Annotated in this window: 65 protein-coding genes, 1 tRNA gene and 1 pseudogene (1 of these 67 only partly in view); 39 read left to right on the forward strand and 28 right to left on the reverse strand. The window is 67.3% G+C overall.

All coding sequences use genetic code 11. The features are described from left to right. A pseudogene (locus MFF24_RS23415) lies at positions 1–94 on the forward strand (IS5/IS1182 family transposase); the annotation flags it as partial. A gap of 145 nt (positions 95–239) precedes the next feature. Here MFF24_RS23415 and MFF24_RS23420 read toward each other — a convergent pair. Then, the gene (locus tag MFF24_RS23420) at positions 240–1,466 is read right to left on the reverse strand and encodes a GGDEF domain-containing protein (RefSeq protein ID WP_238228347.1); all 1,227 of its coding nucleotides are present in this window, start codon (positions 1,464–1,466) and stop codon (positions 240–242) included. A 473-nt stretch (positions 1,467–1,939) separates the two neighbouring features. On the opposite strand from MFF24_RS23420, the gene MFF24_RS23425 reads away from it, so the two are divergent. Next, the gene (locus MFF24_RS23425) at positions 1,940–2,191 is read left to right on the forward strand and encodes a hypothetical protein (RefSeq protein ID WP_238228355.1); all 252 of its coding nucleotides are present in this window, start codon (positions 1,940–1,942) and stop codon (positions 2,189–2,191) included. Positions 2,192–2,414: 223 nt separating this feature from the next. On the opposite strand, the gene MFF24_RS23430 is transcribed toward MFF24_RS23425, so the two are convergent. Next, entirely contained in the window at positions 2,415–2,645 is a 231-nt protein-coding gene (locus tag MFF24_RS23430; protein ID WP_238228372.1) for a hypothetical protein, read from the reverse strand. A 147-nt stretch (positions 2,646–2,792) separates the two neighbouring features. Beyond that, positions 2,793–5,810, reverse strand: a complete 3,018-nt coding sequence (locus tag MFF24_RS23435) for a glycosyltransferase family 2 protein (protein WP_238228374.1) — start codon at positions 5,808–5,810, stop codon at positions 2,793–2,795. A 414-nt stretch (positions 5,811–6,224) separates the two neighbouring features. Between MFF24_RS23435 and MFF24_RS23440 the strand changes: the two genes are divergently transcribed. Both MFF24_RS23440 and MFF24_RS23445 read left to right on the forward strand, forming a co-directional pair. Then, the gene (locus tag MFF24_RS23440; RefSeq protein ID WP_238228376.1) at positions 6,225–7,517 is read left to right on the forward strand and encodes a hemolysin family protein; all 1,293 of its coding nucleotides are present in this window, start codon (positions 6,225–6,227) and stop codon (positions 7,515–7,517) included. 22 nt (positions 7,518–7,539) lie between these two features. After that, a complete protein-coding gene (locus tag MFF24_RS23445; RefSeq protein WP_238228378.1) occupies positions 7,540–8,253 on the forward strand; it encodes a Sir2 family NAD-dependent protein deacetylase in 714 nt (237 codons plus the stop codon). A 47-nt stretch (positions 8,254–8,300) separates the two neighbouring features. Here the strand turns inward: MFF24_RS23445 and MFF24_RS23450 are convergent, their stop codons facing one another. The 3 genes from MFF24_RS23450 to MFF24_RS23460 form a co-directional block, all read right to left on the reverse strand. Then, positions 8,301–9,047: a proteasome-type protease gene (locus MFF24_RS23450; protein ID WP_108940130.1), complete on the reverse strand. Its 747-nt coding sequence runs from the start codon at positions 9,045–9,047 to the stop codon at positions 8,301–8,303. A gap of 140 nt (positions 9,048–9,187) precedes the next feature. Then, the gene (locus MFF24_RS23455) at positions 9,188–10,048 is read right to left on the reverse strand and encodes a transglutaminase family protein (protein WP_108940129.1); all 861 of its coding nucleotides are present in this window, start codon (positions 10,046–10,048) and stop codon (positions 9,188–9,190) included. Between the two features lie 609 nt (positions 10,049–10,657). Next, a complete protein-coding gene (locus MFF24_RS23460; protein ID WP_238228380.1) occupies positions 10,658–11,116 on the reverse strand; it encodes a hypothetical protein in 459 nt (152 codons plus the stop codon). On the opposite strand from MFF24_RS23460, the gene MFF24_RS23465 reads away from it, so the two are divergent. From MFF24_RS23465 to MFF24_RS23475, 3 genes are all read left to right on the forward strand, one after another. Beyond that, on the forward strand, positions 11,115–11,492 hold the full coding sequence (locus MFF24_RS23465) for a glycosyl hydrolase (protein ID WP_108940127.1): 378 nt from the start codon (positions 11,115–11,117) through the stop codon (positions 11,490–11,492). The genes MFF24_RS23460 and MFF24_RS23465 overlap by 2 nt on opposite strands. Before the next feature lie 7 nt (positions 11,493–11,499). After that, positions 11,500–11,952: a hypothetical protein gene (locus MFF24_RS23470; protein ID WP_238228389.1), complete on the forward strand. Its 453-nt coding sequence runs from the start codon at positions 11,500–11,502 to the stop codon at positions 11,950–11,952. Positions 11,953–12,088: 136 nt separating this feature from the next. Beyond that, positions 12,089–12,346 (forward strand): hypothetical protein, encoded by a 258-nt coding sequence (locus tag MFF24_RS23475; protein WP_238228392.1) that lies wholly within the window; start codon positions 12,089–12,091, stop codon positions 12,344–12,346. Between the two features lie 162 nt (positions 12,347–12,508). Here MFF24_RS23475 and MFF24_RS23480 read toward each other — a convergent pair whose 3' ends face one another. The 6 genes from MFF24_RS23480 to map all read right to left on the reverse strand — a co-directional run bounded on the left by MFF24_RS23480 (position 12,509) and on the right by map (position 19,970). Next, positions 12,509–13,942 carry an MFS transporter gene (locus tag MFF24_RS23480; protein WP_238228393.1) on the reverse strand — a complete coding sequence of 478 codons (1,434 nt, stop codon included), beginning with the start codon at positions 13,940–13,942 and terminating at the stop codon, positions 12,509–12,511. A gap of 739 nt (positions 13,943–14,681) precedes the next feature. After that, positions 14,682–15,626 (reverse strand): alpha-E domain-containing protein, encoded by a 945-nt coding sequence (locus MFF24_RS23485; protein ID WP_108940123.1) that lies wholly within the window; start codon positions 15,624–15,626, stop codon positions 14,682–14,684. A gap of 106 nt (positions 15,627–15,732) precedes the next feature. After that, the gene (locus MFF24_RS23490; RefSeq protein WP_238228395.1) at positions 15,733–17,172 is read right to left on the reverse strand and encodes a circularly permuted type 2 ATP-grasp protein; all 1,440 of its coding nucleotides are present in this window, start codon (positions 17,170–17,172) and stop codon (positions 15,733–15,735) included. Positions 17,173–17,428: 256 nt separating this feature from the next. Then, complete coding sequence (locus MFF24_RS23495; protein ID WP_238228397.1) at positions 17,429–18,376, reverse strand: hypothetical protein; 948 nt, start codon at positions 18,374–18,376, stop codon at positions 17,429–17,431. Beyond that, a complete protein-coding gene (gene radC, locus MFF24_RS23500) occupies positions 18,376–19,116 on the reverse strand; it encodes a RadC family protein (protein WP_238228406.1) in 741 nt (246 codons plus the stop codon). Before radC ends, MFF24_RS23495 begins: the two co-directional genes overlap by 1 nt. A 14-nt stretch (positions 19,117–19,130) precedes the next feature. After that, the gene (map, locus tag MFF24_RS23505; protein WP_133089358.1) at positions 19,131–19,970 is read right to left on the reverse strand and encodes a type I methionyl aminopeptidase; all 840 of its coding nucleotides are present in this window, start codon (positions 19,968–19,970) and stop codon (positions 19,131–19,133) included. A 344-nt stretch (positions 19,971–20,314) separates the two neighbouring features. Between map and MFF24_RS23510 the strand changes: the two genes are divergently transcribed. The 6 genes from MFF24_RS23510 (at position 20,315) to MFF24_RS23540 (ending at position 25,537) form a co-directional block, all read left to right on the forward strand. Further along, a complete protein-coding gene (locus tag MFF24_RS23510; RefSeq protein ID WP_133089359.1) occupies positions 20,315–20,605 on the forward strand; it encodes a hypothetical protein in 291 nt (96 codons plus the stop codon). Between the two features lie 154 nt (positions 20,606–20,759). Then, entirely contained in the window at positions 20,760–21,026 is a 267-nt protein-coding gene (locus MFF24_RS23515; RefSeq protein WP_108940118.1) for a zinc-finger domain-containing protein, read from the forward strand. 14 nt (positions 21,027–21,040) lie between these two features. Further along, positions 21,041–22,228 (forward strand): FAD-dependent oxidoreductase, encoded by a 1,188-nt coding sequence (locus tag MFF24_RS23520; protein ID WP_238228408.1) that lies wholly within the window; start codon positions 21,041–21,043, stop codon positions 22,226–22,228. A 34-nt stretch (positions 22,229–22,262) separates the two neighbouring features. Continuing rightward, positions 22,263–22,349: transfer RNA gene (locus tag MFF24_RS23525), tRNA-Leu, on the forward strand. A gap of 711 nt (positions 22,350–23,060) precedes the next feature. Next, positions 23,061–23,186 (forward strand): hypothetical protein, encoded by a 126-nt coding sequence (locus MFF24_RS28905; RefSeq protein WP_283214545.1) that lies wholly within the window; start codon positions 23,061–23,063, stop codon positions 23,184–23,186. Between the two features lie 2,018 nt (positions 23,187–25,204). Beyond that, positions 25,205–25,537, forward strand: a complete 333-nt coding sequence (locus tag MFF24_RS23540) for a hypothetical protein (protein ID WP_238228412.1) — start codon at positions 25,205–25,207, stop codon at positions 25,535–25,537. 23 nt (positions 25,538–25,560) lie between these two features. On the opposite strand, the gene MFF24_RS23545 is transcribed toward MFF24_RS23540, so the two are convergent. Continuing rightward, positions 25,561–25,758 carry a hypothetical protein gene (locus tag MFF24_RS23545; RefSeq protein ID WP_238228414.1) on the reverse strand — a complete coding sequence of 66 codons (198 nt, stop codon included), beginning with the start codon at positions 25,756–25,758 and terminating at the stop codon, positions 25,561–25,563. 134 nt (positions 25,759–25,892) lie between these two features. Here MFF24_RS23545 and MFF24_RS23550 point away from each other — a divergent pair, with 134 nt between their 5' ends. The 4 genes from MFF24_RS23550 to MFF24_RS28910 all read left to right on the forward strand — a co-directional run bounded on the left by MFF24_RS23550 (position 25,893) and on the right by MFF24_RS28910 (position 27,662). Beyond that, a complete protein-coding gene (locus MFF24_RS23550) occupies positions 25,893–26,345 on the forward strand; it encodes a GNAT family N-acetyltransferase (RefSeq protein ID WP_238228424.1) in 453 nt (150 codons plus the stop codon). Between the two features lie 59 nt (positions 26,346–26,404). Further along, positions 26,405–27,052, forward strand: coding sequence for an SOS response-associated peptidase (locus MFF24_RS23555; protein ID WP_238228431.1), 648 nt, complete (start codon positions 26,405–26,407; stop codon positions 27,050–27,052). Positions 27,053–27,233: 181 nt separating this feature from the next. Continuing rightward, a complete protein-coding gene (locus MFF24_RS23560; RefSeq protein WP_108940112.1) occupies positions 27,234–27,482 on the forward strand; it encodes a hypothetical protein in 249 nt (82 codons plus the stop codon). A gap of 51 nt (positions 27,483–27,533) precedes the next feature. Next, positions 27,534–27,662, forward strand: a complete 129-nt coding sequence (locus MFF24_RS28910) for a hypothetical protein (RefSeq protein WP_283214546.1) — start codon at positions 27,534–27,536, stop codon at positions 27,660–27,662. A 479-nt stretch (positions 27,663–28,141) separates the two neighbouring features. On the opposite strand, the gene MFF24_RS23565 is transcribed toward MFF24_RS28910, so the two are convergent. Then, complete coding sequence (locus tag MFF24_RS23565; RefSeq protein ID WP_133089366.1) at positions 28,142–28,411, reverse strand: hypothetical protein; 270 nt, start codon at positions 28,409–28,411, stop codon at positions 28,142–28,144. Positions 28,412–28,535: 124 nt separating this feature from the next. After that, positions 28,536–29,048 (reverse strand): DUF3060 domain-containing protein, encoded by a 513-nt coding sequence (locus tag MFF24_RS23570; RefSeq protein WP_238228433.1) that lies wholly within the window; start codon positions 29,046–29,048, stop codon positions 28,536–28,538. Between the two features lie 214 nt (positions 29,049–29,262). On the opposite strand from MFF24_RS23570, the gene MFF24_RS23575 reads away from it, so the two are divergent. Next, a complete protein-coding gene (locus MFF24_RS23575) occupies positions 29,263–29,703 on the forward strand; it encodes a hypothetical protein (protein WP_238228435.1) in 441 nt (146 codons plus the stop codon). A gap of 10 nt (positions 29,704–29,713) precedes the next feature. Here MFF24_RS23575 and MFF24_RS23580 read toward each other — a convergent pair whose 3' ends face one another. The 3 genes from MFF24_RS23580 to MFF24_RS23590 all read right to left on the reverse strand — a co-directional run bounded on the left by MFF24_RS23580 (position 29,714) and on the right by MFF24_RS23590 (position 32,661). Then, on the reverse strand, positions 29,714–30,826 hold the full coding sequence (locus MFF24_RS23580) for a phosphatase PAP2 family protein (protein WP_238228437.1): 1,113 nt from the start codon (positions 30,824–30,826) through the stop codon (positions 29,714–29,716). 88 nt (positions 30,827–30,914) lie between these two features. Further along, positions 30,915–32,168, reverse strand: a complete 1,254-nt coding sequence (locus tag MFF24_RS23585; protein WP_238228448.1) for a GGDEF domain-containing protein — start codon at positions 32,166–32,168, stop codon at positions 30,915–30,917. A gap of 112 nt (positions 32,169–32,280) precedes the next feature. Further along, positions 32,281–32,661, reverse strand: coding sequence for a hypothetical protein (locus MFF24_RS23590; RefSeq protein ID WP_238228457.1), 381 nt, complete (start codon positions 32,659–32,661; stop codon positions 32,281–32,283). 981 nt (positions 32,662–33,642) lie between these two features. Between MFF24_RS23590 and MFF24_RS23595 the strand changes: the two genes are divergently transcribed. From MFF24_RS23595 to MFF24_RS23695, 21 genes are all read left to right on the forward strand, one after another. Further along, positions 33,643–34,182 (forward strand): thermonuclease family protein, encoded by a 540-nt coding sequence (locus tag MFF24_RS23595; RefSeq protein ID WP_238228459.1) that lies wholly within the window; start codon positions 33,643–33,645, stop codon positions 34,180–34,182. A 298-nt stretch (positions 34,183–34,480) separates the two neighbouring features. After that, positions 34,481–34,762 carry a hypothetical protein gene (locus tag MFF24_RS23600; RefSeq protein ID WP_238228461.1) on the forward strand — a complete coding sequence of 94 codons (282 nt, stop codon included), beginning with the start codon at positions 34,481–34,483 and terminating at the stop codon, positions 34,760–34,762. A 397-nt stretch (positions 34,763–35,159) separates the two neighbouring features. Further along, positions 35,160–35,528 (forward strand): 50S ribosomal protein L14, encoded by a 369-nt coding sequence (gene rplN / locus MFF24_RS23605; protein WP_012253654.1) that lies wholly within the window; start codon positions 35,160–35,162, stop codon positions 35,526–35,528. Next, positions 35,528–35,842 carry a 50S ribosomal protein L24 gene (gene rplX / locus MFF24_RS23610; protein WP_017485523.1) on the forward strand — a complete coding sequence of 105 codons (315 nt, stop codon included), beginning with the start codon at positions 35,528–35,530 and terminating at the stop codon, positions 35,840–35,842. Before rplN ends, rplX begins: the two co-directional genes overlap by 1 nt. Further along, positions 35,835–36,401: a 50S ribosomal protein L5 gene (rplE, locus tag MFF24_RS23615; RefSeq protein WP_012454049.1), complete on the forward strand. Its 567-nt coding sequence runs from the start codon at positions 35,835–35,837 to the stop codon at positions 36,399–36,401. The genes rplX and rplE overlap by 8 nt, the downstream gene beginning before the upstream one ends. Positions 36,402–36,442: 41 nt before the next feature. Beyond that, a complete protein-coding gene (gene rpsN, locus MFF24_RS23620; protein ID WP_003597141.1) occupies positions 36,443–36,748 on the forward strand; it encodes a 30S ribosomal protein S14 in 306 nt (101 codons plus the stop codon). A gap of 12 nt (positions 36,749–36,760) precedes the next feature. Next, on the forward strand, positions 36,761–37,156 hold the full coding sequence (gene rpsH / locus MFF24_RS23625; RefSeq protein WP_108940104.1) for a 30S ribosomal protein S8: 396 nt from the start codon (positions 36,761–36,763) through the stop codon (positions 37,154–37,156). 16 nt (positions 37,157–37,172) lie between these two features. Next, positions 37,173–37,706, forward strand: a complete 534-nt coding sequence (gene rplF / locus MFF24_RS23630) for a 50S ribosomal protein L6 (protein WP_012454046.1) — start codon at positions 37,173–37,175, stop codon at positions 37,704–37,706. An 11-nt stretch (positions 37,707–37,717) separates the two neighbouring features. Next, positions 37,718–38,080 carry a 50S ribosomal protein L18 gene (rplR, locus tag MFF24_RS23635; RefSeq protein WP_108940103.1) on the forward strand — a complete coding sequence of 121 codons (363 nt, stop codon included), beginning with the start codon at positions 37,718–37,720 and terminating at the stop codon, positions 38,078–38,080. 89 nt (positions 38,081–38,169) lie between these two features. Continuing rightward, positions 38,170–38,748 carry a 30S ribosomal protein S5 gene (rpsE, locus tag MFF24_RS23640; RefSeq protein ID WP_012253652.1) on the forward strand — a complete coding sequence of 193 codons (579 nt, stop codon included), beginning with the start codon at positions 38,170–38,172 and terminating at the stop codon, positions 38,746–38,748. Positions 38,749–38,759: 11 nt separating this feature from the next. Next, positions 38,760–38,954: a 50S ribosomal protein L30 gene (gene rpmD, locus MFF24_RS23645; RefSeq protein ID WP_108940102.1), complete on the forward strand. Its 195-nt coding sequence runs from the start codon at positions 38,760–38,762 to the stop codon at positions 38,952–38,954. Positions 38,955–38,967: 13 nt separating this feature from the next. After that, positions 38,968–39,477 carry a 50S ribosomal protein L15 gene (gene rplO, locus MFF24_RS23650; protein WP_108940101.1) on the forward strand — a complete coding sequence of 170 codons (510 nt, stop codon included), beginning with the start codon at positions 38,968–38,970 and terminating at the stop codon, positions 39,475–39,477. 112 nt (positions 39,478–39,589) lie between these two features. Continuing rightward, on the forward strand, positions 39,590–40,933 hold the full coding sequence (gene secY / locus MFF24_RS23655; protein ID WP_108940100.1) for a preprotein translocase subunit SecY: 1,344 nt from the start codon (positions 39,590–39,592) through the stop codon (positions 40,931–40,933). A 157-nt stretch (positions 40,934–41,090) separates the two neighbouring features. Beyond that, complete coding sequence (locus tag MFF24_RS23660) at positions 41,091–41,693, forward strand: adenylate kinase (protein ID WP_108940099.1); 603 nt, start codon at positions 41,091–41,093, stop codon at positions 41,691–41,693. 301 nt (positions 41,694–41,994) lie between these two features. Continuing rightward, positions 41,995–42,363, forward strand: coding sequence for a 30S ribosomal protein S13 (rpsM, locus tag MFF24_RS23665; protein WP_108940098.1), 369 nt, complete (start codon positions 41,995–41,997; stop codon positions 42,361–42,363). Positions 42,364–42,531: 168 nt separating this feature from the next. After that, positions 42,532–42,921 (forward strand): 30S ribosomal protein S11, encoded by a 390-nt coding sequence (gene rpsK, locus MFF24_RS23670; RefSeq protein WP_009866710.1) that lies wholly within the window; start codon positions 42,532–42,534, stop codon positions 42,919–42,921. Positions 42,922–42,958: 37 nt separating this feature from the next. Beyond that, positions 42,959–43,840 (forward strand): MBL fold metallo-hydrolase, encoded by an 882-nt coding sequence (locus MFF24_RS23675; protein ID WP_238228469.1) that lies wholly within the window; start codon positions 42,959–42,961, stop codon positions 43,838–43,840. Positions 43,841–43,918: 78 nt separating this feature from the next. After that, positions 43,919–44,956 (forward strand): DNA-directed RNA polymerase subunit alpha, encoded by a 1,038-nt coding sequence (locus MFF24_RS23680; RefSeq protein WP_373322743.1) that lies wholly within the window; start codon positions 43,919–43,921, stop codon positions 44,954–44,956. A 226-nt stretch (positions 44,957–45,182) separates the two neighbouring features. After that, positions 45,183–45,599 carry a 50S ribosomal protein L17 gene (gene rplQ, locus MFF24_RS23685; RefSeq protein ID WP_238228471.1) on the forward strand — a complete coding sequence of 139 codons (417 nt, stop codon included), beginning with the start codon at positions 45,183–45,185 and terminating at the stop codon, positions 45,597–45,599. Positions 45,600–45,887: 288 nt separating this feature from the next. Next, entirely contained in the window at positions 45,888–46,352 is a 465-nt protein-coding gene (locus MFF24_RS23690; protein WP_238228473.1) for a MarR family winged helix-turn-helix transcriptional regulator, read from the forward strand. Between the two features lie 242 nt (positions 46,353–46,594). Next, positions 46,595–47,053: an NUDIX hydrolase gene (locus MFF24_RS23695; protein ID WP_166059271.1), complete on the forward strand. Its 459-nt coding sequence runs from the start codon at positions 46,595–46,597 to the stop codon at positions 47,051–47,053. 890 nt (positions 47,054–47,943) lie between these two features. On the opposite strand, the gene MFF24_RS23700 is transcribed toward MFF24_RS23695, so the two are convergent. The 10 genes in view from MFF24_RS23700 to rplD are tightly spaced (at most 34 nt apart) and all read right to left on the reverse strand, a layout consistent with a single transcriptional unit that may run on beyond the window. After that, the gene (locus MFF24_RS23700; protein WP_238228490.1) at positions 47,944–48,327 is read right to left on the reverse strand and encodes a P-loop NTPase family protein; all 384 of its coding nucleotides are present in this window, start codon (positions 48,325–48,327) and stop codon (positions 47,944–47,946) included. A gap of 31 nt (positions 48,328–48,358) precedes the next feature. Beyond that, positions 48,359–48,625 carry a 30S ribosomal protein S17 gene (gene rpsQ / locus MFF24_RS23705; RefSeq protein ID WP_238228491.1) on the reverse strand — a complete coding sequence of 89 codons (267 nt, stop codon included), beginning with the start codon at positions 48,623–48,625 and terminating at the stop codon, positions 48,359–48,361. A gap of 11 nt (positions 48,626–48,636) precedes the next feature. Further along, positions 48,637–48,852: a 50S ribosomal protein L29 gene (gene rpmC / locus MFF24_RS23710; RefSeq protein WP_003597107.1), complete on the reverse strand. Its 216-nt coding sequence runs from the start codon at positions 48,850–48,852 to the stop codon at positions 48,637–48,639. A gap of 12 nt (positions 48,853–48,864) precedes the next feature. Then, positions 48,865–49,278, reverse strand: coding sequence for a 50S ribosomal protein L16 (gene rplP, locus MFF24_RS23715; RefSeq protein ID WP_017485512.1), 414 nt, complete (start codon positions 49,276–49,278; stop codon positions 48,865–48,867). A 34-nt stretch (positions 49,279–49,312) separates the two neighbouring features. After that, positions 49,313–50,059: a 30S ribosomal protein S3 gene (rpsC, locus tag MFF24_RS23720; RefSeq protein WP_017485511.1), complete on the reverse strand. Its 747-nt coding sequence runs from the start codon at positions 50,057–50,059 to the stop codon at positions 49,313–49,315. A 10-nt stretch (positions 50,060–50,069) separates the two neighbouring features. After that, complete coding sequence (gene rplV / locus MFF24_RS23725) at positions 50,070–50,453, reverse strand: 50S ribosomal protein L22 (protein WP_108940089.1); 384 nt, start codon at positions 50,451–50,453, stop codon at positions 50,070–50,072. 1 nt (position 50,454) lies between these two features. Further along, a complete protein-coding gene (gene rpsS, locus MFF24_RS23730; RefSeq protein WP_003597098.1) occupies positions 50,455–50,733 on the reverse strand; it encodes a 30S ribosomal protein S19 in 279 nt (92 codons plus the stop codon). Between the two features lie 5 nt (positions 50,734–50,738). Continuing rightward, positions 50,739–51,575 (reverse strand): 50S ribosomal protein L2, encoded by an 837-nt coding sequence (rplB, locus tag MFF24_RS23735; RefSeq protein WP_012454029.1) that lies wholly within the window; start codon positions 51,573–51,575, stop codon positions 50,739–50,741. 25 nt (positions 51,576–51,600) lie between these two features. Next, positions 51,601–51,897, reverse strand: coding sequence for a 50S ribosomal protein L23 (locus MFF24_RS23740; protein ID WP_108940088.1), 297 nt, complete (start codon positions 51,895–51,897; stop codon positions 51,601–51,603). After that, positions 51,894–52,299, reverse strand: the 3' portion of a protein-coding gene (rplD, locus tag MFF24_RS23745) for a 50S ribosomal protein L4 (RefSeq protein ID WP_108940087.1). The gene runs 215 nt beyond the window's last position; the window shows 406 of its 621 coding nt (coding positions 216–621); its start codon lies beyond the right edge, outside the window; it ends in the stop codon at positions 51,894–51,896. The genes MFF24_RS23740 and rplD overlap by 4 nt, the downstream gene beginning before the upstream one ends.

Genomic DNA, 52,299 nt, shown 5'->3' on the forward strand with positions numbered 1-52,299 from the left:
GCAGTTCCGCCGCGTCGCCACTCGCTACGAGAAGACCGCCCGCAACTACGCCGCCGTCGTCACGCTCGCCGCCATCGTCCTATGGCTCCGGTAACTGTCCACGCGACCTAGGCCGAGGTAGCCCGCTGTCGAAATCGGCGGCACCACAACAGGACGCGAGCGTCCTCGCCGAAGCGATGCTCGATCGCGTCGTTTGTGCATCGTCCCGAAAGCGGGCAACCACCTTTCGGGACGATGCTCTAACCGGCGCGCCGGAGACCAAGTGGCAGCGCCGTGCCGAGGACGGCGCGGTTCCGGCCGCCTTGCTTGGCCGCGTAGAGCGCCCGATCCGCCGTTTCCAGAAGCGCCGCCTTCGCATCGGACCGTTCGCCGCTCCTCCCGCCCCCGCTCACGGCGATGCCGATGCTGACCGTGACGATCCGGGCTCCGTCGCCGCGACCGGGATGGCGCAGGCCGAGCGCCGCAACGGTGCGGACGAGATCGTCGGCGACGGCGGCCGCCTCCGCCGGTCCGACATGTCTCAAAACCACGGCGAATTCCTCGCCGCCGTAGCGGGCGCAGAGGCTGTCGACGCGGCCGAAGGCCGAAGCGGCAAGGGTTTCCGCCACACGGCGCAGGCAGGTATCACCCTCCAAGTGGCCACGGGTGTCGTTGAAGCGCTTGAAGTGGTCGATGTCGATCATCAGCACCGCCAGCGGACCGTGCTCCGCCAACCAGGTGTCGAGGCAGAGATCGAGGGCGCGCCGGTTCGGAAGGCCGGTGAGGGCGTCGGTCTGCGACAGGTCCTGGAAGCGCTTGCTGGTGCGCTCGGCGATGTCGCGCAGCATCCGCGCGCGCAATCCCATGAGGTAATCGCGGCAGCGTCGCGCCTCCATCTGGTAGTTGGCGTAGAGACTGCACCCGCAGGTCGTCGCGAGGTGGAGGAACAGTGCCCCCCTCAGCCCGTCCTCGAGTTCGGCCTTCATGGCGAGGACGAGAAGCCCGACGGCGAAGCTGATGGCTGTCATGATGACGGCCTGCGGGAAACGCAGGGTGAGAACGATGTTCCCGAACAGGATGGCAAGGAGGATCTCGGCGAAGGAATAGGCCCCGAGCGGTGCCTGCGTGAGCCAGAACAGCATCACGGGCGGCAAAATCCCCCCGACCATCCCAACCAGCATCAGGCGCTCGCGCTGGGCTGCGCCGACACGGCCGATCAACCAGACGAGCAGCAGCGCTAAGGACGTGAACATCAGGAGCCGCGCGGCCAGGGCCCAGAACGCGATGTCCGGCATCAGGAACCAGCCGGTCACGTTGTAGACGTTGTAGAGCAAGAGGCCTACGAGGGCATTGCGGCGCAGGTCTGCCTCGCGCGCGCGGCCGTGCTCGCTCTCATATTGCTCCGCCACCGACGGGCTGAAGCGCAGAATGCGATCCAGGTCGGCGGTGACGTCAGCCGTCTCCCGGTTCGCAGGGGCAGGGTCCATGGGGTTTCGGGGCCTCGAATCGCTCAACCAGGGGTATGGCACCCGAGCGATAAGGAAGCGTGTCGAAGCCCCCATTCGTTCTCGGTAGCGGTCTTTCTTGCCCAGACGGGACGCTCTTCCCTGATCCGCGGGCGCGGGCTGTCGCTTTGTCGAACGCCCGTAGCTCCCTGCTGAATTCCTCCGGCCGCCCTCTGCGGCCGAAACGTCGATTCGAAAGCGGCACCCCGTCTCCCACGCGATCACGCTGCAGAGGGACACGGGAAACGGTCACCACGTGCGCTCGCGCTCATACCCGATCCCGGCGCGACGCTAGGGTCGGAGCGAACTGGCGGAAGGAACGGTCCGTTTCCGATGTTTCGTCGATCACCTGCGACGCAATTCGGTAACCGTACCAAGCAATCCGCCAGCAATCCGGCGTCCGTAGAACGGCTCCACACGAGAGCCGGAAGGGCTCCGAACGAGGGGCGGACATCATGCGGGACCTGATCAAGATCGTGGCGGCCGGAACGGTGATGGCGGCCTATGCCCTGCTCGCCCCCTCGCTCGTCGAGGCGGTGCCGGCCCCGGCCGGCTCGGCCAAGGCCTTCACGCAACGCCTGCCGCAGGCGGGCGGCGCGGTTCCGGTGAGCGCCCGGGTCGACGGTGGAGCGCCGATTCCGGGACAGGTCGTGGTCACCCGCCGGCCGCTTCTGGTCGGCATCTCGGCGGGTGAAGCCTCCCGATGACCGCCGCAGACACACCTCTGCTCGCGGCGGCGTTCCTGCTCGGCCTCGGAGCGGCCGTTCTCCTCAACGCCCTTCTCGTCTGATCCGGTCTTGGCTTGATCAAAGCGGCGATCGGATCAGCAAGCCTGCGCGGCGCTTGAGCGAAGCCAAATCCGCCATCCCGAAGGGATCAACCGGATTTGGTATGACGTCCTTCGATCGTGCCGAGCGTTGCGGACGCGTCTCAGGCCGCGACTTTGGCCAGGGCGTGACGGTTGCCGTTCAGGCCGGCGCAGAGATCGTCGATCTCGGTCACGTCGAGAGCCTCGCCGTGGCTCGCGGCGATGGTGTCGATCAGGTCGTCCTTCCGGGGATCGAACGGGTGACCCTGCATCCGGTAGAACTGGTAGTAGCGCAACGCCGCCAGAAGCGTGTCGCGCTCGCGGGCGGTGACGGTGAGGTTCTGCGTGGTCATGGGCTTCCCCTTGGCTTGCAACGAACGCTCAGGCGGGACCGCGCGCGACCCGCCTAGCTTGACCGTTGTAGCCGCCTGGCGGCAGCCCCGTCTATGACATGTGGAGGCATCGGGCAGGGCATCGCCCTCGGCTCACCCCGACGCCGTTTAAACCCTTGTCTCCTCGGCAGAAGCGGTCGCAGGGACCGGGGGAAGGCCTCCGGGTAATCCGTAATAGTCCTCTAGAATCCGCGGATAGGCCGTCGGCTGGAACGGCTTGCGGGCGGCCCAGAGCGCGTCGATCGGCAGCGCCAGCAGGGCCGCGTTCAGCCGCTGGGGATCGTCGGCGAGCGCCGGATCGAGACGGTGGCCCTCCCCGCTCGCCCGCAGCCGCTCGGCCTGGGCGCCGAGATCGAACACCACCGGCGGCACCCCGGCCGCGAGCGCGAGCGAGAGCGTGTAGCAGTAGGTTTCCGGCCAGATCGAGGGCAGCAGGGCGAGGTCGGGATCGAGCCGCGCGATCTCGGCGAGCGCCATCGCGTCGCTGCCGTAGAGGCCGGTCTCGCGCACGCCCGCCGCCTCCATGGCGCGCGGCTCGGCGGAATGGCCGACGATCGTGAACACGATTGGCAATTGCCGCAGCCGGGCATCAAGGGCGAGGCTGTGGACGATGTTGTATCCCTTGTGTGCGCCGATCGATCCGATCACCGCGACGCGCAGCGGTCCCTCCCGGCGCTGCCAAGACTTGAGTTCGCCGCCGGCTGGCGTCTCCTCGTGCGGGCGCAGCACGATCCGGTCGAGATGCAGCGCCGGACCGATGCGGCCGGCGAGATCGGCCGACGGCGCGAACACCATGCGGGCACGGTTGAGGAAACCGGCCCAGTCCTGCCGCCGCTCGACGGGATCGGGCAGGAGGATTTCGTCGGCGTCGCGGTCGAGGCGAATGCAATCGCGGCAGGCGTCGGGCTCGGCCAATCCGCAATAGACGCCCTCGGGCCGTACGAGATTGTTGCGGTGGCAGACCGAGGCGTAGTCGTGCAGCGTCACGTCATAGCCGACGCCCGCCTCCTCGATCAGCCGCATCGCCGCGCGGGTCGACGGCGCGTCGAGGCCCGCCAGCGAGTGGACATGCACCATCGCCGGGCCGAGCCAGCCGATGAGTTCGGCGAGAAGATCCGCGTCGCGGTCGAGGGAGAGCAGGTCGAGGATCGAGACCGGAAAATCGATTCCGCTTCCGTCAGGCAGACCGATCTTGAACCCGCCGGGTTCGTCGGTGCGCAGATAGACGACAGCGAGCCCCGCCTCGGCCAGCCGGGCGCTCAGCCGCTCGATATGGGTCTCGATGCCGCCGCCGAAATCGTGGGTGACGATCAGCGCGAGGCCGCGCCCGGCGCTGGCCGTGGCGCGCTTGGCGAAGCGGTAGAGATCAAGGCGGCGCCGGGCGAAGCGGGCGGGATCGACCTCGATATGGTTGTGGACCCGGCGCTGATAGTCCGGATGCTTGGTGAGAAGGGCGCGAAGGATGTCCTCGCCCTTGGTCGCGAGCAGCGTGCCGAAGGAGACGCTGCCGGAATGGAACACGAAGATGTCGTGGGCCAGGAGATTGATGAAGCCCGCTTTGAGGGCGCGCATGCAGAAATCGTTCTCCTCGCCGTAGCCGCGCCCGAAGGTCTCGGCGTCGAGGACGCCCACCGCCGCGATCGCCTCCCGGCGCATCGCCATGCAGAAGCCGACGCCCGTCGGCACCGGCGAACTGGTGCGGGCGTTGCACGCGCGGGTGAAGGCATCGATCTCGGCCGGCGTGATCTCGAGCTGGGTCTGATTGTCGACGTTCGGCCGCGGATAGCTGCAGATCGTGGCGTTGTTGGAGAACGGCGTCACCGTGGCGACGCGGGGGTCGGCGTCGAGGTGCCAAAGTAAGCGGTCGAGCCAGTCGCCGTAGACGACGATATCGGCGTTGACGAGCACGACATCCTTGCCCGCCGCACGTTCCAGGCCGCGGTTGCAGGCGCGCACGAAGCCGAGATTCTCATTGTTGACAAGGTGGGCGAACAGGCCGCGATCGGCCAGCTCGGCGAGCGCCGCGCTCAGCCGCGGGTCGGGGCTGCAATCGTCGATGACGAGGAGGGCGAACGAGGCGACCTGCGGGGCGCTCAACACCGCGTGGATCGCCCGCAGAGTGTCGTCGTAGCCCTTGTAGACGGGCATGATCAGCACGGCCCGCGCTGAGGCGATGTCGGCGGCGGGCCGCGCCCGCGCCCACTCGGCCGGTGTCGGCGCGACCTGCGCCGGCCAGGTTCCAAGACCGAACGGCGTCGGCCGGAAGCCGCGCGCCCGGCCCACTGCCAGATAGTGGAAGAACGGATTGATGCCCGCACCGGTCTCCCGCCGGTAATGCTTGCGGTAGAACCGCACCGAGAAGTCGGGGCTCGGGTCGCGATCCTCGCGGGCACCGAAATCGAGGAAGTGTCGGACCGGATCGACGCCGGAGCGGCGGATGTCGGGATTGGTGTCGAGATAGTGCTCCCGGTCGAAGGCGGCCGTGACCGTCTCGTAGATCTGCGCGTCGGAGGCCTCGGCCGGGTCGGCGGGCAGCGACGCCGCCTGCGGCTTGGCGCGCCGCACGGGCGGAGCGGCGGCCTCCGAGGCCTGGAGGCGCCGAGTTGCGGCGAAATGGTAGAGCGGGCTGACGCCGAGACGCCGCATATGGGCGTGGCGCTGCAGGTAGGCGTCCCCCGAGAAGGCATCGCTCGGATCGAGCCCGCGCCGCCAGCCCTTGGACAGATAGTGGGCGAGCGGGTCCTCTCCCGCCTCTAGACCGGCAAGGCGGGCGTAGTACGGCGCATCGAAATAGGGTTCGACGACGCTGGCCTGGAGCGCCGGGAAATCCGGGCCGGGCTGCGTCGTGACCCGCAGCCGCTCGGCTGCCGACAGGCCCGCATAGTGCAGGAGCGGGTTGACCGGCGCAGCCTCAGCAAGGTGACGGTCGAGATAGAACAGGGTCGAGAACACCGCGGACGGGTCGCGGCCCTCCAGCCAGCCGTGATCGAGGTAGTGCCGCAGCGGATCCCCCCCGCCCGCGGCCACGTCGGGATAGGCGGAGCGGTAAAAGGCGGGATCGAAGAAGGGGGCAGCGGTCGCGGCGTCGCGGCGCTTGGGCCGAAACAGCTTCGGCAGCTTAATCACGACCAGATCCCTCGAAAACGCAGATATTCCGGGCCCCGCCGCCGGGTTCGGCCCTTCGCTCAGTCCCACGGGAAAGATGGGAACGAAGTGTGGCGTGGCCGGGGCGAGCGTGTCTCCATACAGCATTGCCCCGAAAGGTGACGGCCCGCTCTCGCAAATCGGACATGCGCACATGGATCTGATGGCGCAGACGGGGTGGCCCACGCGAGAATGCGCGCGAGCCCCTTCCCCCGTGACGGGGTTCGGCTTTAAGAGTGCCTCACAAAACTCCCGATCACCGTACGGTTGCTTTCCGGGCGCGACGGCGCATCGGGAGTTTTGCGAGAGAGACACAGCATCGGTGCCGCCTCAGATGCGGTCAGCAGTGCGGCTTGGCCCCGGGAGGGCACGATTTCGGACGGTCTCTGGTCATCGGTGCTCGGCCTCGTCGCGGTCGTCGCACTCGTCTTCGCCAACGGCTTCTTCGTCGCGGCGGAGTTCTCCCTCGTCGCGGTGCGGCGCAGCCGGGTCGCCGAACTGGTCAACGAGGGGCGGGCCAACGCCCGGGCGCTCCAACGCGCCACCGACCGGCTCGACGCGCATCTCGCCGCGACGCAGCTGGGCATCACCCTCTCCTCGCTGGCGCTCGGCTGGGTCGGTGAACCGGCCCTGGCCCACCTGATCGAGCCGCTGTTCCAGTGGCTGCCCGACGGGGCCATCGGCATCACCACGCACACGCTGGCCGTGGCGCTGGCCTTCGCCGTCATCACCACGCTGCACATCGTGCTGGGTGAACTGGCGCCCAAGAGCTTGGCACTGCAGCGCAGCGAGCGCACCGCGCTCGTGATCGTGCGGCCGCTTACGCTGTTCCTGTTCATCTTCGGCCCGGCGATCCACCTCCTCAACGGCCTCGGCAACGGCGTGCTGCGCATGCTCGGCCTGCGGCCCGGCGAGGGCGAAGGGCACCTGCCCTCCCCGAAGGAGCTCAGCCTGCTCGTGACCGCGAGCCACGAGGCGGGCCTGCTGCACGAGGCGCAGGAGGATGCGGTGGCGCGCATTCTCGCCATCGGCGAGCGGCGGATCCGCGAGATCATGACGCCGCGCAACGAGGTGGACTGGATCGATCTCGACGACACCCAGGAAGAGATCATCGAGGCGGTGCGCGCCTGCCGCCACGAGCAGCTCATCGTGAGCCGCGGCCAGATCGACGACGTCGTCGGCGTGCTTCGCAAGCAGGACCTGCTCGACCAGTTCCTCGACGGCAAGCCCCTCGACGTGAAGGCGGCGACCCGCGAGCCCATCGTCGTCCATGAGGGTCTGGCGATCCTCAAGGTGCTGGAGATGTTCCAGACCAAGCCCGTGCGCATGGCGATCGTCGTGGACGAGTATGGCAGTCTCGAGGGCATCGTCACCCAGACCGACCTTCTGGAGGCGATGGCCGGTGAGATCCCCGAGCCCGGCGAGGAGCGGATGGTGGTCGAGCGCGAAGACGGCTCGCTGCTCATCGACGGCATGATGTCGGCGACCGACGCCTTCGATCGCCTCGGTCTGCCGGAGCGTCCGCGCTCGGACGACTTCTCGACGCTCGCCGGCTTCGTCATCGTCCAGCTCGGGCGCATCCCGACGGAGGGCGACAAGATCGAGACGCAAGGCTGGCGGATCGAGGTCGTCGACATGGACGGCCGGCGCATCGACAAGGTGCTCGCTACGCGCTTGCCGGAGGCTTGAGCGATTCCATCACGGCGATGCCATGACTCGTAACGTCTTCGTCCTCACCGGCGCCGGGATCTCCGCCGAGAGCGGGCTCGGCACGTTCCGCGACACGGACGGGGTGTGGGCGCGCTTCGATCCGATGCGGCTTGCGACGCCCGAGGGCTTCGCCGCCGATCCGGTGCTCGTCCACGACTTCTACAATCACCGCCGCTGCGACGCGCGCGCCGCCGCGCCCAACCCGGCGCACGCGGCTTTGGCCCGGCTGGAAGCAGGCCTGGCGGAGCGCGGTGGCCGGCTGTTCCTCTGCACGCAGAACATCGACGACCTGCACGAGCGGGCGGGCTCGCGCCACGTTGTGCACATGCACGGCGAACTCCTGAGAGCCCGCTGCACCGCCTGCGGCACGGAAACCGTCTGGCACGAGGATCTGACCGTCGAGACGGCCTGCCCGCATTGCACGCGCGTCGGCGGCATGCGGCCCGACGTGGTGTGGTTCGGCGAGATGCCGAAACACCTCGACGCCATCGACGAGGCGCTGGCCGAGGCCGACTTGTTCGTGGCGATCGGCACCTCAGGGGCGGTCTATCCGGCGGCGGGCTACGTCGCCCAGGCCCGCGCCTTCGGCATCCCGACGCTCGCGCTCACCCTGGACGAAGCCGACAATGCCCGGATGTTCGAGGCGATCCGGCTCGGGCGCGCGAGCGAGACGGTGCCGGCCCTCGCGGACGAGCTCTTGAGCGGGACGGCCTGAGCGCCCCTTCCGTCATCGCGACGAAGCCGAGGCAATGACGGCAGCGTCTACCGCTGCGGCCCGTAGGGCGGGCGCGGGATCGCCCGGTGCGCCGCCCTGAGCGCCGCCGACCAGCGCTCGCGCAGATCGTGGAAGTAGCTCTCGCCAGCCTCGATGCGGTGGTTCACTTCGAGGTCGAGATGGCCGCGGCGCTGCACGGCGATATCGATCGGCAGGCCGACGCCGAGGTTCGAGCGCATGGTCGAATCCATCGAGACGAGGCCGACCTTCAGCGCGTCGTAGAGATCGGTCTCGTAGGTGACGGCCCTGTCGAGGATCGGCTTGCCGTATTTGTGCTCGCCGATCTGCAGGAAGGGCGCCTCGCGGCTGCACTCGATGAAGTTGCCTGCCGAGTAGATCATGAACAGCCGCATCGGCTCGTCGCCGATCTGGCCGCCGAACAGGAACGAGACCTCCATGCGCAGGTTGGCCGCCTCGAACCCGGCCTGCTCGATCTCGCGGACCCGGCGGATCGCCCGGCCGACGAGCTGGGCCGCCTTGAACATGGTGGCCGCGTCCGAGAGCTTGGGCGGCGTCTCGCCCTCGACGTCGTCCACGCCCTCGCGGAGCATGCTCAGCACCGACTGCGTCATCGAGAGGTTGCCGGCCGAGGCCAGCATCATCACCCGCTCGCCCGGCACGTTGAACATGTGCAGCTTGCGATAGGTCGAGATGTTGTCGAGCCCCGCATTGGTGCGGGTGTCGGCAATCATCACCAGCCCGTCCTCGACGAGCACTCCGACGCAGTAGGTCATGGCGGCACCCGCCTCAGGCGAAAAAGACCCGGGGAGCCGGGCAGAACGAGGCGGCTCGCTTCGCACGCGCCGCGCGCCGGCCGCAAGAGCGCATTTTCAAGCGCGCATTTTCGAAGCCGGTCCCTGCCCCGAGACCTGGCTCACCCTTGGGATTGGCTCTGGCTCTGCTGGCCGCGCGCCTGGTGCGGCGCCTGCACCTGCTCGACCCGCAGGGCCACGTCGAGGGTTTCTGTGCCCCCGCCCATGCGGCTGCCACGGATCGGCGCAGCGCCGAGATAGTCGAGGCCGACGGCGACGCGCACATGCGCCTCGGTCGCCGAGAGGCCGTTGGCGGGGTCGAAGCCGATCCAGCCGAGTTCCGGCACCAGCGATTCCGCCCAGGCATGCCCCGCCTTCTGGTCGTCGCCGCCATCGTCGCGGCGGAAATAGCCGGAGACGTAGCGGGACGGGATCTCGAGGTGCCGGGCAGCGGCGAGGAAGATGTGGGTGAGATCCTGGCACACGCCCTTGCCCGCCTCGAAGGATTGGGCGGCACTGGTGCTGGCACTGGTCGGACCCGGCTCGAAGGTCACGGCGTCGTGCACGGCGGCGAGGAGGCGGTGCAGAGTCGAGAGCCGATCGTGCTCCCCCTCTCGCGCGACCTTCTCCGCGAAAGCCTTCAGCTCCGGGCTCGCCTCGGTAAGGGGCGTGTCGCGCAGGTAGAACAGGTCGGGCAGGCGCTCGACCGCGCCGCGGACGATGCCGCTCGTCTCGAAGGTCTCGATCTCGCCGGTCACCCGCACGGTGAGCGCGTCGGTCGGGTCGTCGGCGGTGAACCAGTGGACGAGGTTGCCGAACCCGTCCTCGCGGGCGGTGAGCCGCCCGTTGACGGAGGGCTCGATCCGCCATTCGCGCACGTGCTGCCCGTCATGGTCGCGCGGTGTCAGCCTCAGGATCTGAATGAGGCCGCGGGCCGGCTGCTCGTAGGTGTAGACCGTATCGTGGACGATCCGGATGCGCATGCCTTGATCCTGCCGGGACGAGTCGCGGCAAGCTAGGGCAAGGGCGGCGATTTGGAAATCGGGCGGCTTGCTCAAAGCGTTGGCAGGACGGGTTTTCTCGTCCGGACGCCTGCGGCGGATCGGCTCGAAGCAGTGCCGCGACGACACCATTCAGGCACGGCTCGGAGAGGATTTGTCCCCGGCGCGCCCTTGCCCAACCGGTCCGGATGCCTGTCTCGACCCGGCCCTGCGCTCGGCAGGGCCGGCAATGCCCCGGAACGGTATCGCCGGAAGCGTCGTTTCAGGCGCCCGAGCCGACAGATCACCGAATTGAGAGACGGTCCGACCAGAAAACGCAATCGCGCCGCCTGAACGTCCCGCATCACATCCACCCCAGGGCCGCCGCTCGATGGGGAATTCTTGCCTGAACAGCATAGTCTACGTGTTAATCTACCGTTCATCGGAGAATTTTGTTCGAGACCGGTGCAATTTTCTTGGAACGGTCCTCTCGAACTCTCCGTTTCTGGTCCCGCAACAACCGAAACACTTGGAGGAAATCATGCTCAAACATATTCGCGTTGCGGCGCTCGCCACCACGTTCGTTATCGGCGGCGCGGCTCTCGCGCTCGCTCAATCGTCCTCGACGACCGGCACCGGCGGTTCTTCGGCAGGCGGCGGCACCAGTTCCTCGACGGTCGGAACCGGCGGCTCCTCGGCCGGCTCGGGCGGCGGCTCGGGCTCGTCCTCGACGCTCGGCACCGGCGGCTCCTCGGCGGGCGGCGGCACCAGCTCCTCGACGGTCGGCACCGGCGGCTCCTCGGCCGGCTCGGGCAGCGGTTCGGGCTCTTCCATGGGCACCGGCGGGTCGTCGGCCGACAAGAGCGGCAGCGGCTCGTCCATGGGCTCGGGCGGCTCCTCGTCCGGCAGCATGGGCAAGTCGGGCAGCGCTCCGGGCCATGACAAGAGCGGTCCCGGAAATTCCGAGAACGCTCCCGGCCACAACAAGCGCTGAGCCTCATCGGGGGTGACGGCGCGGGCGCGGCTCTCAAGGGCCGCGTCCGCTTCAGCATCTGAGGAGAGACGCACCATGGCACGCGTGATCCTGCCGCTTCTCGGCGGCGCAATCGGACTCGTCGGCATCGCCACGAGTCAGGCTCAGACCACCACCGTCCAGAGCGGCCCGAACGGCGTCTCGGGCAGCACGACCGTCACCACTGGCCCCAACGGCAAGCCGTGCCGGGTCGTCCACTCGGACGAAGCGAACAAGACGGGCACGCTGTCGAGTTCGGTCACGGCCGGCCCCGACGGGGTGAAGAGTTCCACCACCGGCGGCCCCTCGGTGACGACGCGCTCGGACAACGGAACGACCAGCAGTTCGGCCGCGAGTTCGAGCAGCGGCGGCAGCACGATGACGACGACGGGGGACGGCGACTGCGTGGTCACCGTGCCGAGCAACAAGAAGTGAGGGTCCGATGAGCATCACCAAGACGATCATCACGCCGGCAACGGCTTTGGCTGCCCTCGGCCTCGCCCTCGCCCCGGCGCTCGCCCAGGCGCAGGGCGGCAGCGCGACGGCGGGCAGCGCCGGCTCGGCGGCCTCCGGCGGCACCTCCGCCTCGACCGTCGGCACCGGCGGCACCTCGACGGGCGCGAACGGCGGCACCGGCTCCTCGCTGGCGACCGGCGGCGCGGCCGCCGGCGGCAAGACCATGAACCGCTCCCATGTGAACGAGACCGGCCAAGGCGGCCTCAACGGCCAGTCCAAGGCCATGGCCCATGACGGCGGCACATTCTCGAAGTCGCAGACGAAGACCAAGGTTCGCGACGGCGAGAGCGTCGAGTCGCGCACCAAGACCATGTCGCACGAGCCCGGCTCGAAGCCGGTGAAATCCGCGACCACCACCGGTTCGACGATCGGCCAGTGAGAGTCTCTCACAAAACGCCCGCTGCGCTGTCCTCGCCAGAATGCGAACGGTCGGTGAGCGGGCGTTTTCGTGAGGCACTCCAAGGCCGGACCGACCGCGCCGTCCCGTTCCGCCCCACCCGCTCGCAGGAGGCCCCATGCTTCGTAAACCCACCCTGACCCTTCTCTCGGTTCTGGCCTTTGCCGCCGGCATCGTCGGAACCACCACGGCCGCTATGGCCGACCCGCCCTGGGCGCGCGGCGGACGCGGGCTCCACCACGGCGGCCCTTCGCCCTGGGCGCCGGCCCACGGATGGAGGCGCAAACACGAGTACGGCGGCCATTACGGCCGATCGTATCGCGGCTCCCGGTACGGCGAACGGCGCTACGGCGGGTATGGCGGGTATCGCTACTGACCCCAGTCAGGACCCGCGCCGCGGCAGACGCCCCGGGTCCCGAGCCGATCCGACACGATCGGCATGGGCGCTTGCCGTGACGGAAGTCGAGAGCCCCTTCCGTCACCGGCTCTCGGTCAACACCGTCCGAAGCCTCTGCGGGAATCCGGATGCGATCGAGGCTCAAACGATCTGGCGCGGCGCGATGGGGACCGGCACGGACAGTCCCGATCCGCCGCCGGCCGCACCTGAGCCGTAGTCCTGGACGAGGTCGTGCGCCTCCTGCTCGCTCGCCGCCGCGGGCGGAGACCCCCACATGCTCGTCCCGTTGGGCTCACGGATGACGAGGATCGAGACGGCGCCGATCGCGCCCGCGATCATCAGGTAATAGGCCGGCCAATCGAGGTTGCCCGTATAGGCCACGAGCGATCCGACGACGACGGAGGTCGTTCCGGCAAACAGCGACACCGACACGTTGAAGGAGATGGACAGGCCGCTCGCACGGACGTTCGTGGGGAAGAGGGCCGGCAGCGTCGAGGGCATCGTGGCGCTGAAGCAGATCAGCAGCAGGCCCATGATCAGCAGGCCGAGGAAGACCGCGGTCTCGCTCTGGCTGCGGATCAGCATGATCATCGGCAGGGCGAGCACGACGAGGCCGAGCGACCCGATCAGGACGAAGGGCTTGCGACCGAACCGGTCGGACAGGCGGCCGATGAAGGGGATCGACAGAAGCGCGAGGACCATCACCACGATCTGCAGGACCTGCGACTCCCTCGGCGAGATGCCGCCGGATTGCTGCATCATCGGCAGGGTCTGCGTCACGTAGGTCGGCATGTAGGACGTCAGCATGTAGTTCGGCACGTTCCAGGCGAGCGCGAGGCCCATGCAGACGAGGACGTAGGGCCACAGGGCGACGATGTCCTTCGCGGTCTGCCCCGCACGCAGGCGCTTCTCGCGATCCTCCGCCTCCTGCTCAAGGGCGGCGAAGGCCGGCGTCTCGGCCAACTGCGAGCGCATGTAGACGCCGACGAGGCCGAGCGGCAGGGCCAGGAAGAACGGCAGGCGCCAGCCCCAGTCGAGCAGTTGTTCCTCGGTCAGGGCAACGCCCGCCACGGTCACGACGATCGCGCCCAACAGATATCCCGTGAAGGTCCCGAATTCCAACCAGCTGCCGAGATAGCCGCGCCGCCGGTCGGGGGCGTATTCGGCGATGAAGGTCATGGCGCTGCCGTACTCGCCGCCGGTGGAGAAGCCCTGGCCCAGGCGGGCGACGAGAAGAAGGAGCGGCGCGGCGATGCCGATGCTCTCCTGGCTCGGGATGCAGCCGATGGCGAAGGTGCCGACGGCCATCAGGATCATCGTGGCCGCGAGAACCTTGTTGCGGCCGATCCGGTCGGCCAAGGGGCCGAAGAACATGCCGCCGAGCGGTCGGATCAAAAACGCAACCGCGAAGAGCCCGAAGGTCGCGATCTCACCCATCTGGTGGGAGAGATTGGAGAAGAACACCTTCTGAATGGTCGGCTCGAAGAAGGCGTAGACACCGAAATCGTACCATTCGGCGACGTTCCCGATCGAAGCGGCCGAGATGGCGCGGCGGATCGTGGCCGGCTCGGTCACGGTGCAATCCGAGGCCTTCCAATCCTTATCGTCGTCAACATGCATTGACAGCATAGCTTGTCGATCTCCGCAGGGCTCCTGAGAAGAAAAAGAGGTTGCTGAAATGGCAGATGCGCTCATGCGCCGATCGCCGCGCTTCGACGATCGTGAATATAACTCGGTCGAAGACCGGTGCTGATCTTCCTCCCGGACAGCGCGTCCGAATATTTTTATCCATTCAAGCCACAGCCGGCGCCCGCACTGGCTGCAACCAGGGGCTAGTTTGATCGAGCCGTCTGCCGCGACTTGTCGCGGAGCGACGTTTTGTTGCGGTTTGCCGCGCGGCAAGGCCATTACCCCCGCCAGTGGTGGGCGGATGCTACCCGCGCGGCCGAGGCGACGCGCGCTATCGGCCGGGGAAAAGGTGCGGCGAGACCGAGGCGCCGACACGGGTTGCGAGCCTTACGTCGCTTGACGGCGGGATCAAGGCGGCATCCTGCCCTCGCCTCGAACGCTGTCGGACCGCGTCATCGCGCGCGGATCGTGTCGTCGTAGGCTGTGCGGATGCTCCCCAGGACGCGCCGGCAATCCGCCGGATTCGGGCGGCGGCGGCCGACAAGCCTGCCCCGCGGGGTTTCAGGACTACGAAGCGCCTCGGCCGCTTCGCCGATCAGGCGCTTGGTGTCTCATACGAAACGCCTGCTGCGCCGACCTCACCGGAGCGAGAACAGTCGGTGACCGAGCGTTTCGTGGAGCGCGCTTACACCAGATACTGCTCGCTGATCGCCGCCCCGAGCCCGTTGTTCTCGGCGATGAACTCCTGGATGAACTCGTGCAGGCCGGACGCGAAGATGCGCTCGATATCGGCGCCGCGGAGTTTCGCCCTCAGGTTGCTGGCCAAGCGCTGGCTCTCGCCGCGGCGGCCGTAGGCGTCGGCGATCAGGTCGAGATGCTCCACCAGCATCCGGTAGCAGCTCGCGAGCGAGCGCGGCATTTCGGGATTGAGGATCAGCAGGTCGGCGACCAGCACCGGCTTGATGCTCTCGCGGTAGACCCAGTGATAGGCGTTGAAGGCCGAGACCTCGCGCAGGATCGTGGTCCACTGGAAGTAGTCGAGCGAGCCGCCGACGCGCTCGGAGGCCGGCAGCAGGATCTGGTACTTCACGTCGAGGATGCGGGCGGTGTTGTCGGCCCGCTCGATCGCCGTGCCGGCGCGGGTGAACCAGTAGGCGTCGTTCCTCAGCATCGTCCGGTAGGCCGAGCCGTCGAAGGTCAGCGAGACCCGCTTCACCCAGTCCAAGAACTGCGTGAATTCTTCCCGGCTGAGGTCGCGCCCCTCGTAGGAGCGCAGCTCCAGCCACGCGCCGTTGATCGTGTCCCACATCTCGGTGGTGAGCGCCGTGCGGATCGAGCGGGCGTTCTCCCGCGCCGTGGCGATGCAGGAGCGGATCGAGGACGGGTTATGCGGCGAGAAGGCGAGGAAGTTGCAGACCGTGTGCTCGTTGACCGCGTCGTAGAGGGTCTTGAATAACGCAGGATCGCCCGCCGAGGACAGGGCCGATGCCCACTCGTTCGAGGTACGGCCGCCGTAATTCGACGGCAGGGCGGTGAGCCGCAGGGCGGCGTCGAGAATGCGGGCGAGAAAATCCGCCCGCTCAGCGTAGCGCGAGAGCCAGTAGAGATTGTCGGCAGTCCGGGACAGCATGGGTCAGCTCGCGGGCGCGGTGGCGACCGGGACGGCAGATGCGCGGTGTTTCATCACCGACGCCGCCCGGCTCGCCGAAGACATGCAAAACGATCGGGCGAAGTGGTCAGGCATCGAGCACCCAGGTGTCCTTGGTGCCGCCGCCCTGGCTCGAATTGACCACGAGCGAGCCCTCCTTCAGCGCGACGCGGGTCAGGCCGCCCGGCACGATGCGGATCTCGTCGGCGCCGGCCAGCACGAAGGGGCGCAGATCGACGTGCCGCGGGGCAACGCCGGAGGCGACGAAGGTCGGGCAGGTCGAGAGCGAGAGGGTCGGCTGGGCGATGAAGTTGTCGGGTGCGTGCCGCAGCTTCTTCGCGAACTCGTCGATCTCGCGGCGCGTGGCGTGCGGGCCCACCAGCATGCCGTAGCCGCCCGAGCCGTTGACCTCCTTCACCACGAGGTCCTTCAGGTTGTCCATCACGTAGGAGAACGCCTCCCGCTCGCGGCAGCGATAGGTCGGCACGTTGTGCAGGATCGGCTCCTCGCCGGTGAAGAACCTCACGATCTCCGGCATGTAGCTGTAGACGGCCTTGTCGTCCGAGATGCCGGTGCCGACCGCGTTCGAGAGCGTGACGTTGCCGCGCTCGTAGGCGTTCATCAGACCCGGCACGCCGAGCACCGAATCCGGGCGGAAGACGAGCGGATCGAGGAAGTCGTCGTCGAGGCGGCGGTAGATCACATCGACGCGGCGCGGCCCCTCGGTCGTGCGCATGTAGACGACCTCGTCCTTGGTGAAGAGGTCGCCCGCCTCCACCAATTCGACGCCGAGTTTGTCGGCCAGGAACGAGTGTTCGTAGAAGGCCGAGTTGTAGCGGCCCGGGGTCAGCAGGACCACGGTCGGGTCCCGCGTCGCGGAGGCAGGGGCAAGGCTGCGCAGGGTCGCGAGCAGGGCGTCGGGATAGTTCTCGACCGGCGCGACGCGGTGGCGGGAGAACAGCTCGGGGAAGAGCCGCATCATCACCTCGCGGTTCTCCAGCATGTAGGAGACGCCGGACGGGGTGCGGGCGTTGTCCTCCAGCACGAAGAAGTCGTTGGCGCCGGTGCGCACGATGTCGATACCGGCGATGTGGACGTAGAGGTCGTGCGGCACGTCGAAGGCGCGCATCTCCATGCGGTAATGCGGATTGCGGTAGACGAGGTCGGGCGGGATGATCCCGGCCTTGATGCATTCCTCGGCGCCGTAGATGTCGTTGATGAAGGCGTTGAGCGCGGTGACGCGCTGCTTGAGGCCGCGCTCCAGGAAATCCCATTCGGGCTTCGTCAGCACCCGCGGAATGATGTCGAAGGGGATCAGCCGCTCGGTCGATTCATTGGCGCCGTAGACGGCGAAGGTGATGCCGATGCGCCGAAACAGCATCTCGGCCTGGCTGCGGCGGGTGTTGAAATGCTCCGGCGGCGTCTTGTCGAGCCAAGCCTTGAGGATGTCGTAGGCCTCACGGACGACGGCCTGTTCCGGCTGCCCCGATCCGCCTCCGTTCATCTCGTCGAACGCCGTGAGCGCCATTCGCGCGATTCCCCCTGATGTCTCGTTCTGCCGGAGCAAGAGGCAGGCCAGCCGGACGGCCGCCGGCACGCTCGCACACCATGCACCCTCAACTTGCCGTGGCACCCTACCGCCCGTCACGGCGCCGGCGCCCCATGCTGTGATCGGTTTGCCGGACAACCTGTCGGAGATGTAGCGGAGGCGTGGCGCGTGCCTATCCCTCGCTCAGGGCCGATGAAAGGTCGGACAGATCAGAGCTGGGCAGCGTCGGGCGGCGTCACCATTCCCGCCAGGTCAGGGTAATGTCCTCGCCCCGAGCGCGTTCGAACCCGGCCTCCGTCAGCACGGCCTCGATGAAGACGCCCAGTTCGTCGCGCTCCAGGGTCTCGATCAAGCCGTTCCTGCGGTTGATCCGGTTGAGGCCCAGGACGAGGCGCTGCGTGGCCCGATGGAGGGCCGGCGCCGACCGCCGAGCCGCGGCGGCCTTCGCTGCGTCGAGGTAGCAGTGGAGCAGCCGATCCGCCTCGGCGATGTCCCGCTCCGCCATGTCCACCTCGGCGGCGGCCTCCCGCCAGCGCGCGGTCGGGACCACAGACCGCAGCGCCTCGATGCGTGGCAAGGAAGTGGGATCGATCCGTCCGCTCATGGCCCTGAGGGAGGCTTCCCGTTCGCGCGCCTGCCGCGTCGGGCGGTCGAGCGGGGCGAGGTAGATCGCCGCGAGGCGGTGCTGCGCCGTCAGCTTCACGATCACCGCGAGGCCGCCGACCTCATAGTTCCACACGAAGACGACCGGGCTGCGTCCGGGAAGATCGCTGGAGCGCCCCTTCCGCCGCGGCTTCGCCCCGAGTTTTTTGGTGACGCCCTCGGCCGGGTCACCGAAGCGCAGGCCGAACGGCAACGGTCCCTCATAGGCCCGCGACCCCGGTGCCGCGCAGCCAGCGTCGGAGAAATCGATGCGGGAGACGATCAATTCCGCCTCGGTGCCGATCACGCGCGAGCGAGGCTCACCGTTCGTCTGACGGTATAGGGCGAGGCCCTCGGCCGAGAGGCCGAACCCGGTCTCGTCCGACCTGCCATAGGCTGCAAAGGCGCCCTGGATGATAGTGTCCGGCTCGGTCACACCGACACGGTTCAGGCGGGCGACCACCCGCTCGTCGTGAACCGACCGTCCGAGCAGGTCGGCCGGGTCGTCCTGCGCATCCGGAGCGGGACCGCCCGTCTTCATCAGATCAGCTTGAGCCCTTTCAGGCTGGCATGCCCGTCGCGGCCGAGGATGACGTGGTCGTGTACCACGATCCCCAGCGGATCGAGCACCGTGACGATCTCCCGCGTCATGCGGATATCGGCGCCGGACGGCGTCGGATCGCCCGAGGGATGGTTGTGGGCCAGGATGATCGCGGTGGCCGAGAGTTCGAGTGCGCGCCGCGCCACCTCGCGGGGATAGACCGGCGTATGATCGACGGTGCCGCGGCCCTGCACCTCGTCGGCGATGAGGTGGTTGCGCCGATCGAGGAACAGCACCCGGAACTCCTCGCGGCCCGAGAAGGCCATGGTGGCGCGCAGATATTCGAGCAGCGCACTCCACGAGGAGAGCAGCGGGCGCGCCGCGATGGCGCCCCGCGCCAGCCGTCGCCCCGCGGCCTCGATCAGCTTGAGGTCGGCGGCGACGCCCGCACTGACGCCCTCGACCTCGGCGAGCCGGGCGGGCTCGGCGCTGACGACTTCGGCGAACGAGCCGAACCGGCGAATCAGCGCCTTGGCGAGCGGCTTCACGTCCCGCCGCGGGATCGAGCGGAACAGGGCGAGTTCGAGCAACTCGTAATCGGCGAGCGCCTCGGTGCCGGCTTCCGCGAAGCGCGTGCGCAGGCGCTCGCGGTGACCGTGATAATGCGGCGCCTCCTCGGCGGGGGCCGCCGCCTCGGCGAGCCCCGGCAAGGCGGGCGGTTCGGCCGTCCGGCGGGCCATCTCCGGGCGGGCCGTCAGTCGGCCTGCGTTCCGTGGGGTTTGGGCTGGTCGAGCCCCTTGGGCGAGAGCGTGAAGATCTCGAAGCCGTCCTCCGTGACCGCCACCGTGTGCTCGAACTGCGCCGAGAGCGAGCGGTCGCGGGTCACCGCGGTCCAGCCGTCGGACAGCACCTTCACCGCCGGGCGCCCGAGATTGATCATCGGCTCGATGGTGAAGAACTGGCCGGCCTTCAGCGGCACGTCGTAGCTCGCCTCGACGTAGTGCAGGATCGTCGGCGCGTCGTGGTAGACGCGGCCGAGCCCGTGACCGCAGAAATCGCGCACCACCGAGCAGCGCTCGGCCTCGGCGTAGGTCTGGATCGCGCGGCCGATATCGTTGGTGGAGCCGCCGGGCCGCACCGCGCGGATGCCGCGCATCAGCGCCTCGTAGGTGATCTCGCACAGGCGCTGCGCCTTGCGCGGCACCTCGCCGATATAGGCCATGCGGCTCGAATCCCCGTGCCAGCCGTCGAGGATCAGGCAGCAATCGAGGTTGACGATGTCGCCCTCGCGCAGGGGCTTGTCGTTCGGGATGCCGTGGCAGACGACGTGGTTGATCGAGGTGCAGATCGACTTGCGGTAGCCGCGGTAGAACAGCGAGGCCGGATAGGCGCCGTGATCCATCCCGAACTCGAAGGCGAGTTTGTCGAGATGCTCCGTGGTCACGCCGGGCTGGGCGGCCTCGACCAGGAGGTCGAGCGCTTCCGCAGTGAGGCGGCCGGCGCGGCGCATGCCCTCGAACCCCTCCGGCCCGTGGATCGGCGGCTCCGGGGCGCGGCGACCGCCTTCGGCGACGACTTGCTCTTCACGGCTCATGGGGATCGGGCGCTTCGGCAGATGAGATGAGGCGGTCGGCTTCGTCTTACGCCGCACTTGGGCCGGCGCCAACCCGAGCGCCCGCCGCCAAACCCGTTTCCTTGAGATCGCCCGCAGCGGCATGAACGGAGGAAAACTCAGATAGGCCGCCCCAGGGGCAAGCCGAGGCAACCGCATCCTGCACTGAGATGGCTCCTGCCCCGAACGGCGCCGGTCAAGGCCTGGATCGACCTCGGCGTCTCCCGAGTTGTAACGGGCAACCCCGGTTCGGTACGGGCATTGCCGACCGCTAGTGCGCTTCGGTAATGCCGACGCCCCGACCGGCATCGACAAGAGTTTCGCTCATGCTGTCCGGCCTCGCCTACTTCCTTGCGAGCACCCTCATCCTTCAGCCTGTCCAGGCCGAGGTCGCCGACCGACTTCGCCAAGCCAAGGTGGCGCCGGAGGTCGTTGCCCAGGCGCAGGCCTGCGTCTCCTCCGCCCTGCCGACCTTGGTTCAGCGGGTCGGTGACGATTATTGGTGGGCCGCGACGACCGCGGCGGGGGTCTGGCTCGGTCTGACGCCGCTCGAGCGGGTCGTCGCCGACGTGGCCCCGTCCTGCCGCGGAACCATCGACACGATCCGTGCGAGCTGAACCGCTTCGGCAGAGGGGATGGGGCCGGCATCGCCCGCGCAAGCGCGCCGAACACCAGTGGCGGAGTCTTCAGCCATCGGCTTGAACCGGTCGAGACCCTAGGCTTGCGCCCGCGAACGCGCTAGACCACCGCCTCCGTTTTCAGGGACGTGCGATGGCTGACAAGGCGGTTCCCCACTTCCACAATCAGGCCGGCGTGACCGTGATCGCGGTGGGCTCGAAAGAGTTCATGTGCATCGGGGCGCTGCCGCCCTTCGATCATCCGCACGTCTTCCTCGATATGGGCAGCGACAGCGAGATCATCTGCCAGTACTGCTCGACGCTGTTCCGCTACGATCCGCGGCTGAAGGCCGGGACCGCGGAGCCGGCCGGTTGCGTGTGGCACGACGAGGCGCCGCAGGAGGCTCCCAGGGCGGCCTGACGGCGGCGTTGTCCGTGACGGCGCTCTCCATCGCCATCGTCGGCGCCGGAATCGGCGGGCTCACCGCCGCTCTGGCGCTGTCTGCGGCCGGCCATTCCGTCACGCTGATCGAGCGTCGCACCGGCTTCTCCGAAGTGGGCGCCGGGCTCCAGCTCTCTCCGAACGCCAGCGCGGTGCTGATCGGGCTGGGCCTCGGCGCGGCCTTGCGCCGAGCGGGCGACGAGCCGCCGGGCGTCACCGTGCGCGCCCTGGCCTCCGGCCGTGTCATCGGCGGCATCCGCCTCGGGCCGAGCCTGCGCGAGCGCCACGGCGCGCCCTATTACGTGCTGCACCGCGCCGACCTCCAGACCCTCCTGCTCGACGCCGTGCGCGGGCGCCCCGGCATCCGCCTCTGCGTCGGGCGCGGGGTGTCTGAGGTCGAGGAGACGGCGGAGGGCATCAGCCTGACGATGAAGAGCATCGACGGCGACCGCAGCGAGAGCCTGCGCGCCGACCTCCTCGTCGGGGCCGACGGGGTGCGCTCGGCCCTGCGCCAACGCTTCGACGCGCGCCCGCTCCGGCTCCATCGTCAGGCGGCGTGGCGGGCGGTGATTCCGCGTGAGGCGGCGCCCGAGGCGCTCCAGGGCAACGAGACCGGGCTCTGGCTCGGGCCCAAGCGCCACGTGGTCCATTACCCGATCAACGGCGGCCGGCGGCTCAACGTCGTGGCGATCGTACCCGAGCGCGAGGGCGACGAGGATTGGGGGCGGCTCGGCGATCCGGCAGTGCTGCGCGACCATTTTCCCGATGCGGCCGGCCCGCTGAACGAGTTGCTGAGCCTGCCCGATACCTGGGTGGTGTGGTCGCTGGTGGACCGCCCGGCCGTGCGGCCGATGGCGCGGGGCCGGATCGCGCTTCTGGGCGACGCTGCCCATCCGGTGCTTCCGTTCCTGGCCCAGGGGGCAGCGCTCGCCATCGAGGACGCGGCGGTGCTGGCAACTAGCCTGTCGGGGCAGGCAGACGTGCCTGAGGCGCTGGCGGCCTATGCCGCGGCGCGCCAGTCCCGCGTGCGCGCGGTTCAGCGGGCCGCCCGTCGCAACGGACGCTTCTACCACGCCGGCCGCCTGATCGGCTTCGCCCGGGACACGGTGATGCGCCGCTTAGGCCCGGAGGGCATGAGCAACCGCTACGCCTGGGTCTACGGCTGGCACCCGCCGGCTTGATCTGGCCCGGCCGGACGGCTACCGCTGGCCGGATGCGGACGTGGCGAAACCGGTAGACGCACGAGACTTAAAATCTTGCGGCCGCAAGGCTGTGCGGGTTCGAGTCCCGCCGTCCGCACCAAGCTGTTGAAATTGCAAGCACCGTCAGCAAGATATTTGCACGCAGGTGTTGTTCGGCGCCCGCTGCTACAAAGTGGCCGTTCACATGACCTCCCTGAGCCGCGCCGCGAACGGCGATTGGTTCGCCCGCAAAGGCATGCGAAGCCGAACGCCGCACGCGACTCCAAGACCGGCTCATCTCCCGTGGCTACGTGCGGGCGGCCCTTCACGAGGCCGTTCGATGGCAGCGTCATACGCCCGCCTATCCGACCTGACGTGCAATGCCTCGTGGCCTATCCCTACGTCATCGTCCGGGCAGCGTGGCCGTAGCGCCTTTCAGCATCGCCGTTAGCGCCGCACGTTGAGGGTGACGCACCGCGTTCGCCGCGTGGCTACCTCAGCCGGATACCTCACGGGTGCAGGCGGGTTGCCGTTGATGCAAGCCGATGGCGTGGCGTCTGAACATACAGTTCACCATCGGCCTCACGAGCAAGAGGGAGCTACCGCAATGGCAGACATTCGCTCACACGACCCGCTTGGCCGGTCTAATGGCGGACCAGCATCTGGCCGGGGCGGCTCATCGAGTGGCGGCGGCGGGGCAGCGGATCAAGCTCGACAGGCATTGCGTGATGCGACTGATAGAGCGTCCGATGCCTGGGACAGTGCCTCGGAGCATGGCGCACGCTACTACCAGCAGGGAAGCCGAGCCGTAGGCAATGTGGACACCGGCACGATGACCGGCTTCCTCGTCGCGGGCGCCATCGGCTTCGGGCTCGGCTGGTTGGTGTTCGGGCAGCACTCCTACTCAGGCGATTACGTCGCGAGGGGCATGAGCCGCAGTAGCGCGCGCGATTATTAGAAACGGAGCGGCCGGCGATGGGCTAAGCCGAGCATGGCGCACGCTGTCGTCGGCACTCCTAGACTGCCTCGCGCCTGTTTGCCCGTCCTCTCTGTCAGTCTGCCGATGACACTTCTTGGTCGCTCAACGTGATGAAACGAGCCCTATCGTTGCGTTGAGTGACCTTGGTTCGAGCTGCCAGAATAGCCTTGGCTACTGTCGGGGATCGTCTAACGATCCAGGCATCATGGCGAGCATGTTGTTCGCGCGGAGACCCTTTTCGACGTGCTTTCAATTCTGCCCCCCCAGGTGCCAATTGGAGCAGCGTTGTGAGCATTTGCCGAGCATTGGCAATGGCAAAATTTGCGAGGATTGTGTGCAGCAGCGGCACTTACCTTCTGAACACCCGCTTCCCGCTTCTCGGAGACCATGGGAGTGGGTGCTGAGCGTAAGGCTTGGCTGCTAGGCTTGCCCCATTTGCAACCTCTACAGCCTTAACCAACCGCAGGATGAGATATGGCGTTGGTTCGACGTGAGCCATGACAGCGCCGGAAATCTCCCTCCGATGCCCGGCCCGTCGTCAGCCACTACAAAAGCCGCTACAAAGACCTCCGTTCGCGCTCGAAAAACCACCAACGATTTCAATGCGGAATGCTAGTACAGAGGGTCTCACACCGTCCGCACCAGTCTGTTGAAATCGTAAGCACTGCCAGTAAGATCCTGACACGCAAGTATATCTCGGCGCCCACCGCCACGAAGTGGCCGTTCCGATGATCCCCGTGAACAGCGCCGCGAATGGTGATTGGTTCGCCCGCAAAGGCATCCGGAAGGACAGCATAGCTGATTTGCGCCGCCCGCCCGCAATGCTCCGCTTTCACCACCGGGAGAAGCCGCATGGCATTCAGCGTGTTCGCGCTGGTGGTCGGGATGTCTGGCCGGCAAGCTAGAGCATCATCCCGAAAGGTGGCCGCCAGCTTTCGGAAAAAGATGATGCAAAAGCAAATACCTGGAGCCTGGAACAGCTTTCACGGTGGCTTTACGACTTCAGCAAGTCGCGGCGTGCCAGCGAGCACCTGAGCAGTGGGGGGTACCGGCGCCTCACTTCCCGGGCGTGCTGCAACGGCTGAACCTGTCCTCACGCGCCGACCCAGCGCACCTTTTAACGTGGAAATTGCCCTTCCATCCTGTCGCCCAACTTGAGCCTACATCACAAATCACCATCAAATTATCCGTCGACCATCAAACTGGCAGCCCAAAATCCAAGACCTGCCAGTACGATCACGGCAGCAAGCATCAGAGAGTTATTCTTTTGCGGACTTTCGTCAGCCCTCCGCGCCCGCAGAGCCAGCAACAAACCTCCGACGACTAAAAAAAATCCAAACAATACCAAGGAATTTTTCGAAAAATCCAATTTTATACTCCTTCTCTTTGGTCCGAACCGTGTCCGCACAGGTTTTTAACGCGACGACCCATCGATCAGATCGAGCATCCGATGGGCGTCATCAATGGCGAGCGTCGCCATCGTTAAGCGGCTGTCCTCGTCGGTGGTCAGCCCAGCCAGAGCATGAAACCATTTCCATCTGCCTGGATCGAGTGGCCGTGAGCAACAGCAACCCACGGCTCTCCACACCTCAGCAGCGAGCCAGCGCCGGGCAGAGCCTCCATCCTAGCCTCCACGACGGCAACAGATCGCTCCCCCTGAGCCGCGGGAAGCACCGGCGCAAAGTCCATACCTTGACCGAACCATACCGGCTGCTACGTGTTCTCCCTTCGTTCCACCCGGGGAGACACAAAGGGTATGCGCCAAGACGCTCTGCCGAACGCGCCGTTGCCTGCCCCTCGTAGCAGCCCCGTTGAGGACATTGCACGGGCCTACCTCGTGACCGCTCAGGGCGACGCTGAGGCCGCTCTGCACGCCGCCATCGCGGACGCCCTTGCCGACCTCTGCGAAGCCGAACGCCGCACGGTTCGCCAAGACCGACTCATCTCTCATGGCTACGTCAGAGCAGCCCTTCACATGGCCGTTCGGTAGCAGCGTCATGCGCCCCCCCATCCGACCTGATGTTCCCTGCCTCGCGGCCTATCCCTACGTCATTGTGCGCGTGGCCTGTCCGCATTGTCCGAACCGCACGGGCAGCTATCGGCTTGCTCGGTTGGCCGCACGGCTAGGCCCTGAGACGCCGCTGGAGGACGTGCTTCAGCGTATCGCCTTCGACTGCCCCTGGTTCGATGAGCGGCACCCCAGGGCCAAGAGCCAGTACGTTCCGAAGTGCAAGGCCCACTTCCCCGACCTCGAAGCGGCCAGCCCTCCGCCACCGGACGTGCCACCTGGGCTGATGAAGCTCCGCGTGGTCCAGGGAGGAAAGGCGTAGCCGTGTCGAAAGAACCACCGTCCTCAGACCGCCTTCCGCTTGGTCGTCGTCCGACGCCGCCGTCTCCGCTTCGGCTTGCTCAGGCCGCCCGCAGCAGGCTTCAGCATCTCCGTCAGTGCCGCACGTTGCTGGCGACGCACCGCGTTGGCCGCGTGGCCGCCCCACCATCCGAGCGCCCCGTTGACGGACGAAAGCCATAGGCTGAGTGCGGGATTCTTCATGGTGCAACCTCCAGGGGATCAACGGGCCCTGCGGAGATCTGTTCGAGGCAGTGTTAGCTCGGCTTCGGGGCTTGAAACCACTTCCCCGAATCAGCATCGAATGGGGCTGCTCGTTCCACGGTGAAGCCCGCCCGATGAATCACGCCCTGGTTCGTGTTTCCGATGGCGCCGACTGGCAAGTCTATCATGCCATCCGCCGCTCCTCGCTGTGGCAAGAAAGAGGGCTCACCGGCTACGATGATGCCCGCCCCGAAGAGAGGCTTCCGAACCACCACTCGCTGCTCTTAAAGCTGGACGGCGAGGGCATTGGCACGACCCGGCTTGACGACCTCGGAGACCAGACCGGCATCGTGAGGCTGGTCGCTGTCACGGCTCGACAACGCGGCCGGGGGCATGGTCGCGTGCTCAGTGCAATGGTCGAGGACTACGCAAGGAAGCTCGGTCTGCACACGTTGTTCGTGAGCGCAGTTCTCGATGCTGAGGGGTTCTACTCAGCCACAGGATGGGCGCGGGTAGCGAGCGGCGCTCCGCCGCTGCTGGGGCATGCGGACAGCTTCGCACAGATGAGGAAGCGCATCGTCCCTTGAGGGAGAATGGTCCCTCGATGGTCTCCGATGGTTCGTGTGCTCCGCGCTAGGCTTACCCGATGTGCAACCTCTACAGCCTCAACCGCCCCCAGGATGAAATCCGGCGCTGGTTCGATGTGAACCATGACAGCGCCGGCAATCTCCCTCCCCTCCCCGGCATCTTCCCCGACCAGATGGCCCCGGTGGTCCTGGCCGGTAAGCAGGGCCGTGAGCTGACCATGATGCGGTGGGGCATCCCAGGTCCGAAGGCTTACGGGGAGCATCCCGTCACCAACGTCCGCAACGTGAAGAGCCCGCACTGGCGTCCGTGGCTCAAGCCTGAGTTCCGCTGCCTCGTGCCCGTCTCATCGTTCAGCGAGTATGCCGACACGAAGCCGCGCAAGACCCCCGTGTGGTTCGCCTTGGACGATGACCGGCCGCTGTTCGCCTTCGCGGGCATCTGGCGCCCTTGGACGGACGTGAGGGGCACCAAGAAGGAGAACCCTGACCGCGTCGAGGAGGAGCACCGGCTGTTCTCCTTCCTCACGACGGAGGCCAACGGCGTGGTCGGGCCCGTGCATCCGAAGGCAATGCCCGTGCTGCTTACAACGAAGGAGGAGTGCGGAGCGTGGCTTGAGGCGCCCACGGCGGAGGCGCTGAGGCTGCAACGCCCGCTGCCTGACGGATTGATGAAAGAGGTGGCGCGCGGCGAACGGCAGGATGGGTAGGCGCAGAGCTAGGATCGTGGATGGAAATACTGCTCCACATTCAGGATTTGCGACGTATCACGACAGGCTATCTTTATCCGTCCGAGAAGCGCATGATGATTTCACCACCGGAAGAGCGACCCTCAGGCTCCGGTGGCTGAGGGCATGCGATGTCCCCGCCTGGAATGAACAGGCGGAGACAATGGCAGACATCATTCACTTGAGCGACCATCGCGGCGGTTCAACCGCGTACCGCCTCTATGACCTCGGACGCACCGGACGCGAAGGTGTTGGGCGCAGTCTTCGAGCCAAGACCGACGTAGAAGCGAAGGTTCTGGCCCTGACGCTTCTCGACAAGCACCCAATCGAGCTGTGGGACAGCGAGCGCTTCATCGCTCGCTACTGGCCCGGAAATCTTCCGATGGCAATTTCGGTCAGGGCTCTCAATTAGCTCAGCACACCATGTCTTATCGAAATAGTCCAAGCCGAAGGAACCATAGACATGGCTAGCGAGAACAAGCGCGGCAATCGCGAGGCAAAGAAGCCGAAGAAGACGATCGCGAAAGTGATAGCCGCCGCGCCATCTACGAAAGACTCTGTTTCTGCGGCCGTGAAATCATCCCGCCGCTAACCGAAGCGAGACGGTTTTTCAATCCGCACGCAGAGTCGTTTGTCCAGAGGGCATAAGCGTGCGGTCAGGCTGCTCGATACTGGACCCCAGCGATCAAGCTTGTTGTTCCCGTTGAGAGCGGAAAGCTTTCCGCCTCATCCTGTTCGAGCAGCCGCACTCAATCGATAGATCTTCTCTCCACAACGTGCCGACCGTTCGAAATCGACGGATCGCGCCAGAACATGTGGGCTCGATTATTTCGACTGGCACAGCGAGTCTCTCGCCGCCCGGACCAATCTGTCGAGAATGCCGGGATCGCGGGCAATGTACCGACAAGGCATCTTTCGGCCTTTGTCGCGACCAAGGGCCTCGCAGCCCCTCGGGGGAAGCCGGGCCATATCAGCCTCACGGCTCGCTCGAAGGCCGCCGATGAGACCTTGACGGTCACGGGGCGGCCTCCTCGAAGAGCCGGGAGTGCCCCCCGGCTCTCATGGTCTCGATTACCGCGCCGGACGCTCCCGAACGACCCGCTCTTCGCGGCGCTCGATGCGCTCTTCACGGCGGGGGTCAGGATCGACCCCGAGCACACCGCCCACGGTGCCGGTCGCCGCACCGACAGCACCTCCGACAACGCCGCCCACGGGGCCGGCTGCGCGGTTGCCGTCTTCGGCACCACGCTCGGCGCCACGGATCGTCCCTTGAGCCTGGGCCGTCGCGGCGAGTGCGAAGGGCGAGAGGACGAAGACAGAGGCGAGCAATAGCCGCTTCATGGTGATTGGCTCCTGAGTTTGCGCATCGGCCGTACGATGCGCTTCACAGGGCCAACGGCCGAGATGGGCGATGGTGCCGAATCTCAGCCCGCTCTTCGCCCTCGCGACGGAGGGTGAGCGGCCGCTACAGCTTCTTCTTGATGACGTTCTTGGCCCCCGATGCCGTGACCTCGGGATTCGGGGCGCCTTCGCTGCGCGTCCACTCCACGACGTGATCCGCGCCCTGCACCTCCAATCGCGTCGGACCGGCGAGAACGAGGGAGACGCGGTTGTTGGCGCCGGAGGTGCTCAGTTTGCCGGGTGCGCCACCGCCTCCCAGCGTCGCCGTGACGGTGTTCTGCGTCACGGCGACGGTCACGTTCTGGGCCCGGCCGCCTTTCACCTTGTTGTCCATACCGGAGACGGCGAGCCCGGTCCCTTCCTCGAAGCTGACCTTATGGTTCGAGCCGTGCACGGTGATGAGGCCGCACTTGCCGGTCAGCGCAATTTCGTTCTCCGCGCCGTAGACACCCACGTCCTTGCCTTCGCAGTCCACGTCGCGGCTGATCCCGACACCTTCGATGGTGAGTTCATCGGCTTGCGCGATGCCCAGGGAAGCGATCGTGGCCGCGAAGACAAGGGGCAAAAGACGAGGCATCGAGGGATCCTGGGCCGTTATCGGAATGCCGAAGAGAGCAAACCGGCCGAGGCACGTCAAACGGTCGAGCTGAAGGCGCTACTTGGCAGGCTCAAGGCGCCGGCCGTTGGATGACAGCCGACGCGACGCGAACGCGAGGCCGCACGCCCGCTCTCCACAACACTTGGCGGCCCTACGCTCGACGCGAGCGGCCAAGCTATGCCACCGTCGCGCGGTGCCGATCACCAAACTCCAACTCTGCGCGCTGCTCGCCGACGCGCTTCACGTCCCGGAGCGCGAGCGCGTCGCGGCGTTCCTGCGTGACCCGGCGACTCAGCTCATCGACAACCCATTCTCGTCGGCCCGCGCCGCCGCCGCGCGCAACATCTGGGGAGGGCGGAGCTTCGACTTCGGCGTCATGGGCGTCGAGGCCGCGGGTCTGTCCGATCTGGTGAGCGCGCTGGCCGCGCTTCCGGGCGCGGAACCGCTGATCGAGGAAGTCGCCCGGTCCGGCCCGCACACGGCGTCCGTCGTCCTCGGCGCGGATCGCGGCCGGGTGATCGGCGTCGCCCTTTACGGCAAACCCGGCATCCCGCTCCCGCCCTTCACCGCGCGCCGGCCCCGCCGCTGCGTGGCAGCCTCGGCCCAGCTCGACCTGTTCGCCGATCTGCGGTAAGGCGCCTGCCCTACCTGGCTCGCGCCGGGGCGGGGCCGCTCGCATCGATCGGGCGTGTTCCCGAACGCGGCCCGAGGGCCGGTCCGATCGTTCGACCCCATTGCGCGACGCCCACCGCCCGCATCGCCCCGGACCAGCGTCGATGCCGGGCGCCGTGCACGATCACCAGAACAATCCCCATCAGCGTCCCGGCCAGTACGTCCGGCAGGTAGTGCCCGCCCGCGCCGAGCGTGGCGACGAGGATCGCGCCGTTGAGGAGAGCGGCGAGCGGGCCGATCACCGGCACCGGAGCGAGCGCCCAGGCGGTGAGGACCGCGAGGCAGGCATGGAAGGAGGGGAAGGTGACGAGGCCGCGGATCTCCGAGAGCGCGATCGTCGGCAACGTGCCCTCGCGCAGGGCGTGCAGCGCATCGAGATGCCAGAGGGCGCCGACCGTTTCGAGATGCCCCTGCGGGTAGGTCTGCGGCGCGTAGTGGGCGTAGGGGCCGACCGCCGGAAACAGGGCCGAGACGGCGATCGAGGCGAGCAGCGCCAGGCTGAACAGGCGGGCATAGGCCCAGAGACGGGCGACCCGCGACATCGCGCTGAGCGCAATGACGACGAGGCCGACCTGGGGACCGCTCGAATGGTAGGCGAGTGCCAGCCACCATGACAGGTCGGGGTGACCGGCGAGGAAGCCGACCCAGCCCCGCCAATCGAAGCCCAGAGCCGCCTCGACCCGCGCCAGAACCGGATCGGCAAGCGGCGGCGCCAGCGTAGCGCTCAAGTAGTGCAACAGGGCCGCCGCGGTGGTGAAGGCGGCGAGATAGGCGCTCGACAGGGCCATGGCCCGCAGTTTCGGCTCCGGCTTGACGGCGCTGAACAGCAGCGCGAGCCCGAGCAGGACGGCCACCGCGCCGGACACGGCGAGCAGGCCGGTCCAGGCGACGTCGATTCCGGCCAGCACGAGCCAGAGGGCGTCGAGCCCGGCGAGAGCGCCCACGAGCACCCAGTAGCCCGCACCTGGGGCGGCGACGCCCGCACTCGCCCGCCGGAGCCCCGTGCCGGCCGCTAGCCCGGCAGGTCGGCCCGCCGGCGGGTCGGCCATCCTTGAGCCGGCCCCGCGTTCCTCGTCGAGCAGCATCCGTCCGTCGCTCCGTGCGCGCGACCCGACGGCCGCCCCGGACGGGAAGACGCGGCAGTGCCCGCTTTGGTTCGGAATGTGCGCCCTTTCAGGCGGATGGCGCGGCGGTGTGGGCGCGGTCCGTGCCCGCGACCGGCCGGTTCGCGTTCGCGGCCGGCATGAACGTCTCGACCCGGTTGCGGCCCTCGTTCTTGGCCGCATAGAGCGCGAAATCGGCGGCCCGCAGCAGATCGGAGACCTCGATGCCGAAGTCCCGCATCCGCCCCCGCGCGGCGGTGACGCCGACGCTCACGGTCACCGGCATCCCCGCGGACAGACCCGGATGGCGCAGGGCGAGATCGGCGATGGCCGCGCGGACGGCTTCGCCCGCCATCCGGGCCGTGGCCGGCTCGGCGCCCGGCAGCAGGGCCGCGAATTCCTCGCCGCCGTAACGGGCCGCGAGACCGCCATGGGCCTCGACGGCGGCCTGAAACGCCGCCGACACCGCCACAAGGCAGCGATCCCCCTCGGCATGCCCGGCGGTGTCGTTCAGGAGCTTGAAGTGATCGATATCGATGAAGATCAGGCCCAGCCACGCATCCTGCTCGCCCGCGAGACCCCAGGCCGCCTCCAGCCGCTCGGTGAAGTGGCGGCGGTTCGACAGAGCCGTCAGCGCGTCGGTCTCCGAGAGCACGGTGAGCCGCGCGTTGGCGCGGGCGAGCGCCTCGGCCTGAAGCTTCACCCGCAGGCCGATCAGGAAGGTGTTCCGGGCCGCCCATTCCCGCGAGTAGCAGAGTTTCAGCGGCACCAGGATCAGCCCTGAGACCAACAGGGGCAGGCCGCTGCGCTCCGCATTGCACAGCCCGAGCCCCAGAACGAGGCCGGCATAGAGGACGAACGCGCTGCCGCAGAACCACAGGCAGTGCCGGAACGGCAGCGGCGCGATCAGCCCCACGACCAGCGGCACGATGGTGGCGATGATGATGTAGACGTCGGTGTGCGGAGCCGGCGCGAGGCGGGCGCTGTTGAGGACGACGACGATATCGACGAGCGCCGTGGCCATGACGGCGCCGGTGATCCGCACCATCGTCGGTCGTCCCCGCAGGGACGCGATCGCCCCCAGCGCAACCGGGCAGAAGACGCCGAGCGTCATCACCAGCGGCACGACGAACCCCTCCGAACCGAACACTTCGCGGTCCATCACGAGGGAGAGAACGTTGAAAAGCGTGAAAACGGCGAGCCAGGACTGGACGTAGAAGCCGTCCTGCCGAGCCGTCTCGGCGCGGTACTGCGCTTCGAGCGCATCCGGCAGTTTGAGCCGGTACCAGGGACGGCTCAGGCCGGCTTCAATCGGCTGTAGCATCGATGCGCCAAGTCAAGCCTCTACTACTTAAGCGCTACCGTAAGAGGCCACCGTCGCTCAATACCGAATGTCAATCGGCGTGGGTGGAAACACGTGTCTCACCGGCGCAACGTCATCCGTTCGAGCGCGTCGAGACCGGGTCACCGGCCGCACCGTAGCCACGCTTGGCCGCGGCGCGGTTGACGATGCCGAATCGCAGGACCGCTTCCTCCAGGTAGTCGATCGCCCGGATGAGACCGCGGCGCGCCCGGTCCCGCTCGTCCTCCTCGGCGTCTCCGGGAGTCTCGGCCAACGTCACGGATGCGATCAGCACGCGGTCGCGCTCGTCCTCGATCCGCCGGTCGCGCTCGACATGGCCGCGCACGTCGGTATCGAAGGCAGCGATCACCGCCCAGGGCAGGTCGTCCTTCCGGCCTCCCGCCGGATACGCGGCCGCCAGCCGCCGGGCCTCCGCGGCCGCCCCGCGCATCAGATCTGCCAAGCTCACCGCCACGCTGCCTCTCTCCTCGCCGCCGACGGGCACGCGCCCGCCCCGTCCCCTGCCAACGCCGGCCGCGCCCCTCACGTTCGAACCGCGGGGCAACGGGACCGGGACGGTCCATCATGCCCGATCCGGCCAGCTCGAACGGGGGGCTCGGGCGGCGGAAGTCCAGAGGATCAGGGCGTCGGCTATATCGGTGCCATGATCCTGCGCGAAACCTCGCCAAAACGCCCTTGATTGCGCCTTATTGCATTCACACTCGCCGACAATCTCCCGGTGCCCCACCTCAAGGGGCGCAGAGATCAGTATCGGCATTGGTGATGATTGATTTCGAGAACCTGCCCTCTTGGGCTTCTCGCCGCCTGAACCGGCACATCGCGCGCGGCGGCACCGGGCTAGTCGTGCGATGGATCGCCCTTCCGGCCGGACGCGGCGCCAGGAACGGGGAGGCAGACCAAGTCTCGCCAGCCTCCGGATGGGAGGGCGGCGCATCGGACACCAGCCCTCAACGCTCGCGCCCGCCGAGCGGCTTGGGGGCATCGCCGTCCGGTGGGCGCGGGCGACCGGCGGACGAGCCGACCGGCGCCGCCGAGGATAGGGCCGACGCACGGCTCCGACAGGGGTGGCCGATGCAATTGTCCCCCGAACGCGGGGCAAACGCGGCTCTCGATTGAGAGTGCCTCACGAAACGCCCGATCCCGGCGGTTCTCGCTCTGGGCAGGAAAGCGCAGCGGGCGTTTTGCGAGCGACACGCATGCGGCTCCTGCCTGCAGCGAGCCAAGCGGCACCGGCATGATGAGAGAACATGCCGCCGGCCACGAAAAGGGCATAAGCCGTGCTTTAGGTTGCCGGCACACGCTCTCTCCTGCCGAAGCTCGGAACGGGGGAACGGGCGCATCGTCGGACACGTGAAGAGACAGACACGTGAGCCTCCTCGGCAGAGCAATCGGCCGGCGCGTTCGCAAGGAAGCGACGCCAACCCATGGTGTTTCGATGAGACGAACGGGATTTCTCGGCCTCAGCATCATCGTCCTCGCCGCCGCCGGCTGGCACGATACCGGCCCCGCTCATGCCGGAGAGAGCGTGAGCGGGCGAGCGCGGGTCCTGAGCGGTGACACGCTGGTGGTGGGCGGACGCGTGGTCGGCCTCTACGGCGTGGCGGCGCCGGGCCTCAAGCAGACCTGCCTGAACGCCAGGGGCCAGAACTATGCCTGCGGCACCCATGCCGCCAAGGCGCTCGCCGCGCACCTGAAGGATGCGACGATCACCTGCCAGATCCGCGAGACCGACAGCTACGGCCGCGCGCTCTCCGTCTGCCACCGCGACAAGGAGGATCTGAGCGCCTGGATGGCCGAGAAGGGCTTCGCCATGGCCGAGCGCGGCGGAAAGGCCGTCTATGTCGGCGCGGAGACCGTCGCGTGGGGCAAGCGCCTCGGCCTCTGGGCGGGCTCCTTCGAGGATCCGACCGGGCGGCCGCGGACGAGCTACTCCAAGGCCAGCACGGTGGCCGACGCTCAGCCCGAGACGCACTGAACGCATCCGATATCCCGGCCGCGGCAGAGGCCGTCTGCGATTAGCGAGGTCCTCGTATCCTGCCCTGTAGGGGTGCGTCTCCGCACGGGACCGGCCGATGCAGTGCCGCGGCGCCGCTTGCGGCCGGCTCGGTCCGGTGCCACCTAGGTCGCTTAGGCGCGCGACCGAAACGCAGCATCAGATGCGTGGAGGGAACGTCAGCCCGATGCCGATTGTCGGAGACCCTCCTTCGCGTCGGACCGTGCCGGCCTGGGCCCCTCGGAACCGGTGGCCCGCGCCAGGGAGTGATTGAGAAGCCATGCGTCGCCCGATCGCCGTCTCCACCCTCCTGCTCGCCGGCCTCCTGGCGGCCGCCCCTGCCGTCGCCCAGGATGGGACCGACACCCGGATCACCCCGACCGGCCGCGCCGTCACGGCGACGGGGCAGACCAAGCCGCCGGCGCCGGGCATCCCCCAGGGACAGGCCGCCTCGACCTCCCAGGAACAGATGCTCAAGGCCCAGCGCGCGGCGCAGGCGCGCGACAAGGCCTGGGACGCGAAGATGAACAAGACCATGGGCTCGATCTGCAAGGGCTGCTGACGAGCGCCGACGACCGGCGCGACCGACCGCCTCCCTCCCCCCTTTCGCGACTCCCCCTATCGACAGCGTGGTGTCCATCGCCTCGCTGTCCGCCCGGCGCAGAACCGCACATCGCTGCTCGAAGCGACGCTCTCTGCGTCTCGCCGGCGGGCAGGAGCATACGATTTCGCCGCCCGCCCCGCTTGCACGGCGCACGCGTCCGTAGTATCGGGCACGCCTTCGCGACAGTCCTTGGGATGTTCGCATCCCTTCGTACGCGGTGACCGCGCCGGCGTTCCCACGCCGATAGCGCGGTCTCTCACATGAGCCGGGGACATCAGATCCCCATCAGGCGTCGTCCGCCGGGCAATACCGTCCGTGTGCGGAAACCCGCCTGAAACAAGGAAAGGTCACTCCCGTGATCCAGATGCAGACGAATCTGGACGTCGCCGACAATTCGGGTGCGCGCCGCGTGATGTGCATCAAGGTGCTCGGCGGGTCGAAGCGCAAATACGCCGGCGTCGGCGACATCATCGTCGTCTCCGTCAAGGAGGCGATCCCGCGCGGCCGCGTGAAGAAGGGCGACGTCATGAAGGCGGTCGTCGTGCGCACGGCCAAGGACGTGAAGCGCGCCGACGGTTCGGTGATCCGCTTCGACAAGAACGCCGCCGTTCTGATCAACAATCAGAAGGAGCCGGTCGGCACCCGTATCTTCGGGCCGGTGCCGCGCGAGCTGCGCGCGCGCAACCACATGAAGATCATCTCGCTCGCTCCTGAGGTGCTGTGATGGCCGCCAAGATCAAGAAGGGCGACACGGTCGTCGTCCTCACCGGCCGCGACGCGGGTCGCTCCGGCGAGGTCATCCAGGTCATGCCGAAGGACGGCAAGGCCTTCGTGCGCGGCGTCAATCTGGTCAAGAAGCACCAGAAGCAGACGCAGAACGCCGAGGGCGGGATCATCTCCAAGGAGGCTGCGATCCAGCTCTCCAACCTCGCGTTCCAGGACGTGAACGGCAAGCCGACCCGCGTGGGTTTCCGCATCCTCGAAGACGGACGCAAGGTCCGGTTCGCCAAGACCACGGGGGATCAGATCGATGGCTGAGGCCGACAAGAACGCCTACGTCCCGCGTCTGCGCAAGCACTACGACGAGGTCGTCCGGCAGAAGCTGATCGAGCAGTTCGGGTACAAGAACCCGATGCAGGTCCCGCAGATCGAGAAGATCGTCATCAACATGGGCGTCGGCGAGTCCACCGCGGATTCGAAGAAGGCCACCGTTGCGGCGGGCGACCTCGCGCTCATCGCCGGCCAGAAGCCGGTCATCACCCGCGCCCGCAAGGCGATCGCGACCTTCAAGGTCCGCGAGGGCATGCCGATCGGCTGCAAGGTGACGCTGCGCAAGGCCCGCATGTACGAGTTCATGGATCGCCTGATCACGATCGCGCTACCGCGCGTCCGTGACTTCCGCGGCTTGAACCCGCGCTCCTTCGACGGCCGCGGCAACTACGCCATGGGCCTCAAGGAGCACCTCGTGTTCCCGGAGATCTCCTACGACAAGGCGGAGCAGACCTGGGGCATGGACATCGTCGTCCAGACGAGCGCCACCACGGACGAAGAGGCCAAGGCTCTCCTCGCCCATTTCAAATTCCCGTTCCGGCAGTAAGCAGCGGCAACGTCGCTTAAACGCGGACACTGGAGACAGACATGGCTAAGAAAAGCTCAGTCGAGAAGAACAACCACCGCAAGGATCTGGTGAAGCGCTTCGCCGAGAAGCGTAAGGCCCTCCTTGCCATCGCCAACGATGAGTCCCGCGAGATGGAGGAGCGCTTCGAGGCGCGCCTGAAGCTCGCGGAACTGCCGCGCAACTCGTCGGCCACCCGCATCCGCAACCGCTGCGAGATGACCGGCCGTCCGCGGGCCTACTACCGTAAGCTCGGCATCTCGCGCGTCGCTCTGCGCGAGCTCGGCAACCGGGGTCTCATCCCCGGCCTCGTGAAGTCCAGCTGGTAAGGGGAGGCATCCATGGTGAACGATCCCGTGGGTGATATGCTCACCCGCATCCGCAACGGCCAGAGCCGTCGCCGCAACGTCGTCCAGACCCCCGGTTCGCGCCTGCGTGCCTCGGTCCTCGACGTTCTGAAGTCCGAGGGTTACATCCGCGACTACGCCGTGGCGGATCTCGGCAACGGCCGCACCGAGTTCCAGATCGAACTCAAGTACTACGATGGTCGCCCGGTGATCCGGGAGATCAAGCGCGTGTCGAAGCCCGGCCGCCGCGTCTACTCGTCGGTTGGCGAGCTGCCGCGCGTCGCCGACGGTCTCGGCGTTACCATCATCTCGACCCCGCAGGGCGTCATGGCCGATCACGAGGCGCGCGAGCGCAACGTCGGCGGTGAAGTGCTCTGCAAGGTGTTCTGATCCGGAGGACAGCGACATGTCTCGCGTAGGCAAGAAGCCCGTCCCCGTCCCGTCCGGCGTCACCGCCACGGTCACGGGTCAGACGGTGAAGATGAAGGGCTCGAAGGGCGAACTCCAGTTCGTCGTCCCGCCCCAGGTCATCGTGGAGTTCAAGGACGGCGCCGTCTCGGTGCAGCCCAAGGACCAGTCGAAGCAGGCTCGCTCCCTGTGGGGCACCTCGCGCGCCCAGGTGGCGAACCTCGTCGAGGGCGTCTCCAAGGGCTTCGAGAAGAAGCTCGAGATCACCGGCGTCGGCTACCGTGCCGCCATGGCCGGCAAGGCGCTCAAGCTCTCGCTCGGCTACAGCCACGACATCGAGTACGAGATCCCGGCCGGCATCACCATCGTGACGCCCAAGCCCACGGAGATCGTGGTGTCGGGCATCGACCGGCAGCGCGTCGGTCAGGTTGCGGCGGAGATTCGCGAGTATCGCGGCCCCGAGCCCTATAAGGGCAAGGGCGTCAAGTACGCTGGCGAATTCATCTTCCGCAAGGAAGGCAAGAAGAAGTAAGGGGGGCGATCATGTCGAACAAGAACGAAGCCCTCCTGCGCCGCAAGGCGCGGGTCCGTCGGGCCCTCCGAGCCTCCGCCAACGGCCGTCCGCGGCTGTCGGTGTTCCGCTCGTCCAAGCAGATCTACGTCCAGGTCATCGACGATGCCGCGGGCCGCACGCTCGCTGCCGCGTCCAGCCTCGACAAGGATCTCAAGGCCAGCCTCAAGACCGGTGCCGACAAGGCGGCGGCCGAGGCGGTCGGCAAGCTCGTCGCCGAGCGCGCCAAGGCTGCGGGCGTCACCAAGGTCGTCTTCGACCGCTCGGGCTACATCTTCCACGGCCGCGTCAAGGCTCTCGCCGACGCCGCCCGTGAGGGTGGCCTGGACTTCTAAGACGCCGCGTTCCCTCCCCTTCGTGGGGAGGGGACCATCGAGCGAGCGGGTCTTTGCGGCCCGCGTCAGTGAGATAACAGGAATCAGATATGGCACGTGAACGCGAAGGTCGTCGCCGCGACGACCGCGAGGAGCGCGACAGCGAATTCGTGGACAAGCTCGTCCACATCAACCGCGTCGCCAAGGTGGTGAAGGGTGGCCGTCGCTTCGGCTTCGCGGCGCTCGTCGTCGTCGGCGACCAGAAGGGCCGCGTCGGCTTCGGCCACGGCAAGGCCCGTGAGGTGCCGGAGGCGATCCGCAAGGCGACGGAAGCCGCCAAGCGCGGTCTGATCCGCGTGTCGCTCCGCGAGGGCCGCACCCTGCACCACGACGTCAACGGTCGTCACGGCGCCGGCAAGGTGATCCTCCGCGCGGCGCCGCAGGGTACCGGCATCATCGCCGGCGGCCCGATGCGCGCCGTGTTCGAGACGCTCGGCATGCAGGACGTCGTCGCCAAGTCGCTCGGCTCGTCCAACCCCTACAACCTCGTGCGCGCCACCTTCGACGCGCTCAAGAACGAGGACAGCCCGCGCTCGGTCGCGGCCCGTCGCGGTCTCAAGGTGTCGGCCCTCCAGGCCCGTCGCCGTGACGCCGACCCGGCCGACACCTCCGAAGCGGCCGTCGCCTAAGGGAGGGCAGCATGGCTAACAAGACTGTCCGCATCGAGCAGATCGGTTCGCCGATCCGCCGCGAGGCCTCCCAGCGTGCGACGCTGATCGGCCTCAAGCTGAACAAGCTGCACCGCGTCTCCGAGTTGGAGGACACTCCCTCGGTCCGCGGGATGATCCGCAAGGTCGCGCACCTCGTGCGCGTCCTCGATGACGCCGCGGCGTGAGGAGGGCTTACCCATGAAGCTCAACGAGATCCGCGACAACGAAGGCGCGACCAAGAACCGGATGCGCGTCGGCCGGGGCATCGGCTCCGGCAAGGGCAAGACCGGTGGCCGCGGCGTGAAGGGTCAGAAGGCCCGCACCGGCGTGTCCATCAAGGGCTTCGAGGGCGGTCAGATGCCGCTGCATCGTCGCCTGCCGAAGCGCGGCTTCAACAACATCCACGCTCACGACCTGAACGAGGTGAACCTCGGTCGCGTCCAGGCGGCGGTGGATGCCGGCAAGCTCGACGCCAACGCCCCCGTGACCGTCGATGCGCTGGTGAAGGCCGGCCTCATCGGCCGGGCCCGTGACGGCGTGAAGCTGCTCGGCGTCGGCGAACTGACCGCGAAGCTCAGCTTCGAGGTCACCCGCGCCTCCAAGTCGGCCATCGAGGCCGTCGAGAAGGCCGGTGGCTCGGTGACCACGACCTTCGCCGCCGGCGTCGCCCATCGCGGCGCGTCGGAAGGCGCGGTTGCGTCGGCCTGACACCACGATTAAGTCGAACGCCGAAGCGGCGGCCCGTGCTCGCACGCGGCCGCCGTTTCCGCTTTCAGGGACCGCTTGACGGGTCCCGACGGCATTTTCCGGGATACGAGACATGGCCTCAGCCGCCGAGCAGCTTGCCGCCAACCTGAATTTCGGCGCCATCGCCAAGGCCGACGAGCTCAAGAAGCGCATCTGGTTCACCCTGGGCGCGCTCATCGTGTTCCGGCTGGGCACCTACATCCCGATTCCGGGCATCGACCCGGAGCAGTTCGCGCGCAACTTCCAGAATCAGGCCGGCGGCGTGCTCGGCATGTTCAACATGTTCTCCGGCGGTGCCGTCGAGCGCATGGCGGTCTTCGCGCTCAACATCATGCCCTACATCTCGGCCTCGATCATCGTTCAGCTGCTCACCTCGGTGGTACCGAGCCTCGAGGCGCTGAAGAAGGAGGGTGAATCGGGCCGCAAGGTCATCAACCAGTACACCCGCTACCTCACGGTGGTGCTGGCGCTGGTCCAATCCTGGGGCATCGCCTTCGGTCTGCAAGGCTCGAACGCGGTCATCACCCCGGGGCCATTCTTCATTCTCTCCACCGTCGTGACGCTGACCGGCGGCACGCTGTTCCTGATGTGGATCGGCGAGCAGATCACCTCGCGCGGTATCGGCAACGGCTCCTCGCTGATCATCTTTGCGGGCATCGTCGCCCACCTGCCGGCCTCGATCTTCGGGGCGCTCGAACTCACCCGCACCGGCGCGCTCTCGCCGGCCATCCTGCTCGGCGCCGGCATCGCGGCGGTCGCGCTGATCTACTTCATCGTCTTCATGGAGCGCGCCCAGCGCCGCCTCCTGATCAACTACCCCAAGCGTCAGGTCGGCAACCGCATGTACGAGGGCCAGTCCTCGTTCCTGCCGCTCAAGCTCAACACCTCGGGCGTGATCCCGCCGATCTTCGCCTCCTCGCTGCTGCTGCTGCCGACCACGGTGGCGAGCTTCTCGGCCAACCAGGGCTCGACCGGTATCCTCGGGACGCTCACGGCCTATCTCGGCCACGGCCGGCCGCTCTACATGCTGGCCTATGCCGGCCTGATCATCTTCTTCACGTTCTTCTACACGGCGATCGTCTTCAATCCGCAGGAGACCGCCGACAACCTGAAGAAGCAGGGCGGCTTCATTCCCGGCATCCGGCCCGGCGAGCGTACCGCCGCCTTCATCGACAAGGTGCTGACCCGCATCACCGTGATCGGTGCGGCCTACCTCACCTTCGTCTGCCTGGTGCCGGAAATCGTCGCCTCCTACACCTCGGCGGCGCTCGGCTTCGGCGGCACCTCGCTGCTGATCGTGGTCTCGGTCACCATGGATACGGTGGCGCAGATCCACGGGCACCTGATGGCGCACCAGTACGAGGGCCTCGTGAAGAAGGCCAAGCTGCGCGGCGCCTCGACCACCCGACGCCGCTGACAGTTCCGCCAACAGAGCGGCCTTCGACGAAGGTTCGGTGGACGCGCGCAGGGGAATTGCGCATCAAGGCGATGTGACGACGGTGCGACCCGTGAAGGCAGGTGCGCCGCCCATGAAGAACGAGCCCGGCGCCGGGCCTTAAGGACGGGGAGACGCTATGCGGATCATTCTGCTCGGACCGCCGGGAGCAGGTAAGGGCACACAGTCCGAGCGTATCGTGGAGCGCTATCGCGTCCCGCAATTGTCGACGGGCGACATGCTGCGCGCGGCGGTGGCCGCCGAGACGCCGGTAGGGCTCGAGGCGAAGTCGATCATGGAGAGCGGCGGCCTCGTGCCGGACGCGGTCGTGGTCGGCATCGTCGCCGACCGCATCGAGGAGGCGGATGCCAAGAACGGCTTCATCCTCGACGGCTTCCCGCGAACGGTCGAGCAGGCCAAGGCCCTCGATGCCATGCTGGCGGAGAAGGGCATCGCCCTCGACGCGGTGGTAGAGTTCGTCGTGGACGAGAACGCCCTCGTTGGCCGCATCGCCCGGCGCGCCGAGGAGACCGCCGCCCGCGGCCAGCCGGTGCGCAAGGACGACACGCCGGAGGTCTTCAAGACCCGCCTCGACGCCTACAAGCGGCAGACCGCGCCGCTCTCGGACTACTACGCCGGCACCGGCCTGCTGCGGAAGATCGACGGCATGAAGCCGATCAACGACGTGACCGGAGACGTGACCGGGCTGCTTGACGGCTTCCGCGAGACGGCGACGTCCTGAACCGTTGCACTGGACGACGATGGTCGAGCCCGCTCCCGTTCCGAGGGGCGGGCTTTTTCATGTGATGCCCTGGGCTGCCGCCTGCCACGCGCACATCGGTTTGCAAAGCGTTGACAAGTCGGCGGGGTCGCGCTAGGCGGACCCCCTTCGTCCAAGCGGGATGTGGTTCGGGGCACCTCTGAGAGGCTGCTTGCGGACCGATTTGTCGTTTCGGGCGGGCGCGCAGGGGCCGGCCTCCACCGGACGCGCGCTTATCCTTGTGTGATGGCGGGCCAGTGTCCCGCCCCATGGAGAGAACATCTTGGCCCGTATCGCAGGCGTCAACATCCCGACCGCCAAGCGCGTCGTCATCGCGCTTCAGTACATTCACGGCATCGGCGCGAAGAAGGCCGAGGAGATCACGCAGAAGGTCGGCATCCCGGCCGAGCGCCGCGTGAACCAGCTCACCGACGCCGAGGTGCTCCAGATCCGCGAGACCATCGACCGCGACTACATCGTCGAGGGCGATCTGCGCCGCGAAGTCTCGATGAACATCAAGCGCTTGATGGATCTCGGCTGCTATCGCGGTCTGCGTCACCGCAAGCAGCTCCCGGTCCGCGGCCAGCGCACCCACACCAATGCCCGCACCCGCAAGGGCAAGTCGAAGCCGATCGCCGGCAAGAAGAAATAATCTGGCATTGGGCGGCCGTGCTTCGCTCGGCCGTCTTTCCGTCGCGTCGAGTTTTCCTCGACGTCGGCAATCGGTCGGGACGGATCTGCACGCCAGCCGCGCCCGAGTGACAAAAGAATCCCGAGCGCCTGGAAATACGGGCGTGATTGAAGGACCAGCGAGAACAAGATGGCTAAGGAACCGACCCGCGTCCGCCGCCGCGAACGCAAGAACATCGTCTCCGGCGTGGCGCATGTGAACGCCTCGTTCAACAACACGATGATCACCATCACCGACGCGCAGGGCAACACGATCTCGTGGTCGTCCGCCGGCGCCATGGGCTTCAAGGGCTCGCGCAAGTCGACCCCGTACGCCGCGCAGGTCGCCGCCGAGGATGCCGGCCGCAAGGCTGCCGAGCACGGCATGCGCACTCTCGAGGTCGAGGTCTCGGGCCCCGGATCGGGCCGTGAGTCGGCGCTGCGCGCGCTTCAGGCCGCGGGCTTCACTGTGACCTCGATCCGCGACGTCACCTCGATCCCGCATAACGGCTGCCGGCCGCGCAAGCGTCGCCGCGTCTGATCTGACGGACCCGGAGCCCCCTCGAACGGAGAAGCCCATGGCGGACGGATCGAAGCCCCTCCCCGGCGCGCTGCGTTGGAACCTCGGCGACCTCACGGTCACCGCGCTCAATGATGGCTGGTTTCAGGGCTCCCTCGATCTCGTCACGGGCATCTCCAAGGAGGAGGCCGGCGCGCTCCAGCGCGGGGGCTTCCGTTCCGAGGCTCCGGTCGTCACGCTCAACGCCTTCCTCGTCACGGGCACCGGCCGCAAGCCGGTGCTAATCGACTCGGGCTACGGCCATTTCGGTCCTGCCACGATGGGCCGGGTGCCCGCGGCCCTCGCGCTCACCGGCGTCAAGCCGGAGGAGATCGAGACTGTGCTCCTCACCCACCTGCATCCCGACCATGCGGGCGGGCTGGTGAACGAGGACGGCAGCGCGGCCTATCCGAACGCGGAACTCGTGGTCCATGCCACGGAGGCCGCGCATTGGCTCCCGGACGAGGCACTCTCGCGGGCGCCGGATGAGGCGAAGCCGTATTTCGAGAACGCTCGCAAGGCGGTCTCGCCCTACGCTGCCCGACTGCGCAAGCACGAGGGCGGCGAGCTGGTGCCCGGCATCACCGCCGTGCCGCTGCCCGGCCACACACCGGGCCATTGCGGCATGCGGATTGTATCGGGGGACAAGTCCCTGCTGATGTGGACGGATGTCGTGCATATGCCGGCGATCCAGTTCAAGCAGCCGGAGGCGGGCGTCGCCTTCGACGTCGACGGGGATCAGGCGCGCGCCACCCGCAAGCGCGTGCTCGACGAAGTGGCGAGCGAGAAGACCTTCATCGCCGGCTCGCATCTTGAGTTCCCGGCGCTCGGATACGTCGCGCGCGATGGCGCCGGCTACAGTTTCGTCCCCGCCCTCTGGGTGGCCGGCGAAGAGCACTGATTTTGGGGACCGGTCCGGACGCTCTTCGAGCGCTCAAGGGCCGGCCGAAGCGCTTTCCGGGACGCCGGCGGCGCGGGTTTGGCAAGAGGTAGGATCGTGGTCATTCAGAAGAACTGGCAAGAGCTCATCAAGCCGAACAAGCTGCAGGTCTCCGCTGGCGACGATCCCAAGCGGGTCGCCACCGTGGTCGCCGAGCCGCTGGAGCGCGGCTTCGGCACGACGCTCGGCAACTCGCTTCGCCGCGTGCTGCTCTCCTCGCTTCAGGGTGCCGCGGTCACCTCGGTGCAGATCGACGGCGTGCTGCACGAGTTCTCGTCGATCCCCGGCGTGCGTGAGGACGTGACCGACATCGTCCTCAACATCAAGACCATCGCCATCCGCTCGCAGACCGACCAGCCCAAGCGCATGACCCTGCGCAAGACGGGCCCCGGCCTCGTCACCGCGGGTGACATCGGTGCCGTCGGCGACATCCAGATCCTGAACCCCGACCTCGTGATCTGCACCCTGGACGACGGGGCCGAGATCCGCATGGAGTTCACCGTCGCCACCGGCAAGGGCTACGTCCCGGCCGAGCGCAACCGCCCCGAGGACGCGCCGATCGGCCTGATCCCGGTCGATGCGCTCTACTCCCCGGTGACCAAGGTCAGCTACCGCGTCGAGACCACCCGCGAGGGCCAGGATCTCGACAAGGACAAGCTGACCATGACGGTCGAGACCAACGGCGCCGTGTCGCCGGAGGATGCGCTGGCTTATGCCGCCCGCATCATCCAGGACCAGCTCCAGGTGTTCGTGAACTTCGAGGAGCCCCGCAAGGAAGAGGCCGCGCCGCTCGCGCCGCAGCTCCCCTTCAACCCGGCCCTGCTCAAGAAGGTGGACGAGCTGGAGCTGTCGGTCCGTTCGGCGAACTGCCTGAAGAACGACAACATCGTCTATATCGGCGACTTGATCCAGAAGTCGGAGGGCGAGATGCTGCGCACCCCGAACTTCGGCCGCAAGTCGCTCAACGAGATCAAGGAAGTGCTCGCCGGCATGGGCCTGCACCTCGGCATGGACGTTCCCGGCTGGCCGCCGGAGAACATCGAGGATCTCGCCAAGCGCTTCGAAGAGCACTACTGAGGCGGAGCAGCCGCCGCTGGCCTGATTGGCCGGCGTTGCACGGCGTCGTCTAATCGGTCGATCCGAGCCGGCGTAATGCGTCGGCTCGACCTCCCGCCCCAGCGAAGCCGGGGCGGGCATTCCCAGAAGAATCCCGCCGCGGGGTGAAGCGGATTTCGTGAAAACGGCCTCAGGGCACTCGGCCGTACCGTGGCACGGCGGCCGTGACTGACAAGGACCAGCCACCATGCGTCACTCCTATCGCGGCCGCCGCTTCAACCGCACAGCCGAGCACCGCAAGGCGATGTTCGCCAACATGTCCGCCGCGCTGATCAAGCACGAGCAGATCGTCACCACCCTGCCGAAGGCCAAGGATCTGCGTCCGGTCGTCGAGAAGCTGATCTCGCTCGGCCGCACCGACAGCGTCCATGCCCGCCGCCTCGCCATGGCCCAGATCCGCGACGCGGACATGGTCAAGAAGCTCTTCACGGTTCTCGGCCCGCGCTACCAGTCGCGTCCGGGCGGCTACTGCCGCATCATGAAGGCCGGCTTCCGTTACGGCGACAACGCGCCGATGGCCGTCATCGAGTTCGTGGACCGCGATGTCGATGCTCGCGGGAAAGATTCCGGCCCGACTGCGGTCGAGACGGCCGAAGCTGCCTGAATCCGCCTGCTGCCGCAGCATAGGGCGGAACAGGTGACAATGTGATCGGTGCGAAAGGCGGCCCTACGGCCGCCTTTTTGCGTGTTCGCTCAAGAGAGGTAAGAACGAACATCCGAACCGGCGGTGGAGAACGCGCCGGGACACGGGCACTGGGACAATTGTGCATATGCCCCGCTGTCTCGCATCCGTTATCGTCAACGGGCGCGGCAGGGTTGAAGATCACTGGCGGAGCGCCTCCTTTTCGGCGTGGCCGGCCGGAAGGCATCGTCGAACGGCAGGATGTGAACCGTGAATGCTCCCAATGAGAGCGCAGAGGTGCTGAGGGATCCGCTGCTCCTAGACAACCAGCTCTGCTACGCGCTTTACGCCGCCGCTCACCGGATGACGAAATCCTACCGGCCGATGCTGGAGCGGATGGGGCTGACTTATCCGCAATACCTCGTTCTGCTCGTGCTCTGGGAGACCGACGGGATCACCGTGTCCGAGATCGGCCGGCGCCTGCGCCTGGATTCCGGTACGCTCACGCCCGTGCTCAAGCGGCTCGAGACGAGCGGCCTCTTGAACCGCAGCCGCCGTCAATCCGACGAGCGGGAGGTCGAGATCGCCTTGACCGATCAGGGCCGGGCGCTGCGCTCGGAGGCCGTGGCCGTCCGCCAGTCCGTCATGTGCCAGCTCAACATGTCGGAGCCCGAGATCCAGGCGATGCGCGCCGACCTGAACGCCCTCATCGAGAATCTATCGATCGCGAACTGATTGCCGAAAGGCTGCGCGAACCCGGTCGCTTTGCCGGTTAAATTTCAGTTGAGCTGCAGCCCCCGCTTCCGTTAGGGACCCATGTCGCTCGAGGTCTGGAGCGGCGGCAGCTCCGATTGCGACGACGTGCCTTCCCGTCATCAATCCTTCAAGGAAGTTTGGCCTTGTCTCCCCTCGCGCGGGGCAGACCCGGCGGCAATCGCTGAGCGCGAACTGCGCCGGCCGCAGGGCGTTTCAGATTGATGACGGCGGGCCCGATCGAGAGCAGCCGCGAAGCGCGGCCCCAGGTCGGCGTGCTGCCGATGCGCCGGACGCCCGAGGGCGGAACGGAAATCCTGCTCGTCACCTCCCGCGAGACGCGGCGCTGGATCATCCCGAAGGGCTGGCCGATGAAGGGGCGCAAGCCCTTCGAGGCCGCCGCCCGCGAGGCCTATGAAGAGGCCGGCATCGTCGGCCGCGTCGGAAAGCGCCCGATTGGCTTCTACCTCTATGAGAAGCGCCTGAAGAACCGTGACGCGGTGCTCTGCCAAGTGACGGTGTTCCCGCTCGACGTGCGCAAGCAGCTCAAGAAGTTTCCTGAGCGGGGCCAGCGAGAGGCCCGCTGGTTCTCACCGTCAGAGGCCGCCGAGATGGTCATCGAGGCGGGCCTCGCCGGCCTGATCCGCGCTGCAGGCAACCGCGATCCGAAGAAGAAGCGCTGAGGCGCTCATCAGGTCCGTGGATCGATTCCCAGCGGCCTGCATCACCAGACAGGGCTTTCGGCCTTCGGCCTCTCCAGACGGAGCGGAGCGACGTAGCCTTCGGTTGGCGGCATCTCAGACGGCTTGTTGTAGGGGGTCGGTTCGAGCGGGCTCTCGATGCGCACGGTGTGTGCGACCCCGACCGCAGCCGTAGCGATCAGATTGAGAGTTAGAAAGCCGAAGCTGACGAACCTCGGAGCATTCCAGCCGTGCAACACCGCAGCGCCGGCAGCTCCGACCGCAACGAACCCAACGACTTGGTACACCTCCTCATCACCTCTACCTGCGCGCGCTCAAACGGCACGCAAGTAACATATAGTGTGTCTTTTCAGCCGCAAGCGCAACGCGGCACACCGATACCTCGGCTGATCCAGGCCAAGGTTCAGGACGACTCCCACTGAGTGACCGGCTTTTCGCACCATCCCCTATGGTCGCAGGTGGATCATGGGATCTACGGGCCGCCGCGGTCCTTGCACGACCCGGATCGCATCCTAGGACCAAGCCTCTGCAGGTCCTCACCACAGTCATCGAAGAGCGGCGCCTCCTTGCCGGCTCGCCTGGACGGCCCTGAGGCGAGGCCGACGATCCGCCGGCCGATGCGATTGCACCTGACGCCTGCTTTGCCGAGGACGGCCAAGGCTGCAGCTGCCATGATCCGATCGTTTGAGACCGCGGCCGTGGTGGGCCGCGCGAGACACCGGACCCTTTCCTCGCTGAACGCCGCGCTGCCGCCTTCGGATCGGGTGACGAGGGCCTCAGCCGCCTCGCCACGAAGGCGAGGGCCTTGCCGCATAGGGTAACGAGCCGACGATGCCAGGGCACGTCCGCATTCGGGATCTCTACCGCTTCGTTCACACGCCCCCACGTGAGGCCGGCTCTCCCCCGATTTCCTTCGGACCGTTGATAACGAGAATGAACAGCCCGTCTGCGTCGTCGCGCAGCCGGTCCATCTCGTTGAGTAGACGGTTCAGGAGAATCTCGATCCTGGGGCTGTTCATGCCCTCTCGCGAGCGACCGACCAGATCGACAACCTCCTCCACCACGATGCAGAGCTGGAGGCGCTGGGTGAGCAGCATGTAGCGATCGAAGTTTGCGACCTCCTCCGCCGTGAAGGCCCCTTCGATGCCGTCGGGGATCGAACCGCGAAACGTCGGCCCACAAGAATAATGGCGGGACGACGGGCGTTCAGCAACTCGAGCATTCAAACGGAAACGGGCGCGGAGCTTTCGCTCCACGCCCGCTTTACAATTCGTGCTCCGAGAAGCTTCAGGCCGCCGTGCCGGCTGCCCCGGCCGCCGCCGCTTGATCCTCGACCAGCTTCCAGGTCTTGGTCTTGGAGTAGGGACGGGACTCCTCGATGAACACCGTTTGGCCGACCTTGGCCGTGTTGGCCTCGTCGTGCGCATGGTAGTTCTTCGAGCGGCGAACCGTCTTCTTCATCACCGGGTGGGTGAAGCGACGCTCCACCTTCACGACGATGGTCTTATCGGTCTTGTCGCTGACGACGACGCCTTGAAGGACGCGCTTGGGCATGTGGAATCTCCTCAGGCCTTGGCCGCGTCCAGCGTCTTCTGACGCTGCAGCGTGCGGACACGGGCGATGTCGCGGCGGACCTCACGGACCCGGGCGACGTTCTCGAGCTGGCCCGTCGCGCCCTGGAAGCGCAGGTTGAACTGCTCCTTCTTCAGGCTGATGAGCTCGTCGGAAAGCTGATCCGCCGACAGAGCGCGCAGATCAGACAGTCTCTGGTCGGACTTCATGATCTCTTCCTATCAATCAGCGATGCGCTGGATGACGCGGGTGCGCACCGGCAGCTTCGCAGCACCGAGGCGCAGGGCCTCGCGGGCGATGTCCTCGGCAACGCCATCGACCTCGAACATGATGCGGCCGGGATGGACCCGGGCCGCCCAGTATTCGGGGGCACCCTTACCGGAGCCCATGCGGACTTCGGTGGGCTTGGCGGTGACGGGAAGATCCGGGAACACCCGGATCCACACCCGGCCCTGACGCTTCATCTCGCGGGTGATCGCGCGGCGAGCCGCCTCGATCTGACGCGCGGTGATGCGCTCGGGCTCCAGGCACTTGAGGCCGAACTGGCCGAAGTTCAGCTCAAAGCCGCCCTTGGCCGCGCCATGGATGCGTCCCTTGAACTGCTTACGAAACTTGGTCTTCTTGGGTTGCAGCATGGCAGCCTCTCATCATTCTCCAGATGGCTCGCGATTACGCGTTGGCGTGATCGCGGCGGCCACGGCCACCACGGTCGTCGCCGTCCCGCTCGCGGCGCCCGCCGGAACGGCCGCCCTCTTCCTGCGCCTTCTTATCCTGAGCCATGGGATCGTGCTCGAGGATCTCGCCCTTGAACACCCACACCTTGATGCCGCAGGTGCCGTAGGTGGTGAAGGCGGTGGCTGTGCCGTAATCGACGTCCGCGCGCAGGGTATGCAGCGGAACGCGGCCCTCACGGTACCACTCGGTGCGGGCGATCTCGGCGCCGCCCAGACGGCCGGCGCAGTTGATGCGGATGCCCTCGGCGCCCAGGCGCATGGCCGACTGCACGGCGCGCTTCATGGCGCGACGGAAGGCGACCCGGCGCTCGAGCTGCTGCGCGATGGACTCGGCGACCAGCGTCGCGTCGACCTCGGGCTTGCGCACCTCGACGATGTTGATCGTCACATCGGCCTTGGTCATCGTGCCGACGAGCTTGCGCAGCTTCTCGATGTCCGCGCCCTTCTTGCCGATCACCACACCCGGACGGCCCGAATGGATGGTGACGCGGCACTTCCGGTGCGGACGCTCGATGACGATCTTCGAGACGGCGGCCTGCTTGAGCTGCTTCATGAGGGCGGCGCGGATGGCCACGTCCTCGTGCATCAGCTTGGCGTACTCGCCCTTCTCGGCGAACCAGCGGGAATCCCAGGTCCGGTTGATGCCGAGACGCAGGCCGATCGGATTGATCTTCTGACCCATGGGTAACTCCTCAGGCCGCTTCAGCGCGCACTTCGCGAACCACGATCGTGAGGTTCGAGAAGGGCTTCAGGATGCGCGCGCCGCGACCGCGGGCACGGGCGTGGAAGCGCTTGAGCACCAGCGCCTTGCCGACGAAGGCCTGGGAGACGACGAGATCGTCCACGTCGAGGTCGTGGTTGTTCTCGGCGTTGGCGATCGCGCTCTCGAGGCACTTCTTCACATCGCGGGCGATGCGCTTGCGGGAGAATTCGAGGTCGGCCAGCGCCGACTCGACCTTCTTGCCGCGGATCAGCGCCGCCACGAGATTGAGCTTCTGGGGCGACACGCGGAGCATCCGCGCGACGGCCTTCGCCTCGTTCTCGGGAAGCGCGCGGGGGGTGGCAGGCTTGCCCATCTCAGCGCCTCTTCGCCTTCTTGTCGGCCGCGTGACCGGGGAAGGTGCGGGTCGGCGAGAACTCGCCGAACTTGTGACCGACCATCTCCTCGGTGACGTAGACCGGGATATGCTTGTGTCCGTTGTGCACACCGAAGGTGATGCCCACGAACTGCGGGAGAATCGTGGAGCGGCGGCTCCAGATCTTGACGACCTCGTTGCGGCTGCCGCCGCGGGCGGCGTCGGCCTTCTTGAGGAGGTAGCCGTCGACGAACGGCCCTTTCCAGAGGGAACGTGCCATGGCTGTTACTTCTTGCGGTTATGGCGGCTGGACAGGATGAAGGTGTCGGTCCGCTTGTTGGACCGGGTCTTCTTCCCCTTGGTGGGCACGCCCCAGGGCGTGACCGGGTTCCGGCCGCCCGAGGTGCGACCCTCGCCACCGCCGTGCGGGTGATCGACCGGGTTCATGGCGACACCGCGGTTGTGCGGGCGCTTGCCGAGCCAGCGGTTGCGGCCGGCCTTACCCAGCGAGATGTTCATGTGATCCGGGTTCGACACCGCACCGACGCTCGCGAAGCACTGGCCATGCACGAGGCGCTGCTCGCCCGAATTCAGACGCAGCGTCACGTAGCCCTGGTCGCGTCCGACGATCTGAGCGTAGTTGCCGGCCGAGCGGGCGATCGCGCCGCCCTTGCCGATCTTCAGCTCGACGTTGTGGACGATGGTGCCCACCGGCATCGAGCCGATCGGACCGGCATTGCCCGGCTTCACGTCGACGCTCTCACCCGCGACCACCTTGTCGCCCGGCGACAGGCGCTGGGGGGCGAGGATGTAGCTCTGCTTCCCGTCGGGGAAGGTGATGAGCGCGATGAAGGCGGTGCGGTTGGGATCGTACTCGATCCGCTCCACCGTCGCGGGAACGTTGAGGTTCTCGCGACGCTTGAAGTCGACGTTGCGCAGGACCCGCTTGTGGCCACCGCCGCGGAAGCGGACGGTGATGCGGCCCAGGTTGTTGCGGCCGCCCGAGGAGCTCTTGCCCTCGGTCAGCGCCTTCACCGGCTTGCCCTTGTAGAGCTCACGGCGGTCGACGAGCACGAGCTGGCGCAGGCTCGGCGTGACCGGTTTGAATGTCTTCAAGGCCATCGGCTTGATCCTAACGCTTCAAGTCTCAGAGGCCGGTCGTGACGTCGATCGAATCACCCTCGGCGAGGGTGACGATCGCCTTCTTCACGTCCGAACGCTGCCCGCGCTGCCCGCGGAAGAACTTCTTCTTGCCCTTGGTCGTGAGCGTGTTCACGCCCGTGACCTTGACGTCGAACAGCTTCTCGACCGCTTCCTTGATCTGCGGCTTGGTGGCCTTCGGGGCAACCCGAAAGACGACCTTGTTCTGCTCGGTGAGGTTGGTCGCCTTCTCCGTGATGACGGGGGAGACGATCACATCGTAGTGGCGCGGATCAGCACTCATTTGAAGCGCTCCTCCAGCGCGTCGACGGCGGCGCGCGTCAGCACGAGCGTGTCGCGGCGCAGAATGTCGTAGACGTTGATGCCCTGGACGGGCAGCACGTCAATCTTCGGGATGGCGCGGGCGGCGCGACCGAAGTTCTCGTCGACCTCCGAGCCACCGATGATCAGCGCGCTCGACAGGCCGAGCTTCTCGAAGCGCTCGACCATCGCCTTGGTCTTGTGGCTGTCGACCTTGATGTCGTCCACGACGATCAGGGTCGAGGTCTTGGCCTTCGACGACAGGGCGTGCTTGAGGGCGAGCGCACGGACCTTCTTGGGAAGGTCGTGGCCGTGGTCGCGCACGACCGGACCGAACGCCCGGCCACCGCCGCGGAACTGCGGGGCGGACGCGGCGCCGTGACGG

The organism is Methylorubrum aminovorans (assembly GCF_022179725.1).
GTDB classification, from domain to species: Bacteria; Pseudomonadota; Alphaproteobacteria; order Rhizobiales; family Beijerinckiaceae; genus Methylobacterium; species Methylobacterium aminovorans.

What these genes read in the sequence shown, in the direction of transcription:
- MFF24_RS23420 (WP_238228347.1), bottom strand. Translation starts at nt 1,466, where the DNA reads ATGGACCCTGCCCCTGCGAACCGGGAGACGGCTGACGTCACCGCCGAC.
- MFF24_RS23425 (WP_238228355.1), top strand. Translation starts at nt 1,940, where the DNA reads ATGCGGGACCTGATCAAGATCGTGGCGGCCGGAACGGTGATGGCGGCC.
- MFF24_RS23430 (WP_238228372.1), bottom strand. Translation starts at nt 2,645, where the DNA reads ATGACCACGCAGAACCTCACCGTCACCGCCCGCGAGCGCGACACGCTT.
- MFF24_RS23445 (WP_238228378.1), top strand. Translation starts at nt 7,540, where the DNA reads ATGACTCGTAACGTCTTCGTCCTCACCGGCGCCGGGATCTCCGCCGAG.
- MFF24_RS23450 (WP_108940130.1), bottom strand. Translation starts at nt 9,047, where the DNA reads ATGACCTACTGCGTCGGAGTGCTCGTCGAGGACGGGCTGGTGATGATT.
- MFF24_RS23455 (WP_108940129.1), bottom strand. Translation starts at nt 10,048, where the DNA reads ATGCGCATCCGGATCGTCCACGATACGGTCTACACCTACGAGCAGCCG.
- MFF24_RS23465 (WP_108940127.1), top strand. Translation starts at nt 11,115, where the DNA reads ATGGCACGCGTGATCCTGCCGCTTCTCGGCGGCGCAATCGGACTCGTC.
- MFF24_RS23460 (WP_238228380.1), bottom strand. Translation starts at nt 11,116, where the DNA reads ATGGTGCGTCTCTCCTCAGATGCTGAAGCGGACGCGGCCCTTGAGAGC.
- MFF24_RS23470 (WP_238228389.1), top strand. Translation starts at nt 11,500, where the DNA reads ATGAGCATCACCAAGACGATCATCACGCCGGCAACGGCTTTGGCTGCC.
- MFF24_RS23475 (WP_238228392.1), top strand. Translation starts at nt 12,089, where the DNA reads ATGCTTCGTAAACCCACCCTGACCCTTCTCTCGGTTCTGGCCTTTGCC.
- MFF24_RS23485 (WP_108940123.1), bottom strand. Translation starts at nt 15,626, where the DNA reads ATGCTGTCCCGGACTGCCGACAATCTCTACTGGCTCTCGCGCTACGCT.
- MFF24_RS23490 (WP_238228395.1), bottom strand. Translation starts at nt 17,172, where the DNA reads ATGGCGCTCACGGCGTTCGACGAGATGAACGGAGGCGGATCGGGGCAG.
- MFF24_RS23495 (WP_238228397.1), bottom strand. Translation starts at nt 18,376, where the DNA reads ATGAAGACGGGCGGTCCCGCTCCGGATGCGCAGGACGACCCGGCCGAC.
- radC (WP_238228406.1), bottom strand. Translation starts at nt 19,116, where the DNA reads ATGGCCCGCCGGACGGCCGAACCGCCCGCCTTGCCGGGGCTCGCCGAG.
- map (WP_133089358.1), bottom strand. Translation starts at nt 19,970, where the DNA reads ATGAGCCGTGAAGAGCAAGTCGTCGCCGAAGGCGGTCGCCGCGCCCCG.
- MFF24_RS23510 (WP_133089359.1), top strand. Translation starts at nt 20,315, where the DNA reads ATGCTGTCCGGCCTCGCCTACTTCCTTGCGAGCACCCTCATCCTTCAG.
- MFF24_RS23515 (WP_108940118.1), top strand. Translation starts at nt 20,760, where the DNA reads ATGGCTGACAAGGCGGTTCCCCACTTCCACAATCAGGCCGGCGTGACC.
- MFF24_RS28905 (WP_283214545.1), top strand. Translation starts at nt 23,061, where the DNA reads ATGACCGGCTTCCTCGTCGCGGGCGCCATCGGCTTCGGGCTCGGCTGG.
- MFF24_RS23540 (WP_238228412.1), top strand. Translation starts at nt 25,205, where the DNA reads ATGCGCCCCCCCATCCGACCTGATGTTCCCTGCCTCGCGGCCTATCCC.
- MFF24_RS23545 (WP_238228414.1), bottom strand. Translation starts at nt 25,758, where the DNA reads ATGAAGAATCCCGCACTCAGCCTATGGCTTTCGTCCGTCAACGGGGCG.
- MFF24_RS23550 (WP_238228424.1), top strand. Translation starts at nt 25,893, where the DNA reads ATGAATCACGCCCTGGTTCGTGTTTCCGATGGCGCCGACTGGCAAGTC.
- MFF24_RS23555 (WP_238228431.1), top strand. Translation starts at nt 26,405, where the DNA reads ATGTGCAACCTCTACAGCCTCAACCGCCCCCAGGATGAAATCCGGCGC.
- MFF24_RS23560 (WP_108940112.1), top strand. Translation starts at nt 27,234, where the DNA reads ATGGCAGACATCATTCACTTGAGCGACCATCGCGGCGGTTCAACCGCG.
- MFF24_RS28910 (WP_283214546.1), top strand. Translation starts at nt 27,534, where the DNA reads ATGGCTAGCGAGAACAAGCGCGGCAATCGCGAGGCAAAGAAGCCGAAG.
- MFF24_RS23565 (WP_133089366.1), bottom strand. Translation starts at nt 28,411, where the DNA reads ATGAAGCGGCTATTGCTCGCCTCTGTCTTCGTCCTCTCGCCCTTCGCA.
- MFF24_RS23570 (WP_238228433.1), bottom strand. Translation starts at nt 29,048, where the DNA reads ATGCCTCGTCTTTTGCCCCTTGTCTTCGCGGCCACGATCGCTTCCCTG.
- MFF24_RS23580 (WP_238228437.1), bottom strand. Translation starts at nt 30,826, where the DNA reads ATGCTGCTCGACGAGGAACGCGGGGCCGGCTCAAGGATGGCCGACCCG.
- MFF24_RS23585 (WP_238228448.1), bottom strand. Translation starts at nt 32,168, where the DNA reads ATGCTACAGCCGATTGAAGCCGGCCTGAGCCGTCCCTGGTACCGGCTC.
- MFF24_RS23595 (WP_238228459.1), top strand. Translation starts at nt 33,643, where the DNA reads ATGAGACGAACGGGATTTCTCGGCCTCAGCATCATCGTCCTCGCCGCC.
- MFF24_RS23600 (WP_238228461.1), top strand. Translation starts at nt 34,481, where the DNA reads ATGCGTCGCCCGATCGCCGTCTCCACCCTCCTGCTCGCCGGCCTCCTG.
- rplX (WP_017485523.1), top strand. Translation starts at nt 35,528, where the DNA reads ATGGCCGCCAAGATCAAGAAGGGCGACACGGTCGTCGTCCTCACCGGC.
- rplE (WP_012454049.1), top strand. Translation starts at nt 35,835, where the DNA reads ATGGCTGAGGCCGACAAGAACGCCTACGTCCCGCGTCTGCGCAAGCAC.
- rpsN (WP_003597141.1), top strand. Translation starts at nt 36,443, where the DNA reads ATGGCTAAGAAAAGCTCAGTCGAGAAGAACAACCACCGCAAGGATCTG.
- rpsH (WP_108940104.1), top strand. Translation starts at nt 36,761, where the DNA reads ATGGTGAACGATCCCGTGGGTGATATGCTCACCCGCATCCGCAACGGC.
- rplF (WP_012454046.1), top strand. Translation starts at nt 37,173, where the DNA reads ATGTCTCGCGTAGGCAAGAAGCCCGTCCCCGTCCCGTCCGGCGTCACC.
- rplR (WP_108940103.1), top strand. Translation starts at nt 37,718, where the DNA reads ATGTCGAACAAGAACGAAGCCCTCCTGCGCCGCAAGGCGCGGGTCCGT.
- rpsE (WP_012253652.1), top strand. Translation starts at nt 38,170, where the DNA reads ATGGCACGTGAACGCGAAGGTCGTCGCCGCGACGACCGCGAGGAGCGC.
- rpmD (WP_108940102.1), top strand. Translation starts at nt 38,760, where the DNA reads ATGGCTAACAAGACTGTCCGCATCGAGCAGATCGGTTCGCCGATCCGC.
- rplO (WP_108940101.1), top strand. Translation starts at nt 38,968, where the DNA reads ATGAAGCTCAACGAGATCCGCGACAACGAAGGCGCGACCAAGAACCGG.
- secY (WP_108940100.1), top strand. Translation starts at nt 39,590, where the DNA reads ATGGCCTCAGCCGCCGAGCAGCTTGCCGCCAACCTGAATTTCGGCGCC.
- MFF24_RS23660 (WP_108940099.1), top strand. Translation starts at nt 41,091, where the DNA reads ATGCGGATCATTCTGCTCGGACCGCCGGGAGCAGGTAAGGGCACACAG.
- rpsK (WP_009866710.1), top strand. Translation starts at nt 42,532, where the DNA reads ATGGCTAAGGAACCGACCCGCGTCCGCCGCCGCGAACGCAAGAACATC.
- MFF24_RS23675 (WP_238228469.1), top strand. Translation starts at nt 42,959, where the DNA reads ATGGCGGACGGATCGAAGCCCCTCCCCGGCGCGCTGCGTTGGAACCTC.
- rplQ (WP_238228471.1), top strand. Translation starts at nt 45,183, where the DNA reads ATGCGTCACTCCTATCGCGGCCGCCGCTTCAACCGCACAGCCGAGCAC.
- MFF24_RS23695 (WP_166059271.1), top strand. Translation starts at nt 46,595, where the DNA reads ATGACGGCGGGCCCGATCGAGAGCAGCCGCGAAGCGCGGCCCCAGGTC.
- rpsQ (WP_238228491.1), bottom strand. Translation starts at nt 48,625, where the DNA reads ATGCCCAAGCGCGTCCTTCAAGGCGTCGTCGTCAGCGACAAGACCGAT.
- rpmC (WP_003597107.1), bottom strand. Translation starts at nt 48,852, where the DNA reads ATGAAGTCCGACCAGAGACTGTCTGATCTGCGCGCTCTGTCGGCGGAT.
- rplP (WP_017485512.1), bottom strand. Translation starts at nt 49,278, where the DNA reads ATGCTGCAACCCAAGAAGACCAAGTTTCGTAAGCAGTTCAAGGGACGC.
- rpsC (WP_017485511.1), bottom strand. Translation starts at nt 50,059, where the DNA reads ATGGGTCAGAAGATCAATCCGATCGGCCTGCGTCTCGGCATCAACCGG.
- rplV (WP_108940089.1), bottom strand. Translation starts at nt 50,453, where the DNA reads ATGGGCAAGCCTGCCACCCCCCGCGCGCTTCCCGAGAACGAGGCGAAG.
- rpsS (WP_003597098.1), bottom strand. Translation starts at nt 50,733, where the DNA reads ATGGCACGTTCCCTCTGGAAAGGGCCGTTCGTCGACGGCTACCTCCTC.
- rplB (WP_012454029.1), bottom strand. Translation starts at nt 51,575, where the DNA reads ATGGCCTTGAAGACATTCAAACCGGTCACGCCGAGCCTGCGCCAGCTC.
- MFF24_RS23740 (WP_108940088.1), bottom strand. Translation starts at nt 51,897, where the DNA reads ATGAGTGCTGATCCGCGCCACTACGATGTGATCGTCTCCCCCGTCATC.